37 protein-coding genes, 1 tRNA gene, 2 pseudogenes and 1 riboswitch are annotated in these 57,671 nt (G+C 70.6%); of the genes and pseudogenes, 13 read left to right on the top strand and 27 right to left on the bottom strand.

What is annotated here, in order from left to right; translation table 11 throughout:
• Positions 1-83 precede the first annotated feature (83 nt).
• The 7 genes from trxA to PV341_RS04450 are packed head-to-tail and all read right to left on the bottom strand — an operon-like array spanning position 84 to position 7,530.
• Positions 84-542 (bottom strand): thioredoxin, encoded by a 459-nt coding sequence (trxA, locus tag PV341_RS04480; RefSeq protein ID WP_500356772.1) that lies wholly within the window; start codon positions 540-542, stop codon positions 84-86.
• Positions 539-3,178, bottom strand: a complete 2,640-nt coding sequence (gene clpB, locus PV341_RS04475) for an ATP-dependent chaperone ClpB (protein ID WP_500356770.1) — start codon at positions 3,176-3,178, stop codon at positions 539-541. Before clpB ends, trxA begins: the two co-directional genes overlap by 4 nt.
• A complete protein-coding gene (locus PV341_RS04470) occupies positions 3,169-3,576 on the bottom strand; it encodes a chaperone modulator CbpM (protein WP_500356768.1) in 408 nt (135 codons plus the stop codon). Before PV341_RS04470 ends, clpB begins: the two co-directional genes overlap by 10 nt.
• Positions 3,573-4,511, bottom strand: a complete 939-nt coding sequence (locus PV341_RS04465) for a DnaJ C-terminal domain-containing protein (protein ID WP_500356766.1) — start codon at positions 4,509-4,511, stop codon at positions 3,573-3,575. Before PV341_RS04465 ends, PV341_RS04470 begins: the two co-directional genes overlap by 4 nt.
• 6 nt (positions 4,512-4,517) lie before the next feature.
• The gene (locus PV341_RS04460) at positions 4,518-5,129 is read right to left on the bottom strand and encodes a nucleotide exchange factor GrpE (protein WP_500356764.1); all 612 of its coding nucleotides are present in this window, start codon (positions 5,127-5,129) and stop codon (positions 4,518-4,520) included.
• 8 nt (positions 5,130-5,137) lie between these two features.
• Complete coding sequence (dnaK, locus tag PV341_RS04455) at positions 5,138-7,036, bottom strand: molecular chaperone DnaK (protein WP_500356762.1); 1,899 nt, start codon at positions 7,034-7,036, stop codon at positions 5,138-5,140.
• Positions 6,991-7,530 carry a YflT domain-containing protein gene (locus tag PV341_RS04450; RefSeq protein ID WP_500356760.1) on the bottom strand — a complete coding sequence of 180 codons (540 nt, stop codon included), beginning with the start codon at positions 7,528-7,530 and terminating at the stop codon, positions 6,991-6,993. Before PV341_RS04450 ends, dnaK begins: the two co-directional genes overlap by 46 nt.
• A gap of 275 nt (positions 7,531-7,805) precedes the next feature.
• Between PV341_RS04450 and PV341_RS04445 the strand changes: the two genes are divergently transcribed.
• A complete protein-coding gene (locus PV341_RS04445; protein ID WP_500356759.1) occupies positions 7,806-9,596 on the top strand; it encodes a PucR family transcriptional regulator in 1,791 nt (596 codons plus the stop codon).
• Between the two features lie 166 nt (positions 9,597-9,762).
• Here the strand turns inward: PV341_RS04445 and PV341_RS04440 are convergent, their stop codons facing one another.
• On the bottom strand, positions 9,763-10,035 hold the full coding sequence (locus PV341_RS04440; RefSeq protein WP_500356757.1) for a hypothetical protein: 273 nt from the start codon (positions 10,033-10,035) through the stop codon (positions 9,763-9,765).
• 323 nt (positions 10,036-10,358) lie between these two features.
• On the opposite strand from PV341_RS04440, the gene PV341_RS04435 reads away from it, so the two are divergent.
• Together PV341_RS04435 and PV341_RS04430 are read left to right on the top strand one after the other, a co-directional pair.
• Positions 10,359-11,240, top strand: a complete 882-nt coding sequence (locus PV341_RS04435; protein WP_500356756.1) for an SDR family oxidoreductase — start codon at positions 10,359-10,361, stop codon at positions 11,238-11,240.
• Between the two features lie 108 nt (positions 11,241-11,348).
• Positions 11,349-12,097 (top strand): annotated as a pseudogene (locus tag PV341_RS04430) (glutamate-cysteine ligase family protein); the annotation flags it as partial.
• Between the two features lie 459 nt (positions 12,098-12,556).
• Here PV341_RS04430 and PV341_RS04425 read toward each other — a convergent pair.
• From PV341_RS04425 to PV341_RS04410, 4 genes and pseudogenes are all read right to left on the bottom strand, one after another.
• Entirely contained in the window at positions 12,557-13,798 is a 1,242-nt protein-coding gene (locus tag PV341_RS04425) for a CaiB/BaiF CoA transferase family protein (RefSeq protein WP_500356754.1), read from the bottom strand.
• A complete protein-coding gene (locus PV341_RS04420) occupies positions 13,795-15,021 on the bottom strand; it encodes an acyl-CoA dehydrogenase family protein (protein ID WP_500329288.1) in 1,227 nt (408 codons plus the stop codon). Before PV341_RS04420 ends, PV341_RS04425 begins: the two co-directional genes overlap by 4 nt.
• 386 nt (positions 15,022-15,407) lie before the next feature.
• A pseudogene (locus tag PV341_RS04415) lies at positions 15,408-16,067 on the bottom strand (nucleotidyl transferase AbiEii/AbiGii toxin family protein).
• Positions 16,064-16,411 (bottom strand): transcriptional regulator, encoded by a 348-nt coding sequence (locus PV341_RS04410; protein ID WP_500356752.1) that lies wholly within the window; start codon positions 16,409-16,411, stop codon positions 16,064-16,066. Before PV341_RS04410 ends, PV341_RS04415 begins: the two are co-directional and overlap by 4 nt.
• Positions 16,412-16,588: 177 nt before the next feature.
• A riboswitch (TPP riboswitch) is annotated at positions 16,589-16,682 on the top strand.
• Between PV341_RS04410 and PV341_RS04405 the strand changes: the two genes are divergently transcribed.
• The 3 genes from PV341_RS04405 to thiE all read left to right on the top strand — a co-directional run bounded on the left by PV341_RS04405 (position 16,673) and on the right by thiE (position 19,646).
• On the top strand, positions 16,673-18,079 hold the full coding sequence (locus PV341_RS04405) for a purine-cytosine permease family protein (RefSeq protein ID WP_500329290.1): 1,407 nt from the start codon (positions 16,673-16,675) through the stop codon (positions 18,077-18,079). It overlaps the preceding riboswitch by 10 nt.
• Positions 18,080-18,150: 71 nt before the next feature.
• Positions 18,151-18,960, top strand: coding sequence for a hydroxyethylthiazole kinase (gene thiM / locus PV341_RS04400; protein WP_500329291.1), 810 nt, complete (start codon positions 18,151-18,153; stop codon positions 18,958-18,960).
• Positions 18,957-19,646 carry a thiamine phosphate synthase gene (gene thiE / locus PV341_RS04395; protein WP_500329292.1) on the top strand — a complete coding sequence of 230 codons (690 nt, stop codon included), beginning with the start codon at positions 18,957-18,959 and terminating at the stop codon, positions 19,644-19,646. Before thiM ends, thiE begins: the two co-directional genes overlap by 4 nt.
• 35 nt (positions 19,647-19,681) lie before the next feature.
• On the opposite strand, the gene PV341_RS04390 is transcribed toward thiE, so the two are convergent.
• The 3 genes from PV341_RS04390 to PV341_RS04380 all read right to left on the bottom strand — a co-directional run bounded on the left by PV341_RS04390 (position 19,682) and on the right by PV341_RS04380 (position 22,769).
• A complete protein-coding gene (locus tag PV341_RS04390) occupies positions 19,682-20,080 on the bottom strand; it encodes a VOC family protein (RefSeq protein WP_500329293.1) in 399 nt (132 codons plus the stop codon).
• 665 nt (positions 20,081-20,745) lie between these two features.
• Positions 20,746-21,309, bottom strand: coding sequence for a TetR/AcrR family transcriptional regulator (locus PV341_RS04385; protein WP_500329294.1), 564 nt, complete (start codon positions 21,307-21,309; stop codon positions 20,746-20,748).
• Positions 21,306-22,769, bottom strand: a complete 1,464-nt coding sequence (locus tag PV341_RS04380; protein WP_500356751.1) for an MFS transporter — start codon at positions 22,767-22,769, stop codon at positions 21,306-21,308. Before PV341_RS04380 ends, PV341_RS04385 begins: the two co-directional genes overlap by 4 nt.
• A gap of 843 nt (positions 22,770-23,612) precedes the next feature.
• Between PV341_RS04380 and PV341_RS04375 the strand changes: the two genes are divergently transcribed.
• Complete coding sequence (locus PV341_RS04375; protein WP_500329315.1) at positions 23,613-27,680, top strand: Kelch repeat-containing protein; 4,068 nt, start codon at positions 23,613-23,615, stop codon at positions 27,678-27,680.
• A gap of 238 nt (positions 27,681-27,918) precedes the next feature.
• Here PV341_RS04375 and PV341_RS04370 read toward each other — a convergent pair whose 3' ends face one another.
• The 3 genes from PV341_RS04370 to PV341_RS04360 all read right to left on the bottom strand — a co-directional run bounded on the left by PV341_RS04370 (position 27,919) and on the right by PV341_RS04360 (position 33,565).
• Complete coding sequence (locus PV341_RS04370) at positions 27,919-28,563, bottom strand: aggregation-promoting factor C-terminal-like domain-containing protein (protein WP_500329296.1); 645 nt, start codon at positions 28,561-28,563, stop codon at positions 27,919-27,921.
• 318 nt (positions 28,564-28,881) lie between these two features.
• Positions 28,882-28,956: transfer RNA gene (locus PV341_RS04365), tRNA-Met, on the bottom strand.
• A gap of 403 nt (positions 28,957-29,359) precedes the next feature.
• Complete coding sequence (locus PV341_RS04360; RefSeq protein WP_500356749.1) at positions 29,360-33,565, bottom strand: carboxypeptidase regulatory-like domain-containing protein; 4,206 nt, start codon at positions 33,563-33,565, stop codon at positions 29,360-29,362.
• A 429-nt stretch (positions 33,566-33,994) separates the two neighbouring features.
• On the opposite strand from PV341_RS04360, the gene PV341_RS04355 reads away from it, so the two are divergent.
• Both PV341_RS04355 and PV341_RS04350 read left to right on the top strand, forming a co-directional pair.
• Positions 33,995-34,885, top strand: a complete 891-nt coding sequence (locus tag PV341_RS04355; RefSeq protein WP_500329298.1) for a D-alanyl-D-alanine carboxypeptidase family protein — start codon at positions 33,995-33,997, stop codon at positions 34,883-34,885.
• 634 nt (positions 34,886-35,519) lie between these two features.
• Entirely contained in the window at positions 35,520-39,635 is a 4,116-nt protein-coding gene (locus PV341_RS04350; RefSeq protein WP_500356748.1) for a carboxypeptidase regulatory-like domain-containing protein, read from the top strand.
• A gap of 103 nt (positions 39,636-39,738) precedes the next feature.
• Here PV341_RS04350 and PV341_RS04345 read toward each other — a convergent pair whose 3' ends face one another.
• From PV341_RS04345 to PV341_RS04320, 6 genes are all read right to left on the bottom strand, one after another.
• Entirely contained in the window at positions 39,739-40,110 is a 372-nt protein-coding gene (locus tag PV341_RS04345; RefSeq protein ID WP_499516373.1) for a toxin Doc, read from the bottom strand.
• Position 40,111: 1 nt separating this feature from the next.
• Positions 40,112-40,345 (bottom strand): type II toxin-antitoxin system HicB family antitoxin, encoded by a 234-nt coding sequence (locus tag PV341_RS04340; protein WP_499516374.1) that lies wholly within the window; start codon positions 40,343-40,345, stop codon positions 40,112-40,114.
• Positions 40,346-40,471: 126 nt separating this feature from the next.
• Positions 40,472-41,224: a hypothetical protein gene (locus PV341_RS04335; protein ID WP_500329302.1), complete on the bottom strand. Its 753-nt coding sequence runs from the start codon at positions 41,222-41,224 to the stop codon at positions 40,472-40,474.
• A 310-nt stretch (positions 41,225-41,534) separates the two neighbouring features.
• Positions 41,535-45,299 carry a S8 family serine peptidase gene (locus PV341_RS04330; RefSeq protein ID WP_500356746.1) on the bottom strand — a complete coding sequence of 1,255 codons (3,765 nt, stop codon included), beginning with the start codon at positions 45,297-45,299 and terminating at the stop codon, positions 41,535-41,537.
• A 450-nt stretch (positions 45,300-45,749) separates the two neighbouring features.
• Positions 45,750-46,541: a class I SAM-dependent methyltransferase gene (locus tag PV341_RS04325; RefSeq protein WP_500329304.1), complete on the bottom strand. Its 792-nt coding sequence runs from the start codon at positions 46,539-46,541 to the stop codon at positions 45,750-45,752.
• A gap of 275 nt (positions 46,542-46,816) precedes the next feature.
• Complete coding sequence (locus PV341_RS04320) at positions 46,817-47,839, bottom strand: DUF4331 family protein (protein ID WP_500356744.1); 1,023 nt, start codon at positions 47,837-47,839, stop codon at positions 46,817-46,819.
• A gap of 131 nt (positions 47,840-47,970) precedes the next feature.
• On the opposite strand from PV341_RS04320, the gene PV341_RS04315 reads away from it, so the two are divergent.
• Positions 47,971-48,885 (top strand): LysR family transcriptional regulator, encoded by a 915-nt coding sequence (locus PV341_RS04315; RefSeq protein ID WP_500356743.1) that lies wholly within the window; start codon positions 47,971-47,973, stop codon positions 48,883-48,885.
• A 313-nt stretch (positions 48,886-49,198) separates the two neighbouring features.
• Here the strand turns inward: PV341_RS04315 and PV341_RS04310 are convergent, their stop codons facing one another.
• Positions 49,199-50,980 carry a SpoIIE family protein phosphatase gene (locus PV341_RS04310; RefSeq protein WP_500356741.1) on the bottom strand — a complete coding sequence of 594 codons (1,782 nt, stop codon included), beginning with the start codon at positions 50,978-50,980 and terminating at the stop codon, positions 49,199-49,201.
• A gap of 123 nt (positions 50,981-51,103) precedes the next feature.
• Between PV341_RS04310 and PV341_RS04305 the strand changes: the two genes are divergently transcribed.
• On the top strand, positions 51,104-51,319 hold the full coding sequence (locus PV341_RS04305; protein ID WP_500329308.1) for a superinfection immunity protein: 216 nt from the start codon (positions 51,104-51,106) through the stop codon (positions 51,317-51,319).
• 76 nt (positions 51,320-51,395) lie between these two features.
• On the opposite strand, the gene PV341_RS04300 is transcribed toward PV341_RS04305, so the two are convergent.
• Complete coding sequence (locus PV341_RS04300) at positions 51,396-51,830, bottom strand: Rrf2 family transcriptional regulator (RefSeq protein WP_500329309.1); 435 nt, start codon at positions 51,828-51,830, stop codon at positions 51,396-51,398.
• Between the two features lie 131 nt (positions 51,831-51,961).
• Here PV341_RS04300 and PV341_RS04295 point away from each other — a divergent pair, with 131 nt between their 5' ends.
• The gene (locus PV341_RS04295) at positions 51,962-52,717 is read left to right on the top strand and encodes an SDR family NAD(P)-dependent oxidoreductase (protein ID WP_500329310.1); all 756 of its coding nucleotides are present in this window, start codon (positions 51,962-51,964) and stop codon (positions 52,715-52,717) included.
• A gap of 312 nt (positions 52,718-53,029) precedes the next feature.
• On the opposite strand, the gene PV341_RS04290 is transcribed toward PV341_RS04295, so the two are convergent.
• Positions 53,030-53,257, bottom strand: coding sequence for a hypothetical protein (locus PV341_RS04290; RefSeq protein WP_500329311.1), 228 nt, complete (start codon positions 53,255-53,257; stop codon positions 53,030-53,032).
• Positions 53,258-53,771: 514 nt separating this feature from the next.
• On the opposite strand from PV341_RS04290, the gene PV341_RS04285 reads away from it, so the two are divergent.
• Positions 53,772-57,488: a S8 family serine peptidase gene (locus PV341_RS04285; RefSeq protein ID WP_500356739.1), complete on the top strand. Its 3,717-nt coding sequence runs from the start codon at positions 53,772-53,774 to the stop codon at positions 57,486-57,488.
• Positions 57,489-57,671: the final 183 nt, after the last annotated feature.

Raw genomic sequence — 57,671 nt, 5'->3', positions numbered from 1 at the left:
TCAACGGGGGATACCTTCCGTGCAAGTCCGGAGTCTCGGGGACTGCGGTCTCGTCGGCTTCCACGGTGGCCGGCCCATCGTGTTCACTGTCCTGCAGTGGTTCGCCGGTCCGTCATCGCATGCTCGACCCACGAGCGCAGGACGTGCGCGGGTGCCGCGCCTGCCTGCCGGGCGACCGTCCCTCCATGGTCCAGGACGAGCAGGGTCGGCACCGCCTGCACCTCGAACCGCTGGCTGAGCTGCGGGTTCTTGTCGACGTCGACCTTGACAAGCTTGATCCGTCCGGCGAGGTCGCGGGCGACCTGTTCGAGGGCGGGGCTGACCATGCGGCAGGGGCCGCACCAGGTGGCCCAGAGGTCGACGACGACGGGCTGGGTGGCGTTGTCGGCGACTTCGGCGAAGTCGTCGTCGCCCGCGTCGACGATCCAGGGCAGGGGCTGCTTGCAGTGGCCGCATTTGGGGCGTCCCTCGGCGGCTACAGGAATCCGGTTGTCGCGCCCGCAGTTCGGGCAGGTCACGGTCGTCGTCCGGGTGGTGTTCACGCCGCTCTCGCTTCCCGGGCCCCCTCCGGCCGCTCGTAGGTGACAACCAGCTCTCCGTGCTCGGCGTCGACGCGCACCGTCGCGCCGTCCTGGACGTCGCCGCGCAGCAGGGCGCGCCCGACCAGCGTCTCAACCTCGTGGGAGATGTAACGCCGCAGTGGCCGGGCACCGTACACCGGGTCGTAGCCCTGGTGGGCAATCACCTCACGTGCGGCGTCGGTGAGTTCAACCGCGATGCGGCGCTCTGCGAGCCGCTGCCGCAGCTCGTCGAACTGCAGCTCGACGATGCGCTCGATCTGCCGCTCACCGAGCGGCTTGAACAGCACGATGTCGTCGACGCGGTTGAGGAACTCCGGGCGGAAGTGCCCGCGCAGTTCGCCCATCACCAGGGCGCGGGCGTCCGGCTTGATCTCACCCTCGGCGGTGGCGCCGTCGAGGAGGTGCTCGGAGCCGATGTTGGACGTCATGATGATCACGGTGTTGCGGAAGTCGACGGTGCGGCCCTGAGCATCGGTGATGCGGCCGTCATCGAGGATTTGCAGCAGGGTGTTGAAGACATCGGTGTGCGCCTTCTCGATCTCGTCGAACAGCACAACCGAGTACGGCTTGCGGCGTACGGCCTCGGTGAGCTGGCCGCCTTCCTCGTAGCCGACGTATCCGGGCGGTGCGCCCATGAGCCGGCTGACAGTGTGCCGCTCCTGGTATTCACTCATGTCGAGGCGGACCATGTTCTCCTCGGAGTCGAACAGGGTCCGGGCGAGGGTCTTGGCCAGCTCGGTCTTCCCGACGCCGGTGGGGCCGAGGAAGATGAACGATCCGATGGGGCGGCGAGGGTCGCGGATGCCGGAGCGGGCTCGGATGATGGCGTCGGCGACGAGCTTGACGGCCTCGTCCTGGCCGATAACGCGCTCGCGCAGGATCTCGTCGAGGCGCAGCAGCTTCTCGCGTTCGCCCTCCTGGAGGCGGGCGACGGGGATGCCGGTCCAGGCGGCGACGATCTCGGCGATCTCCTCCTCGGTGACGACCTCGCGCAGCAGCCGGTTCTGCCCTTGTTTGGCGGCCAGTTGCTCCTCCTCTGCGGCGAGTCGCCGCTCCAGGTCCTGGAGGCGGCCGTAGCGGAGTTCGGCGGCGCGGTTGAGGTCGTAGGCGCGTTCGGCCTCCTCTGCGTCGTGGCGGACCTGCTCCAGTTCCTGGCGCAGTTCCTGCACGCGGCGGATCGCCTGCCGTTCGGCCTCCCACTGGGCGTGTTTGGCGTCGGCCTCGCCGCGCAGGTCGGCCAGTTCCCTGCGCAGCTCCTCCAGGCGGGCTTTGCTGGCGGGGTCGGTCTCCTTGGACAGGGCCGCATCCTCGATCTCCAGGCGTGTGACGCGGCGGGTGATCTCGTCGAGTTCGGCGGGCATCGAGTCGATCTCGGTACGCAGCCGGGCGCACGCCTCGTCGACGAGGTCGATGGCCTTGTCGGGCAGGAATCGATCGGTGATGTAGCGATGGCTGAGGGTGGCCGCGGAGACCAGCGCGGTGTCCTGGATCTTCACGCCGTGGAAAACCTCGAGGCGTTCGCGCAGCCCGCGCAGGATGGAGATGGTGTCCTCCACGCTCGGCTCGTCGACCAGGACCTGCTGGAAGCGGCGCTCGAGGGCGGCGTCCTTCTCGATGTGCTTGCGGTACTCGTCGAGGGTGGTGGCGCCGATCATGTGGAGTTCGCCGCGGGCGAGCATCGGCTTGAGCATGTTGCCCGCGTCCATGGCCCCTTCGGCGGCGCCCGCGCCGACGACGGTGTGCAGTTCGTCGACGAAGAGCAAGATGCGCCCCTGCGCGGCCTTGACCTCGCTGAGCACGGCCTTGAGGCGTTCCTCGAACTCACCGCGGTACTTGGCGCCGGCGACCAGCGAACCCATGTCGAGAGCGAACACGATCTTGTCGCGGAGTCCTTCGGGCACGTCGCCGCGGACGATGCGCTGGGCGAGGCCCTCGACGATGGCGGTCTTTCCCACGCCGGGGTCGCCGATGAGGACGGGGTTGTTCTTGGACTTGCGGCTGAGGATCTGGGTGACGCGGCGGATCTCGGCGTCCCGGCCGATGACCGGGTCGAGCCTGCCGTCCCTGGCCTCGGCGACGAGATCACGGCCGTACTTCTCCAGAGCCTCGTAGGCCACTTCGGGGTTGGCGGAGGTGACGCGCTGGTTGCCGCGGACCTGGGTGAGCGCGCTCAGGAACGAGTCCCTGGTGATGCCGGCCTGTTTGAGCAGTCGCCCGGCGGCGGTCGAAGAGCCCTCCTCAGCAAGGGCGAGCAGGAGGTGCTCCACGGACACGTACTCGTCCTTGAGGCGTTTGGCCTCCCGTTCGGCGGCATCGAGCAGGCGGGCGAGGCGCTGAGTGACGAACACCTGGCCGGGTGCCGCGCCGGGGCCGGTGACCCTCGGGCGGCGGGAGAGTTCCTCGCGCACAGCCGCGCGCAGTTCCTCCGGCTCGGTGCCGGCCCGTTGCAGCAACCGCGGGATCAGACCGTCCTCCTGATCGAGAAGTGCGAGCAGCAGGTGTTCCCCGTCGACCTCGGTCTGCCCCATGCGGACGGCCGCGGTCTGGGCCTCCTGGAGGGCTTCCTGGGACTTCTGGGTGAGACGGTTCATGTCCATGGGGGTGTTTCACTCCTCGTGCCGCGGCCGCGCAGGGCGGCTTCGAGCAGGCTGATGCGGTCGAGCAGGTCGAGCACCAGGCCGATGGATGCGTAGTTGAGGCAGAGTCCGGAGCGCAGCCGCTGGATACGGGCGAGGACCGCCGGGGCCGTGGGGTCGAATACCAGGTGTCCCGCGCTGTCGCGTTCGGCGTCGACCAGGCCGAGGGCGACGAACCGGCGGATCAGATCGGGGTGGAGGCCCGAGCGACGGGCCACCACGTCCAGGGAGAGCCTGGGGGCGGCCACGAGCGCGTATCGGACGGCCGTCGAGGCGGTGATGTCGGCGCCCGTTCGTACCGGACGGTCGCCCAGGCTGGCCCGGCCGATGCCTGCCGCTCCCGCGGGTCGGTCGTTCATCGCGTCCTCCTGGGGTCGAATGAGGAGGTGGCGGCGAGCTCCTCGAACAGTTCGCGCTCCCGGTCGCCGAGGGTGGGCGGCACCATGATGCGGAGTTCGGCGTACAGGTCGCCGTTCGCGCCGCGCGGGTTGGGCATGCCTTCGCCGCGCAGCCGCAGCCGTCGGCCGCTGGACGAGCCCGCGGGCACCGTGACCTTGGCCGTGCCACCGCCGGGGGTGGGCACCGGCACGGTTGCACCCAGGGCCGCCTCCCAGGGGGCGACCGGGACCTGGATGTGCACGTCGCGGCCGTCCAGCCGGAACCGGGGGTGGGGCTGGATACGCACCCGCAGGTACAGGTCGCCCGCGGGGGCGTCACCACTGCCCTGGCCGCCCTCGCCCACCAGCCTGATGCGCTGCCCGTCGGTGACGCCCGGCGGTACGTCGACCTCGTACCGCCGCGGCTGCCCGGTGGGACCGGCGAGCGTGACGGTGCGACGGCCTCCCTTGTACGCCTCCTCGACGGTGAGGGGCAGTTCGGCCTCCTGGTCCGCTCCGGGGACGCCTCGGGCGGCGCCGGCTCCGAACATGGAGCCGAGCAGGTCCTCGATGTCGATGCCCTCCGCTCCGAAGCCGGTGGCGTACCGGACGCGGGGACCGCCCGCGCCCGTGGTCCTCCCATCGCGGAAGCCGGCGCCCGCTCCCGCCGCGACCCGTTCGTCGAAGTCCTCCGGGATCTTGCGGAAGTCCTCGCCGAAGCGGTCGTAACGGGTCCGGGTCTTCGGGTCCGACAGGACGCTGTAGGCCTCGTTGAGTTCCTTGAAGCGTTCCTCCGCCGCGGGGTCCTTGTTGACGTCGGGGTGGTATTTGCGGGCGAGCTTGCGATATGCCTGCTGGATCTCGTCCTGGCTCGCGGTCCGTGACACGCCCAGCACCTCGTAGTAGTCCCGAGCCATCGCCGGTCACTCCCGCTTTGCGACGGTAACCGCTGCCGGCCGAAGCTGTCGCTCGCCGTCCCCGTAGCCGGGGCGCAGCACCTCGACGACCGTGCCCGGCTCCACGTCGGGGTCCTGGACGACGCCGATCACCTCGTGCCGGGCCGGGTCGAAGGCGACGCCTGTCTCCGCCCGCCGCGGGTAGCCGAGCAGTTCGAGGACGTTCACCGCTTGGTCTCGTACGGCTCGGATGCCCTCCACGATCGCGCCCGGGTCGGCGCCGGCGTGGGTCAGGGCGAGTTCGAGGTTGTCGATGACGGGCAGGAAGGCGGCGGCCGTGCGGGACCGCTCGACCGCCCGCTCCCGCTCCAGTTCCCTGGCGTGACGCTTGCGAAGGTTGTCGAGGTCGGCGAGCGCGCGCCGCCAGCGGTCCTCCAGTTCCTGGATCGCGGTCGTGTACTCGTCCTCGGCACGCCCGGGGCCGGCGGCGTCGGGCCCCGGTTCGCCGTTCGCCGCTTCCGGCCGGGGCGGCGGGCCAGGTTGCGGCAAATCCCCGTGCGGAGGGCGTACGGCGTTTTCCGGGACCGGTTCGACCGGATCCGACGGGGCCCGGTCGGGTTCCTGGGGGCGGCTGGGCATGGCGCGCCTCAGTCCTTGTCGAACTCGGCGTCGATGACATCGTCGCCACCGCCACCGCCACTCGTGGGACCACCCGTGGCGGCGTCCTGGCCGGGACTGCCCGTGGGAGCGGCTCCTTGATGGGCCGCCAGCCCGGCGAGCACCTGCTGGAGTTCGGAGGTCAGGGGCCGCACGCGCTCCACGCCCGCCTCTTCCTTGACCGCCGCCCGGGCGTCGGACACGAGCATCTCGGCGCGTGCCTTCTCGTGCGCCGGGGCTGCGTCGCCCAGTTCGGCGAGGCGCTTCTCGACCTGGTACGCGACGGCGTCGAGCTCATTGCGGGCGTCGACGGCCTCGCGCAGTGCCTGGTCCTGGCTCCGGTTGCTCTCGGCCTCCTGCACCATGCGTTCGACCTCACTGCGGTCCAGGTTGGAGCTCTCGCTGATGGTGATGCCCTGTTCCTTGCCGGTGTCCCGATCGCGGGCCTTGACGTTGAGGATGCCGTTGGCGTCGATGTCGAAGGTGACCTCGATCTGCGGTTCGCCCCGCGGCGCCGGCCGGATGTCGGTGAGCTGGAACCGGCCGAGCACGCGGTTGTCGGCCGCGGACTCGCGCTCGCCCTGGAGGACCACCACATCGACGGCCGGCTGGTTGTCCTCCGCAGTGGAGAAGGTCTCGCTGCGGCGTACCGGGATGGTGGTGTTCCGCTCGATGATCTTCGTCATCACTCCACCGCGCGTCTCTACGCCCAGTGACAAGGGCGTGACGTCGAGCAGCAGGACGTCCTTGACCTCGCCCTTGAGCACCCCGGCCTGGATCGCGGCCCCCAGGGCCACGACCTCATCGGGGTTGACGCTCATGTTGGGTTCCTTGCCGCCGGTCAGGCGGCGGACCAGGGCCTGGACCGCCGGGATACGCGTGGAGCCGCCTACGAGGATGACCTCGTCGAGGTCGCTCTCGCCGACCTTGGCGTCGGCCATTGCCTGCTGGACTGGCCCCAGGCAACGCTCCACCAGGTCCCCGGTGATCTGCTCGAACGTGGACCGCATGATCGAGTCGGTGAGGTGCTTGGGGCCCGAGGCGTCCGCTGTGATGAACGGCAGGCTGACCTGCGTCTGCGTCACCGAACTGAGCTCGGTCTTGGCCTTCTCCGCCGCCTCGAACAGTCGTTGCAGGGCCTGCGGGTCCTTGCGCAGGTCGATGCCGTTCTCCTTCTGGAAGTCGTCCGCGAGGTAGTCCACCAGACGCCGGTCGAAGTCGTCGCCGCCCAGGTGACTGTCGCCGGCGGTGGAGCGCACCTCCACCACGCCGTCGCCGACGTCGAGGATGCTCACGTCGAAGGTGCCGCCGCCCAGGTCGAAGACGAGGACGGTCTCGTGCTGCTTCTTGTCCATGCCGTACGCGAGGGCAGCCGCCGTCGGCTCGTTGATGATCCGCAGCACCTCCAGTCCCGCGATCCGTCCGGCGTCCTTGGTGGCGGTGCGCTGAGCGTCGTTGAAGTAGGCGGGCACCGTGATGACCGCCTCCGTGACCCGCTCCCCGAGCTGCTTGGAGGCATCGTCGGCGAGTTTGCGCAGCACTTGTGCGCTGATCTCCTCAGGCGCGTAAAGCTTGTCGCGCACCTTGAATCGGGCCGCCCCGCCGTCGCCCTCGACGACGTCGTACGCCACCGCCCTGGCCTCGTCGGAGATCTCGTCGAAATGCCGGCCGATGAACCGCTTGGCCGAGTAGATGGTGCCCTTGGGGTTGAGGATCGCCTGGCGCCGGGCCAGCTGGCCCACCAGGCGTTCGCCGGTGTCGGTGAAGGCCACCACCGACGGTGTCGTGCGGTTGCCCTCGCTGTTGGGCACGACGGACGGCTCACCGCCCTCCCACACGGCGATCACCGAGTTCGTGGTGCCCAGGTCGATGCCCACTGCCTTGGCCATGAGGAACTCCTCCCGGTGCGGCGGCATGCGCCGGCACTGCGGATCCGATCGTTCAGGTGCGGGACTGAGCGTGCAGGGCGACCGCTTCGTCCACGACGACGCCGTACCGGCTGGGCTGCATCGAGCGGAGCCGGAGTCCTGATGGCCGCCCTGCGGGGCATACAGCAGCAGGCCGAACAGCGCGCGCCCACGACGGCTCCGAAAATCAGGCCGTAGAGGGCGGCGAGCAGGGTGGAGACGAGGAGGTCCACCCAGACGACGAGGCCGAAGAGCCAGCCGATCAGCGCACCGGGAAGGGCCCCGCTCGCCGCTCGGTGCAGGGCGGCCCTGCCAAAGTCCCTACGGCCGATGACACGCTCGACGAGGCGGACGTCCTGACCGACGAGGACCACCCTTTGCACGAAAAACCCCTGGTCCGAGACGTGGTCGGCAGCGCGTTCGGCTTCCTGGTGCGTCTCGTACGTGGCAACGGGCCTACGAGGGTGCTCGGTCATCGCCCAGTCCTTCCTGCCAGTGCGTACGACAGCCCCCGGCAGCCCAAGACTCGCGAACCGAGCAGCTCTACGCCTGCACCCGGCAAGTCAAAGAACAGCGGAGCCCGTCGCCCCGCGAGCACAGACGAAGACTTCGGACATCTCGGGTAAGTTGGTAGGAGGGCCGTACGGGAAGGGTCGCTGTCAGCTCCAGGTGGGCTCCGGGAAGGGAATCACCACGGCTGGCCGCCGGGCCCGGAACCTGTACCGCCCGCTTGGGAGAACGGAGTGATCCCATGGCCGGCAGCCGGGCGCACAAACTGTACCGCCGCGGCTCCGATCGGGAGAGCAGCCTTACGCGGTGTAGCGCCGGGCGGCACTCCACGGCCGCGCGGAGGGGGCCCCGCCCGCCCGTTCCAACCCCAGCCGACCATGCCCCCCACGAACTGATGGCGCTCTCCCGCGCACTATTCGACACTCTGGACGAAGGCGAGATCCTGCGCCTGGCCATGGACCATATAGCCGCCGCAGGGCCATATAGCGCCGAGGCCGGATACCTCAGGCTGGACGGCGACCTGGTCCCCAGCCCGAGGGATGGGCAGATCCATGCCTTGGCCCTGGACTGCAGGGTTCGGGAGCTGGCCGGGCAAGACGGCCCTGTGGCCGTACCCGGCTGGCCCTGGGGCCGGGCCCTGGGGCTGCGCGGACTTGAGGGACTCCTCGGCTACCTCGTGGTGACGTCCCGCTCCCGGCCCACCAAGGCCGAGCGGGGCCTGCTCGCCACGCTCGTCCGGCACACCGCTGCTGCTTTGTCAGTCGCCTTCGCACACCGCTGCCACCGCGAGGACGCGCTGGAGCTTCACCGGCTGAGGGATGAACGGACAGCCCTCCAGCGGCAGCTGATTTCCGTCGTGGCTGAGCTGGGGTGGCAGCGGGCCGTTCACGCGATCATGGCCGAGGTCGCTGCCTCGGGTGGCGGTGAGGAAGCCATCACCCGCACACTGCACGGGCTCACTGGACTTCCCGCGCTGGCCGAGGACCGCTTCGGTCGGCTGAGGTCGTGGACCGGCCCCAGCCGCCCCGATCCCTATCCGGAACCGGACCCCGTGCGCCAAGACGAAATGCTGCACGCCGTCGCCCGTGAGGCCGGGCCGGTGCGGATCAAGGACCGGCTGATCACCCTGGTCCGCCCGCACGGAGAGACCCTGGGCGTGCTGGCGCTGGTCGATGCCCGGGACGAGGCAGATGAGCACACCGTGCTCGCGCTGGAACACGCTGCCACGTCGCTCGCACTGGAGCTGGCGCACCTGCGTCATCTGGCCGAAGTGGAGCTGAGGCTGCACCGCGAGCTGGCCGATGACCTCTTGGCGGGAACGGACGAGGCGAGCGCCTACGCCCGGTCCGAGGCAGTCGGACACGACCTGCACCGCAGCCAGTACATCGTCGTGGTGCAGTGGTCGAACCGGACTGCGGACGATTCCTTCGCGCAGACCGTGGCCCGGGCGGCCTGTGCCGCGGGCATGCGCTCACTGCTGACCCGACGTTCCGACCACGTGGTCCTAGTCGCCGACGACAGACCGCACGCCCACGCTTTGTACGAGGCGCTCGCCCGGGAGACCGGGACACGGTCGGGGACGATCGGGGTGAGCTCCCCTTGCAACGCCCCGGACGACATCCCCCACCGCTACCAGGAGGCGCAGCGCGCCCTGGAAGTGCGCTGTCACTCCCGCGAGCGTTACGGCACGACGTTCTTCGACGAGCTTGGCCTCTACCGCATCCTGGGACCTGGCAACGATTACCAGGAACTAGAGACGTTCGTCCACGAGTGGCTCGGGCAGCTCATCGACTACGACTCCCAGCACCACGCAGCCATGGTGGAGACCCTGACCCAGTACTTCGACTGCGGGGGCAACTACGACGAGACCGCCGAATCCCTCGCGATCCACCGCAGCACGTTGCGCTATCGGCTCCAGCGCATCCGCGACATTAGTGGCAACAACCTCGCGAACGTCGAGGACCGCCTCAACCTCCAGGTGGCGACCCGAGTGTGGAAGATCGTGCTAGGCGGAGCCCAGTGGTCCCACTAGCACTGATGTGCCAGCGATGTCAGCGGCAGTTTGTCGGGCTGCCGTGCACAGCCCGTCCGGTTATGTGGTGAGTGCAGAGCGGGGCGTCCTGCGCCGCTCCGCCGGCCATACGTCCTCGCGTATGGTGGGGCCGCTCGGCTCCGGTGGCGACGGGGCGAGCGACTGGTTACTCTCCGGCGTAGTCGTCGCCGTATGCCGCCCCACGGATGGCCCTGCCCAGCTCGTACGAGCCGTGTTCCGCATCAAGGCCAGACTCCTCGATCGCGGCCCGGAACTCCGCCGCGACCTCCACCCACTTCGCCTGCAGCGCGGTGCTCTCAGCTCGCTGCTCCTCCGACCTCTCCAGTACCGGAGTCTTTGTCGCTCGGTGAGCTCGGATCGCCTTTCGGGCTGTCTCGTACTGCCGTCGCAGGTCAGCGAGTGATTCAGGTACGTCCATGGCGCGGATGCCAACCCCGGCCACTGACAGTGCCCGGATTACGGCGCGGGCAGTGGTCAGGGCAGGGTCCCGCCTGCTTCGTCGCCGCTACCCCGCCACCTCCTGCGGCATGGCGTGCGCGCACTCGGGCAGGAGCCCCGTGATCCGATCGTGGAGGGAGACGAGAAAGCAATGACCGTAGCCCCCGGCCTGAGGTACGAACCGGCGGCCCTTGCCGCGCGCGGGCCGGACGACGTCCCGGCGGTCACTCTGGCCACCGTGAAGCTGATGTGCGCATAGAGGACCATCTCGAGCCGCGATCGAGAAGTGATGGAGGAACCCGCATGACCTCCCGCAATGAAGACCCGGTCACCCGTCAGCCTCAGCCGGACCTCCCCGCCCAGGACCAGCCGCATCCGGGCTGGACGGGGCCGATGGACCCGCCCCCCGACCACGGCGAGACCTCGTACAAGGGCAACGGCCAATTGGAAGGCAGGGCCGCGGTGATCACCGGTGGCGACTCCGGGATCGGCCGGGCCGTCGCGCTCGCTTTCGCGCGCGAAGGCGCGGACGTGCTCATCACGCACCTGCCCGAGGAGAGGGCCGACGCGGACACTACCGTCGGACTCATCGTAAAGGCGGGTCGCAAGGGCGCCGCCCTTTCCTGTGACCTTCGCGAGGAGGGACAGTGCCGCGAGGTGATCGACCTGGCGCTCGCGCAGTTCGGACGGCTCGACATCCTGGTCAACAACGCCGCTTACCAGATGTCCCAGCCGGACGGCATCGGCGCCATCGACACGGAGCAGTTCGACCGGGTGCTCAAGACCAACCTGTACGCGATGTTCTGGCTGTCGAAGATGGCCCTCGAGCACCTTCCCGCCGGCGGCTCGATCATCAACACCAGCTCCGTCCAGGCGTACAAGCCCAGCCCTCATCTGCTGGACTACGCCATGACGAAGGCGGCGATCGTCAACTTCACCCAGGGACTGGCCCAGATGGTCGCCTCCCAGGGGATCCGCGTCAATGCGGTGGCCCCAGGGCCGGTGTGGACCCCCCTGATCCCGGCGACCCTCCCGGACACCACCGAGTTCGGGAAGCAGTCCCCGCTGGGCCGCCCCGCCCAGCCCGCCGAGATGGCCCCGGCGTACGTCTTCCTCGCCTCCCAGCGCGCGAGTTACATCACCGCGGAGGTCGTCAACGCCACGGGCGGCACGCCGCTGCCCTGAGGAGCGGCATGTGCCGCCACCGACCGGGAAGACGCGGGATCAACAACGCCTCTTTCGCTTGAGGAGACGACATGCTGATGGCTTTGCCTGAGGCAGGGACGGCATGGGGGGTTGACCGCTGACGAGCAGATGACCTGCGGTTGCCATGTCCACGTATCGGTGGGCTCCGACGAGGAGGGCGTGGCCGTTCTGGACCGGATTTGCCCCTGGCTGCCGCCGGCACAGAGCGCCAATTCGCCCTTTTGGCAGGGGCAGGACAGTGGCTTCGCCAGCTGCCGAAGCCGTGTATGGGGCAGACGGCCGTCGGCCGCTCCCGTGGAGCCCTTCGGGTCCGCCGCTCGCTACCACGCCCTGGTGCGCACCATGGTGGCCACTGCGGCGCTCCGGGACGAAGGCATGATCTACTCCGACGCCAGGCTGTCCCGTACCTACCCGACGGTGGAGATCAGCATCGCCGACGTCTGCCTGGACGCCTCCACTACGGGGCTTCTCGCCACACTGATCCGTTCGCTCGTCGACACCGCCGCCCGCGACTGGCGGAACGGCACCCCCGTCGCCGGCCACCCCGTCGGCTTCCTGCTGCTGGCTGGCACGCCTCACGCTCCGGCCTGACCGGAAAGCTCGTGCACCCTCTCACCATGGAGCCGGTGCCGGCCGAAGAGGCGTTGCGGGCGCTGCTCGACCACGTCCACGACTCACTGGACGACAACGGAGACCTGCCCACAGCCCGCGACGCGCTCACCGCGTTACTCAGGACAGGAAACGGCGCGATGGCCCAGCGCGAACTGCTGGAGCGCAACGGCAGCCTCAAAGACGTCGTCGCCGCGTGCGTCCAGCGCACCCACGCGTGGCGGTAGGACCAGATGCGCGGTCCGCAAGTGGAAGGCTGTCGGCTGGAATCTACTGATCCCTGCCCATGCGGAGCGCAGCTAGGCCCCCAGCAGCTCGCCCAGTTACGTGGTGAGTACCGGGCGGGCGCCGTACGCGGCCCCGCCGACGTACCTCCCCTGTCCGCGGCGGGGCCGCTCTACTACGCGGGAGCTTGGGTCGGGGCAGGCGCCAGGCGCCTGCGCCCCGCCAGCTTCACGCCCTCACGCCAGAGCTCCGTCTGCTTCCGGAGCAGGAGTCAGACAAAGGATTGCCGCCTGGAGCGTACCCACCACGGCTTGTAGCAGCGACGGCTGCGCTCTTGGCGAGCGTCGCCCTCTCCGTCCATGCCTGCACCAGGTACCGGGCGCCGTTGCGGTAGATCACGTGGACCAGTTGGTGCTCGGTGCCGAGCCCGAGGGATCGGGGCCCGTACGCTGATGCCCCGCTCACCGCGGCGCCTTCGTTTCCGTCCCGCCGGGGATCGCTCCCTGGGCGCGCAGTTCGGCGATCTCGGCGGGGCCGAATCCCAGCTCGGTGAGGATCTCGTCGGTGTGCTCGCCCAGGTCCGGCGCACGTTTCGCCGGCACCTTCGGCACTCCTCGCAGGTTGACCGGGCTGCTGATGGTTTCCGTGAGCCCGGTGACTCCTTCCAGCGGCACCACGATGTCGTTCGCGCGCAGTTGCGGGTCCTGCGCGGCCTCCTCAGGGGTCTGGATGAGGCTGTGGGTGACGCGTTCTCGTCCCAGGGCGTCCTTCCAGTGGGCGAAGGGCCGCGCGCGGAACTCGGCGTCGAGCAGTTCGCTGAGCGCGGCGGCGTTCTCGAGGACACCCTCGACGTCGGCGAAACGCGGGTCCTCGAGCAGCTCGGGGCGCCCGATGGCCCGCGTCAGTCCCGGCCAGTGCGGGGGAGACGCCACCAGCATGAACCACTCGCCGTCCGCGGTCCGGTAGGGGTTGACCAGCGGATTCGCCGGCGCCTTCCGGTCGTGCAGCTCGAAGGACGTGCCGCCGGCGAGTGCGCCGGCCACCAGGGTTCCCGTGGCCCAGACGCCCGTGGCGAGCAGCGACGTCCCGACACTGGCCCCTTGTCCCGTTCGCTCACGGCGGTACAGGGCGGTCACGATCGCCGCGTAGACGGCGATCGCCGACATGTAGTCGCCGCTGCCCCAGACCGGCACCGTCGGCGGTGCTCCCGCGTCCCGGGTGGAGGCCAGCAGCCCGCTGCGCGACCAGGCGGCGGTCAGGTCGAAGCCCGGCTGCCCGGCGTCGGGGCCGGTGTCACCGAAGCCGGTGATGTCGGCGTAGACGACCCGCGGGTTCCAGCCCGCGACCTCGTCGTAGCCGAGGTGCAGTCTCTCGCGGGTGCCGTGCGGGAAGTTGGTGATCACCACATCGGCCCACTCGACGAGGCGCTTGAGGATCCCGGTGGCCGCCGGGGACTTCAGGTCGATCACCATGCCACGCTTGTTGCGGTTGGCGAGGTGCCAGCTGTAGTTGGCCCGTGCCTGGGGACTGGGCGGTACGGAGCCCAGCCGCCGCTGGGGATCGCCGTTCCCCGGCGGCTCGATCTTGATGACGTCGGCTCCGAAGTCGGAGAGCATGGTGGCCGCGGCCGGTGCCGCGATGAAGCTCGATGCGTCGAGGACCTTCAGCCCGGTGAACACGGATTCGGTGGTCAACTTGGTCACCTCACGAAAGCGCTCAGGCCGTCGGTCACGGCACGCCCGACGATGAGGGTCTGGATCTCGCGCGTGCCCTCGTACGAGTAGATGGCCTCGGCGTCGGCGACGAACCGGCCGATCTTGTAGTCGAGGATGATGCCGTTGCCGGCCAGCAGTTCGCGCGCCCATCCCACGGTCTCCCGCATCCGCACGGTGCAGTAGGCCTTCGCCAGCGAGGACTGCTCGTCCCGGTACACCCCGGCGTCCTGCAGCTGGGCCAGCCGCGTCACCATCCCGCACGACGCCGTGGCATTGCCGAGCATCTTCACCAGCAGGTCCTGCATCAGCTGGAAGCCTCCGATGGGCCGGCCGAACTGCTCCCGCTGCTTGGCGTACTCCAGGGCGATCTCGTAAGCGCCGAACATGATGCCCACCGCCTGCCACGCCACCCCACTGCGGGTCCGGCGCAGGATCTCCGCTGTGTCCTTGAACGAGTTCGCGTTCTGCAGCCGGTTGGTCTCCGGAACCCGGCAGCCGTCGAGCACGATGTCGGCGTTCTGCACGATCCGCAGCGCCATCTTGTTCTCGATCTTCGTCGCGGTGAACCCGGGCGTGTCCTTCTCCACGACGAAGCCCAGCACGTGACGGGTCTCGACGTCGCGGGCCCAGATGACGACCAGGTCGGCGAACGTCGCGTTGCCGATCCACCGCTTCGCGCCGTCGAGGATCCATCCGTCGCCGTCGCGGCGGGCGGTCGTCTGCAGCCCGCCGGCGACGTCGGAGCCGCCGTGCGGCTCGGTCAACCCGAAGGCGCCGATCTTCTCGAAGCGGCTCATCGCCGGCAGCCACCTCCGCTGCTGTTCCTCGGAGCCGCAGGCGAGGATGGTGCCCATGGCCAGACCCGTGTGCACGCCGAAGAACGTCGCCACCGACGCGTCGGCATGGGCGAGCTCCAAGGCCATGAGACCCGCGAAGAGGTTGCTCGGCCTGGATCCCGTCGATTCCGGGTCGGCCCAGTCCACCAGCCCGAGCCTCCCGAAGCCTTCGACCAACTGGAAGGGGAATTCGGCCCGGGCCCAGTAGTCGTCGACGATCGGGGCGACCTGCGTGCGGAGGAACTCGCGGACGGACTCGACCTTCTCCCGTTCCCGGTCCGACAGCAGTTCCTCGTAGGCGTAGAAGTCTGCGGGCAGCAACCCTTTGCCCAGGTAGGGACCGGACGGTGCCGGCAAGGTCGTGGTGCCGCTCATGGCAATCTCCCTCAAGCGCTGTGAGGCCTGGCCCGGAGATCCGCGCCCGCCGGCGCTCCCAGCCCCCGGCTTTTCGGATCCGAGCGCGATTAAACGCGGATCCGGAGCGGCGCCCCCGGACCCGCGCCGCCCAGCGTGGTGGTGTCGCCGCGGACCACCCGAGTGGCCCGTCGCCGACGGTGCGCGAGAGGCGGGCGGGGCAGGATGCGGGAACTGCCGGAACGTCATGCCGGCGGCGGTGCGCCGGCGCCGCTGCGTGACGCTTCGGCGCAGCGCCAGCAGGGCCAGGCCCTGCGGACCGCACGTGCGGCTGGTCCACGGCTGCCGGTGCCTCCACGGGCGAAGCGTCCGGTTTCCGCGACCGAGCCTGCCGTCGCTGAGGGCGGTCAGGCGTTGAGCGGCTGGTCGTGGAGACGGGCGGTGAGATCGTCTGCCCATCCCTGGGTTGCGCAATTCGCCGATCGCGGGCTCGGTGAGACCGTAGGCGGCGAATTCGGTGTCGTCGATCCAGTCCGCGCCGTCCAGGCGGGCCAGCAGGTCCTCCAGGTCGAAGGCGTCGCGGGCGTGGCGGCGGCCGAGCGCTTCGAGCTCGATCGAGGACCACAGGTGGGCCGCGGCTCGGACGTCGATGAGGTCCCGGACGATCCCGCGGTCGGCCAGTGCGCGGACCTTGGTACCCACCACGTCTTCGAGGGACAGGACCGGTCCGTGGTCGGTGATCACGGCGGGGCGGGTGAGGACTTCCTTGAGGATGTCGAGCTCGCATTCCTCACCGCTGTCCGGGTCGGTCACGGTGGGACGTGCGGCCAGCGGTCCGCTTCCACGACGTGCACCTGCCAGCCGCGGTCGCGAAGCCCGGCGGTGACGGTCGCGGCGATCTGGTCCATCGGGTCGTTGTTGTCCGTGGCGACGTCGAGGTCCTGGCTGAGCCGTTGGACCAGGCCGTGCGCCTGCACCGCGTAGCCACCCGTGAGGACCAGGGGATACGGACTGCCGATGCTGAGGACGTCCGCCAGCAGCCGGCGGTGCAGTGGATCGAGGTTCACGCTGCTCGAGGCGCCCGAGTGGGGAGTTCGCTGAAGGCGGCTTCCCAGACGTCGCGGATGTCGCGGCTGATCAGCGTGCGAAGCACGGGCCAGAGCTTGATGAGAAGGTCCCGGTCGAGGTAGCGGACCAAGTCGTCGTGGAGGCCCTCGGCCAGGACGGTCCGGTAACAACTCATACGCAGCCGCGGCTGGTCCAGATCGAACTCCGTCAGGCCCGACCAGGCCAGGTGCAGCGGCAGGGCGACCGTCCCGTGCGCGGGTCCCCGCAGAGCGGACAGTTCCGCGGGCAGCCGCCTGCGGAACCGCTCGCGGCGCAGCTCTGTGGTGCTGGACGTCGATGCCATGCCCCGATTATTTCCCAGCCCGCGGTACCGGGGCCACAAACCCGCCGATCCGTGGCGGGCGCCGTCGCCGTGACCGTCACGCCCCTCCAGGCGCCGGGTGAACGCTCGCGAACGGGTCCCTGCGGGAGGGCGCCCCGCAGGCGCATCGGGCGTCGCCGTCGGGTTAGTCTGTCCCCCGTACCGGACACGGGGTGCCCCGCCGAGGGCTGAGATCACACCCGTCGAACCTGAACCAGTTCGTACTGGCGGAGGGATGTCTCCATGCCATTGGCGCATGTTTCCGGCGGTCTGCCCGCCGACAGCCGACAGACCGTCTTCGACGGCCGCATGCCGGCGGCCGCCGGCGACCTGCGGATCGAAGCACACGGCATACGACCGGTCCCCGAGGGCAACCGCTACGGCGGACCGGGGCGGCTGTTCACCGTGTGGTTCGCCCCCAACCTCACCATGACCGGCGTGTTCACCGGCACCATCGGCATCGTCCTCGGCCTGGACTTCGCCACCGCGCTCACCGCCGTGGTGCTCGGCACCGTGATCGGCGCGATACCCACCGCCTACCTGGGCACCTGGGGGAGCCGGACCGGTGCGGGGCAGCTGCCGCTGGCCCGGCTGGCCTTCGGCCGGGCCGTCGCGCTACCCGGCATCCTGCAGTGGCTGTCCTCGGTCGCCTGGGACGCGCTGATCGGGCTCTTCGGCGGGGACGCGCTGGCGCGGCTGTGCGGCCTGCCCTTCTGGCTCGGGGTCCTCATCATGATGCTCGGGCAGGGCGCTCTCGGCGTCCTGGGCTACGAGGCCATCCACCGGCTCCAGATCGTCATGACCTTCGTGCTCGCCGTCGCCTTCGCCCTGATCGCCTGGAAGCTGCTCGACGGCGTCCACCCCGCGGTCACCGGCTCCGCCCACGGCGCCGACCGGGGCGGGGCGTTCGTCCTGACCAGCACCATCGCGCTGAGCCTGTCCCTGTCCTGGGCCCCGTACGCCAGCGACTTCAGCCGCTACCTGCCACGGAGCACCTCGCGCTCGCGCATGTTCTGGTTCACCCTGGCGGGCCTGGTGGTGTCCTTCGTGGCCGTCCAGGTCCTGGGGTTGTGGGGCGCGTCCGTCCTGACCGACCAGACCGCCGCAGGTGTGGCCGATCTGCTGGGCGGTGGGCCGCTGGGGGCGTTCGGGCTGCTCGCCGTGGCCCTGGCCGCCCTGTGCAGCAACGCCATGAACGACTACAGCGGATCCCTGGCCCTGCAGACCGTCGGCGTCCGCGTTCCCCGCCCGGCGGCGGCCGCTTTCGCCGCCGTGCTCGGCTTCCCCCTGGTGCTGTGGATGCACGCTGCCGACACCACCGCCCGCTTCCAGAACGTGCTGCTGTTCGTCGGCTACTGGATCCCCGGATTCGTGGCGATCGTCATCGTCGACTGGCTGGTGCGGGCACGGGAACGGGCGGGCGCGGAGATCGACCTCGCCGCCGAGACCGACCGGCCGCAGCCCGGCCTGCCCGCCGTGGTCGCGTTCGTGGCCGCCTTCGCCGCGGCCGTGCCGTTCATGGACACCACGCTGTACGTCGGCCCGGTGGCGGACGCCCTGCACGGCGCGGACCTGTCGTACTACGTGGCCTTCCTCGTGGCCCTCGCGGTGTACACCCCGCTGCGTCTGCGTCAGCGCTCGCGGCCCTGAACCGCCACGTCCCGAACCGCCGACCATCGCAGGCGCCCGCACACGTCCGTCCCCCCAAGGAGCGACACCGCATGCCCCCGACGTCCGCCGACCACACCGCCTTCGCCGCGGAGGCGCTCACGCGCCTACGGGCCCACTCCCCGCTGGTCCAGTGCCTGACCAACTCGGTGGTGACGGGGTTCACCGCCAACGTCCTGCTGGCGCTGGGCGCCTCGCCCGCCATGGTCGACATCCCGGGGGAGGCCGGACCGTTCGCCCAGGTCGCCTCCGGGGTCCTGGTCAACCTCGGCACCCCGCACGCCGAGCAGCGCTCCGCCATGGTCGAGGCCGCGCATGCGGCCGCCCCGGCCGGCACCCCGTGGGTGCTCGACCCGGTGGCGGTCGGCGCGCTGCCCGTGCGCACCGCGCTGGCGCACCAGCTCCTCGAGCTGCGGCCGACGGTGATACGGGGCAACGCCTCGGAGATCATCGCGCTGGCGGGAGCGGGCGATGGCGGCCGCGGAGTGGATTCCTCCGACGGCGTCGAGGCGGCGGAGGAGACGGCACAGCGCCTGGCCGGCGCGACCGGCGGCGTGGTCGCCGTGTCCGGCCCCGTTGACTTCATCACCGACGGGGTGCGTACGGCCCGCATCGCCAACGGTGACGCGCTGCTCACCCGGGTGACGGGCGGGGGATGCGCGCTGGGTGCCGTGATGGCCGCCTACGCGGCGGTGGACGAGGACCCGTTCGCCTCGACGGTGGCGGCCGTCACCGCCTACACGATCGCCGCCGAACTGGCCGCGAAGAAGGCTTCCGGTCCCGGCAGTTTCGCCGTCGAGTTCCTGGACGCGCTCGCCGCGCTGCGGGAGTCCGACATCGCCGAGCGGGCGGCCGTGTCGTGACGGGGACGCCGGTCGACCTGTCGGTCTACCTGGTCACGGACGCGGCCCAGTGCACGGCCCGGGGCCGCAGCGTGGCCGAGACCGTCGCCCAGGCGGTGGCGGGCGGCGTCACCGCGGTGCAGATCCGCGAGAAGCACGCCGACGGCGGTGCCTTCCTGCGCACGGTCACGGAGGTGGCCGCGGTCCTCCCGGGGCGCGTGGCGTTGATCGTCAACGACCGGGTGGATGTGTTCCTGGCCGCCCGAGCCGGGGGCATACGCGTGTCGGGCGTCCACATCGGGCAGTCGGACCTGCCTCCGGGTGCCGTCCGCGAACTGATCGGACCGCACGCAATCCTGGGCCTCAGCGCCGCCACCCCCGAGGAACTGCGCGCCGCTGCCCAGGATCCGGCAGGCGTCCACCACGTCGGCATCGGCGCGCTGCACGCGACCCGGACCAAGGCGGACGCCCCGCCTTCGCTCGGCCTTGACGGCTTCGCCCGCCTTGCCCGGCTCAGCGCACTGCCCGCCGTGGCCATCGGCGGTGTGAACCCTGCCGACCTCCCGCGACTGCGGGAGGCCGGGGCAGCGGGCGCGGCCGTCGTGTCCGGCATCTGCGCCGCCGAGGACCCCGGTGCCGCGGCTCGCGCGTACGCCCTCGCCTGGGGTCGTGTGCCGACCCGGAGCCGGGAGATGAACCCCGCCTGACGGTGCGTGTTGCGCGGGGCCGTCGATCGCTCGGCTCAGTAGTCCTGCGGTGCCAAGGTGCGCAGGACGTCGAACTCGTTGCCCTCGGGGTCTGCCATGACCACCCAGTTCCGGTCCGGGCCCTGGCCCACGTCCACCGTGACGGCGCCGAGACCGAGCAATCTGGTCACCTCGTCCTTGGTGCTGCCGTCGATCGGGCTGACGTCGAGGTGAAGCCGGTTCTTGACGGTCTTGCCCTCGGGCACGCGGATGAACACCAGGGTGGGCGGCATCTGGCGGGCCCGGACATCCTCGACGGTCGGCACCCATGAGCCGATCTCGACCTTGCCCTCGCTCCGGTCGATCACCTTGAAGTCCAGGACCTCGCACCAGAAGGCCGCGAGCCTGTCCGGATCGTGGCAGTCAACGGTCAACTCGGTGAACCTGCTTGTCATGCTTCTCCCAGATAGTGCGGACGGGGCTCAGCGTAGGTCGCCCGCCCGACGGATCCGAGACCTTTTTGCCCAGGGGCAACAGACGGGCTTGATCCGGAGGGAACTCCTTAGCGTCGGCCGGCGGTCCGCCTTCGGCGTTCCCGCAGACTCACCGCCCAGGCGGCCAGGATCAGGACGAGGCCTGAACCCGCGACGATCCGGACGGCTGGGGTGCCGAACCTCTGCCACGACGCGGAGACGGCACCCGCCGCTCCGGCGACCAGAATCAGCATCGGCAGCCGGCGCCGCCAGGTTGGCAACGTGTCCGTACGCCAGACGGAACAGAGCTCATCCAGGCAGCGGCGAGCACGACGCACCAAGCGAAGCCGCTCATCAGAACTCCATGAACCGCAGGCACCCGATCTCAGTCAGTTCGATCGGCGAGACGATCTTGCTCCCCGCAGGAGGGCCAAGGCAAGGACTCACCGCCGGGAGATCCCGGAGCGGTTCGTACCGGCGGCGGGGTCGGCGAAGTGGAGCGGCCGAAGTTGCGCCGGCCGGGCTCGAGGCTCTCGTACGGCATCTGGTGGTGTACGACGTGGCGCCGGCGGATGAGGGCGAGGTCACGGGACGGGACGGCCTGCCGGACTCCTGGCAGGGCTCGCCCGGCGTCCCACGGACCGCCGTCAGACGTCCAGGCCCCCCAGGGCCGCACGGACCAGGGGTACCAGATCGTCCAGGTCGGCGGCCGCGAGCTCGTCGAGCGTTCCCGCGCCGCGGGCCAGCAGCACCCCGATGAAGGCGGCGGCCGCCACCTCGGCCCGCAGTTGGGGCCGGTCCAGCCCGTCGCGGATGAACCGCTCGCGCAGCGGGTCGACCACACGTAGGTACAACTGGGCGCGGGCGGCGTCCTGCACGGCGTCGTCGTCGTGGGCGTGCACGGCCGCGCGGAACACGGGGCCGGTGCCGCGCTGGTCCCCGCGGTCGAACAGTGCGCGCAGACGCTCGGGTGCGAGCAGGTCCGGTGGGGTCGCGTCGCCCAGTTCGGCGCGCAGCACCGCGGTGTACAGGCCGCTCTTGTTGTTGAAGTACCGGGCGATCAGCGCCGGGTCGACGCCCGCCCGCTCCCCGATGTCGCGGATGGTGGTGCGGTCGAAGCCCCGCTCGCTGAAGAGCTCGCTCGCCGCCTGGAACAGCCTTTCGCGGCTGCGAGTGGAGTCGCGCTTGCGCGAGGGTGTGTCCTCGTTCACCGTGTCGCCTCCTGCCGCGCCGATTCCCCACCGTGCGTCACGGCGTCCGTGCCCGGTGCGGGAGCCGTGATCGCGGCGCGCCGGTGCCGCGGCGGCAGGACGGCGGTGAACAGGATCATGGCGACCCACACCCCGCAGGCCAGGAGCGCGGCCGTCCGGTAGCCGTCACCCGTGGGCAGCGCGTTGCCGGCGGCGGTGTGGGCCTGCAGGATCGTGGCGCTCAGCACGCTTCCGGTGGAGTAGCCGACGTAGCGCAGCACCTGGTTGAAGCTCATCGCACTGCCCGTCTCGTGTGCGGGTACGGAACCCACGATCATGCCGGGCATGACGGCGAACATCCAGCCGACCCCGAAGCCGGCCACCGTCATGATGACGAACAGCTCCCACAGCTGTCCGCGGGCCAGGGCGAAGGCCAGCACGGCGGCCAGGGAGACCGCGCCCCCGAGCGACAGCACCAGTGCGGTGGGAGCCCGCCGGGCCAGCAGCGGCACCACCCGGCCGGCGGCCATGCTGGCGAGGGAGAAGGGCAGCAGCACCAGCCCGGTGACGGCCACCGAGGCGCCGAACCCGTAACCGGCCTCGCGCGGCGTCTGCACGAACCGGGTGACCAGCGACAGCAGCAGGTACATCCCGAGGCCGGCCACCAGCGCGGTCACGTTCGCGGTGAGTACCGTGCGGTCCTTGGTCAGCCGCAGGTCGACCAGCGGCCGGGCCGTCCGCAGCTCGTGCACGACCCACAGTGCGAGCAGCAGGAAGCTGCCCACGATCAGGGCGAGCAGCCGCGCGGAGTCCCACCCCCAGAGCTCGGCCTCGCTCAGGGCGAGCAGCAGTCCCGCGAGTCCGGTGCCGAGCAGCACCGCGCCCGGCACGTCCAGCCGCGGGGCGGCGCGGCGCGGGGACGGCGGCAGGACCACGGCGGCCGCCACCAGGGCGGCGGCGCTGACCGCCGCCCCGAACCAGAATCCGGCGTACAGCCCGTAGGACTGCGCGATCAACCCGGTGACCGGGTACCCCAGACCGACGCCGGCGACGGTGGTGATCGACAGCAGGGCCACCGCGGGGCGGGACCGCTCCGGCGGCAGGGCGTCGCGGGCGGTGGCGATCGCCAGCGGGGTGAGGCCCAGCCCGAGGCCCTGCAGCGCGCGCCCGGTCACCAGACAGCCGATGCCCAGCGGCAGCGCCGCCAGGACACAGCCGGTGAGCACCGCGACCAGGGCCCCGAGGATCACCGGGCGTCGGCGTGGACCGTCCCCCAGCCGTCCCATCACCGGAGTGACGACAGCGCCCACGAGCAGCGTGACGGTCAGCGACCACTGGGCGTCGTTCAGGGAGACGTGCTCCTCGGCGGCGATGGTCGGCACCAGTGGGGCGCCGAGGCTGCTGACCACGGCGACCAGCATGCCGAGCGAGACCAGTACGGGAACCAGCGCTCGCTGCCGCGCGGACCGGGGCTCCGCCATAGCGGGATTCTCCACGGCTCTCCTTGATGTCATCAGGCGATGTCTTCAGCTGAAGTAATCGCCTGATGACATTATTCCCGACACCTCCCCGGCGGGGTTGGGGCGGGCCGCGTCTCTTGCGGTGCAAGACGCCGATGCGTGCTGCAGCCGATCTGCGACAAAGTCGTCCATCAGGAATGCGGTGCGGCCTGAGATTCCCCCGGATCGTCCCATGCAACCTGATGACGGGTCAGTAAAGGGGATTGGTGGAAGCCGCCGTCCGAGATGTGGTGCGCAATTGCGTCGGACGCCGGGAAGGTGGCATTGGGGCGTGCCGCAAGCGGGCTCCGCGGATACGGCGGGTCACGTCAGGACATATCCGGCGGACGAACCTATCGCGCGCCGAGTTGTCAGCGAATGGGCTGCCGACCAGCGCAAATGCCGTCCGGGAACCTTGATCCATTCTCCGGGGTGCTGGCGTCTTTCCGTCGCGTGTCGTATTCACGCCCTCGATACGTGCAGTGACCACTCACGAGTAACAGAAGCCCAGCGTTCACTCAGCGAACACACTACAACACCAATTCCCCTCCAAAACGCCCAACAATCACCGTCGTCGTGCACGTGCAGCATTCGTGCGATGACGTTCGGTCACCACCGCTGCCGATTCTTCCTTGTTGACATGAACAGAGCGGAACTCGCTAATGGGCTCCGGTGAACGCTCGGACGTTCGCCGTCGCCCGGGAGCCGTACACGGCTCTATCCCTGCACGCACGCATGGGAGTCACGTTGCGCAGACCAGCGAGAACCACCAACCCCCTCCGCCGGACGGTGACCAGAGGACTGGCCGTCCTCGGCGCCGCCGCCATGGCGGTGCTGGGAGTACAAGCACCGGCATTAGCCACCGGGGCCGCAGGCGCGAAGTCCGCCGCCTCGGCCACCGACGGCCGCCCCTCCTTCGAACCCACCTGTGACGACGCCAAGCCCGGCCACTTCAGCTGCTTCGCCCTGCGCCGCACCGACGTGAAGCCGGTCAAGGGCCTGCTGCGGGCGGCCGACACCCCGGCCGGCTACGGTGCCGCCGATCTGCAGAGCGCCTACGACCTGCCCGCCGACGGGGGCGCCGGACAGACCGTCGCCATCGTGGACGCCTTCGACGACCCGACCGCCGAAGCGGACCTGGCCGTCTACCGGGCGCAGTTCGGGCTGCCGGCCTGCACCACGGACAACGGATGCTTCCGCAAGGTCGACCAGCGCGGCGGCACCGACTACCCCGTACCGGACCCCGGCTGGGCCGGTGAGATCTCGCTCGACGTCGACATGGTCTCCGCGATCGCGCCCAACGCGCACATCCTGCTGGTCGAGGCCGACGACAACAGCTTCGAGAGCCTGTCCGCCGCCGTCGACCAGGCGGTCGCGCTCGGTGCGAAGTACGTCTCGAACTCCTACGGCACCGACTACCGCGGCGGGAACGGCGAGGACCCGTCCGAGACCACGGACCTGGACGCCCACTACAACCACCCCGGCGTCGCGATCACCGCGTCCACCGGCGACTACGGCTACGGCGTGAGCTACCCGGCCGCCTCGCAGTATGTGACCGCGGTCGGCGGCACCACGCTGACCCGCGCGCCGTCCACCCCCCGCGGATGGACCGAGGACGCCTGGAGCCTGGCCGGTTCCGGCTGCTCGCTGTACGAGCCCAAGCCCGCCTTCCAGCACGACACCGGCTGCGACAACCGCGCACTCGCCGACGTCTCGGCCGTCGCGGAGGACGTGGCGGTCTACCAGACCTACGGCCACAACGGCTGGGCGGTCTACGGCGGCACCAGCGTCTCGTCGCCCATCATCGCCTCGGTGTACGCCGCCGCCGGCACCCCCGTCGCCGGCTCGTACCCGAACGCGTATCCGTACGAGGCCGGTACCGGACTCAACGACATCACCACCGGCAGCAACGGCAGTTGCTCCCCGTCGTACCTGTGCAACGGAGCCACCGGCTTCGACGGCCCGACGGGCCTTGGCACGCCCGCCGGTCTGAACGCGTTCCGCACCGGCGCGCACGGCGTGATCGCCGGAACCGTGACCGACAGCGCCACGGGCAAGGCGGTCAGCGGTGCCACCGTCACGGCGGGCACCGGCATCGCCCACACCGACGCCTCCGGCGCCTACTCCCTGACCGTGCCCACCGGCACCTACGACGTCTCCGTCGAGGCGTTCGGCTACGCCGACGGCTCGGCCGACGGGATCGTGGTCGACGAGGACGCCACGGTCACCAAGAACTTCAGCCTCTCCCCGGTGCCCAGCCAGACGGTCGCCGGCAAGGTCACCGACGGCTCAGGCCACGGCTGGCCGCTCTACGCCAAGATCACCGCGGACGGCGTCCCCGGCATGGTGTGGACCGATCCCGCGACCGGTGCGTACAGCCTGGACCTGCCCCAGGGGCACTCCTACACCCTGCACGTCGCGTCGGCGACGCCCGGCTACGAGACCGTCAGCAAGACGATCACCGTCGGCGACTCGGCGCAGACGGTGGGCATCGCGGTCCCGGTCGACTCCTGGACGGCGAACCCGCCCGGATACCGGGTCGACGTGACCGGCACCACCGAACCGTTCGACGCCACCGACGCCCCGCCCGCCGACTGGACGGTGGACAACGCCAAGGACACCACGGGCGGCTGGCAGTTCGACGACCCGGGCGACCGCGGCAACCACACCGGCGGTGACGGCGCGTTCGCCGTCATCGACAGCGACCACTTCGGCGGCGGCGTCACCCAGGACACCTCGCTGGTCAGCCCGGTCTACGACTTCACCGGCAAGAACGAACCCGAGGTCGCCTTCGACACCGAGTACAAGCAGTACGGCGGCCAGTCCGCGGCCGTCGAGGCGACCGCGGACGGCGGCAAGACCTGGACCAAGATCTGGTCGCCCGGCTCGGACGTCACCGGGGACCACATCGAGGCCTCGCTGTCCGACTTCGCCGGCAAGTCCGAGGTGCAGCTGCGCTTCCACTTCACCGGGAGCTTCGGCTGGTGGTGGGCCGTCGACAACGTTTTCATCGGCAACAGGCAGCTCACCCCCGTCCCCGCCGGCCTGGTCGTGGGCACCGTGACCGACGCCAACACCGGTAGCGGCATCGTCGGTGCCACCGTCACCAGCCAGGACAAGCCCACCGAGAAGACCACCACCGGGGCCACCCCCGACGACCCGAACCTGCCCGACGGCTACTACTCGTTCGTCTCGACCGCCTTCGGCAGCCACCCCTACACCGCGGCCAAGGCGAAGTACACCTCGCTTTCCAAGACCGCCAAGGCGGGGGCCGACAGCGCCGTCCAGGCGAACTTCAAGCTCAAGGCCGGTCAGGTCGCGATCACCCCGGCCTCCGTCTCCGCCTCCGTCGCCTGGGGCGGGGCCAAGACGCAGAAGCTGACCGTCAGGAACACCGGCGGCGCCGCCGCCACGGTCAAGCTCGGCGAACAGGCCGGCGGCTTCACCCAGCAGGCCAAGGGCGCCGCGCTGCAGACCGTCAAGGGCAACTTCAACCCGCTGTCCAGCAACGCCCGGGCGCCGGCCGGCACGGCCAAGCCCGCCGCGGCGGTCCCTGCCGACGACACCTGGCAGACGGCCCCGGACCTTCCGGCCGCCCTCATGGACAACGCCGTCGACACCCTGGACGGCAAGATCTACTCGGCCTTCGGGTACAACGGATCGACCGACGTGAAGGACCTGTACGTCCTCGACCCGGTGGCCGGCGCCTGGACCAAGCTGGCGAGCGCGTCCGACACCCGTGAGGACCCCGCGCACGGGTTCATCGACGGCAAGCTCTACGCCGTCGGCGGCTGGGGCCCGTCGGGCACCCCGGACGCCAAGCTGGAGATCTACGACCCGGCGTCCGACAGCTGGACCACCGGGGCTTCCGCGCCCAAGCCGTACGCCGGATCCGGCACCGCCGTTCTGGACGGCAAGCTCTACATGATCGGCGGCTGCGGCGCCGACTTCTGCGGCACGACCGACGCCAGCGTCTACGACGCGGGCACCGACAGCTGGTCCCAGATCGCGGCCTACCCCGAGCCCATCTCGTGGGAGGCGTGCGGCGCCATCGACGGCCAGATCTACTGCGCCGGTGGTCTGGGCGCCAGTGAGAACGACGTCATCCACACCTACGCCTACGACCCGGGCGCCGACAGCTGGTCGCAGCTCGCGGACGTCCCGGCCCCGCAGTGGGGCACCCACTACTCCGCGGCCAACGGGCGCCTGCTGCTGGTCGGCGGAATCGGCAACAACGCCCTCACCAACCGGAGCCAGGCCTTCGACCCGAGGTCCGGCACCTGGGCCGCCCTGCCCAACGCCAACGTCGCCACCTACCGCGGCGGCGGCGCACCCGGCTTCTTCAAGGTGGGCGGCGGCAACGCCCCCGGCAGGCCGATCAGCAAGGTCGAGCTGCTGCCCGGCTACGACCAGGGCGGGGCGAGCGACGTCGACTGGCTGAGCACCAGCGTCCAGGAGCTCACCCTGCAGCCCGGGGCCAGCACGACCGTCACCGTCTCGCTGGACGCCACGGCTCCGTCCGTGACCCAGCCCGGTGACCTCACGGCGGGCCTGAGCGTGGGCACCGACACGCCGTACGCGGTGCCGCGCATCCCGGTCAGCCTGCACGTCGACCCGCCCAAGACCTGGGGGAAGATCACCGGTCTCGTCCTGGGCAACAAGGCCACCGGCGGCACCGCACCCCTGGCGGGCGCGACCGTGCAGATCGACAGCTGGGCCTCGTCCTACACGCTCACCACGTCGGCCGACGGCACGTACGGACTGTGGCTCGACGTCCGCAACAACCCGCTCACGGTCATCGTCGCCAAGGACGGCTACCAGCCGACCGTCACGACGGTGAAGCTGAAGAAGGGAGCGACGGTCACCGCCAACTTCACCCTCAAGCGCAAGTAACCGGGCAAGCGCCGGGAACGGCGCCGACGGCCCGCGCGACGGGCCGTCGGCGCACCCCGGACGTGAACTCCGGGCCCGCTGCGGGAGATGAAGGTTCCGCGGCCACGGCGCACCCCCGTCCGGGGGTGCGCCGTGGCCGTGCGGTGGGTCTGCCGATGGTGTCGGTCAGGGCGGCAGAGGGGACCGTGGCGTTCCTGAGCAGCGTGCCGGCTCGCCGCGATGGGGGAGCAACGGCTGGTCAGTACCAGTGGTTGGTCTGCCAGAACGACCATGCGCCGCAGGGGCTGCCGTAGGCGGCGTTCATGTAGTTCAGGCCCCACCTGATCTGGGTGCGCGGGTTGGTACGCCAGTCGGCGCCCGCGGTGGACATCTTGGTGCCCGGCAGGGCCTGGACGAGCCCGTACGCGCCGGAAGAGGCGTTGGTCGCGGTGTAGTTCCAGCCGCTCTCACGGGTGACGATCTGCGAGAAGCACTGGAACTGGGAGGAGTCGCCGATGATCTCGCGCGCCATCGCCTGGATCTCGGCGGTGGAGTAGGAAGCCGTGACCACCTGGGCGGCGGCCTTCTTCTTCTCCTCGGCCTTCCTCTTGGCCTCCTTGCGGGCGGTGGCGTCCTGGGCGGCCTGCCGGCGGGCCGATTCCTCAGCGGTCCTGCGCGTGGTGACGTCAGCGGCGTCCGTCTGCGCCTGCACCTGATGCGTGAGCGAGGCCTGCTGAACGTGCTGGCCGGCGGTTATGTCCGCGAGGACGGTCGTCGTGTCGGCGGCGGCGACGGGCTGCAGGCCCGTCTGCTCGCCTTCGGAGGCGACACCGACGACGGCGCCCACGGTGGTGACCGCAGTGGCCGAAGCCACCGCGAGTCCCCGGACCGAGATCCGGCTCACACGGTTTCCTTCCGCATCGCCCGCTTCGTCACCTCACGGACGTGAACATGCCCCCTCGCACCGGCTCCATCGTCGTGCACCAGTGAGCGCGGGCGGCCCACGGCACACCTTTCAATTCCGAGGTTCCGTACACCTGGTGGTGGCGGGTGAGCCATGGGCAGGGCCTGACAAGATCGACAGCCTGCCCCATCCGGACACGGAAGCGCAACGGTCGGAAGTTTTCCGAGTCACATGGGTTGGTCGCTCCACCGACCGCCGGGCACCGCGGTGCACACGGGTCCGGCCCCTGCCACATGATGTGGCAGGGGCCGGATGTCGTAGCGGGGGCGGGATTTGAACCACGCGACCTCTGGGTTATGAGCCCAGCGAGCTACCGAGCTGCTCCACCCCGCGTCGGTGAGTCCACCATACGTCATCCGGGCGGGTCGGGCTGACATTTGGCGTCGCGAGCCCAGGAGGCGTCCGTACGGCTCGCATGGGCGGCGGCCGCGCCGACGACCGGGGGTGGGATGGTCGCGGCGCGGCCGTACTCCGTCGGCTGCCCTGTACGGCCGCAGCCATGCACCCGCCGCCCGACGCACCGGTGGCCGGGCGCCGTGCTCGGGGATACGGCGCCCGGCCTGTCGACGGGAGGAACCCGTCGCGGCTACGGCGAGCGTCCCGCCACGGCCCTCGGGTCGATGGCGCGGCGCGCCCAAGGGACCGGACGGATCGTCCGGGTGGACCATGGCGGCGGCCGTGCGCAGCCCACTTCGGACCGCGCACGGCCGCCGCCGTCCCGGGGAGGCCGTGGCCGCTATACCCGTTTCAACGTGACGTCGTGGGTGACGGTGGCTCCCCTCTTGAGCCGCACGGTGGCCACGGCCGGCCGGTAGCCGTCCTTGGCGACGATGACGGTCAGCGGGTTGTCACGGCTGTCGAGCCACAGCCCGAAGGTGCCGTCCGCGCGCGTCGTCAGCGTGTAGGAGCCGGCCCAGCCGTCGATCTGCACGGTCGCGCCCGCCAGGGGAGCCGTGCCTCCTGCCGGGGTCGCCCCGAGGATCGTTCCGCTGATGGCGCCCCATGTCCTGGGCGGGTCAACGTGCAGGGACACGGGGATGTCGGGCAGTGCGTAGGGGGTGTCGGTGAACAGGGCCAGCCGGGCGCCGTAGGCGCCGGGCTGAGCGACCTCCAGTTTCGCGGTGTCGAAGGTGAGCGTGAGCACCGTCTTCTGGCCGGGGGACAGGGTGATCTTCTTGGCGGACTCGCCGAGCCAGGTGACCTCCGACAGTCCCGCCTGGTCGTAGCCGGGCAGGAGCTCGACGGTGGTGGTGGGGGAGAGCTCGTACGCGTCGACGGTGCCGCCGACCTTGTAGAAGCCCGTCGCGCCGCCGCTTCTGAACGTGCTGGTGTTGGCGTTGGGCAGGGTGCTCCACGTGCGGGTCGCGGGGTCGAGGGCGAAGCCCTGGTTCGTCAGCTGACTGTCGTCGGTCACTCCGCTGGAGATCAGCAGCAGTCCGTTGGCCGCGGTGTACGCAGCCCCCCACAGCGGGATCGGCATGTCGGGCAGGGCCGACCACTTGTCGGTGGCGGGGTTGTAGACGTACGCGGAGGAGACGGCGACGGCGCCTCCGCTCTCGCCGCCGGCGCAGTAGATCCTGGTTCCGATGGCGGCGCAGGACTGCCAGGCGATGGGCTCCGGATACGGGGCGATCTCGGACCAGCGGTTGTCCCGGGGATCGTAGACGGAGGCGTCGGTCGTGCCGCAGCTCGTGGCCGCGCAACCGCCGATCGTGTACAGCTTTCCGTCCAGGACGGCGCTGCCCGATCCGGCGTAGGCCTTGGGCGCCTTCGCGCCGCTGGTCCAGGTGTTGCGGACCGGGTCGTAGACGTCCAGGCCCGGGTCGATGCCGCCGGTGCTGCTGCCCCAGCCCCCGGCGGCGTAGAACTTGCCGTCGATGAAGCCGTGCGCGGGAGCGCGGCGCGGGTGCGGGGACGAGGTGAGCTGGGTCCAGGTTCCCGTGTCCGGGGTGAGGCGGTACAGGTCGCCGGTGTCGTCCTCCCCGTCGTACCCGTAGGCCGAGTAGACCTTGCCGTCGTAGGTGTCGACGACGTTGTCCATGATGGCCGTGGGCAGGTCGGCGACGGGCTTCCAGGCGTCACCCGAGGGTCCGGCCGTGGTGGAGGCAGCCGCGCGCCCGGCGGTCCGCGTGGTGCGGCCGTCGATCTGCGCGGAGCGCCCGTCGGCGCGGGAGGACGGGAGTAGACGCTGGGTGACGCGGTGGAGAGGTGCGCCCTCGTCGGTGCTGCCGGAGCCCGCCCGTTCCGCCAGCGTCAAGGTGGCCTGCGCGCCTCCGGTGTTGGTGACGGTCAGTTTGTGCGTCGCGCTCTTGCCCAGGATCGCGCTGGCCTCGATCGGGTCGGTCGCCAGGGACAGTTGACCCGCCGCGAGTTTCCATGACGAGGTGACGACGGTGTCGGCGCGTGCCGCGACCGTCTTGGTCCGCTCGGTGTAGCGCGGCGTCGATGCCGTGAGGGCGTGCTTGCCCGGCGGCGCGGTCAGCGTGAAGAAGCCGTCGCCGAGGTTCGGGTCGTCGGGTGTCGCCGCCGTGGTCGCGCTCAGGCCGGTCTCGTCGCGGTCGGTGACGGTGGCGGATGCCAGCCCCGTTCCCGTGTTGGCGTCGGTGACGGTTCCGGTGATCAGGCCGGCCGGGGTGGGGGTGAGTTCCCGGCCGCCGATGAAGACGTTGTCAACGGCCCACCACAGGGCGTAGGAGGCGGAGTAGTGGAACCGCAGCCGGACCGAGGGCTCGCCCGCGTACGCGGCCAGGGGCACCTCGAGGTGTGCCGGGCCGGCCGCGTCGTTGGTGAGGGACCGGATGTTCCTCCAGGTGTGACCGTCGTCGGTGCTCGCGTCGAGGTCGGCGGTCTGACCGAAGAAGGGCATCAGGTCGGTGTCGAAGGCCAGCTCGGGGACCGCGACGTCGGTGAAGTCGAACCGCGGACTGACCAGGCTGGAGTCCTGGCTGGCCGGGTAGCCGTAGTGGTCGCTGTCGACCACCGCGAAACCACCGTCGCCACCGGTGGTGTTGGAACGCGAACCCGGGTCGTCGAACGCCCAGCCGCCCTGCGTTCCCTCGGCGTTGACCACCGACCAGCCCCCGGGCGCGGAGTCCGTCGAGGCGAACTCCTGCGTCGGGCCGGTCAGCTTCGGCGCGTAGGCGGGGGCGCCGGCCGACCAGACGCCGGCGGGTACCGGGATGTCGAGCCGCTGCGCCGCCGTGCCTGCCGCGAGGTGCCGGGTGACTTCCTCGTAGCCGGGGAGGGAGGCCGTGATCCGCAGGGTGTGCGCGCGGTTCTGGGGGAGCCTGACGCTGTACGCGCCGGTCGCGGGGTCGGTCCACACCGGGCCGGCGGGCGAGCCGTCCACGGCGATCTTGGCGTAGAGCGGCCAGCCGTGGCCGGAACCGTCGGTGACCTTCCCGGTGACCGTGCGGCTGGGCACCGTGTGGAGTGCGTAGTCCCTCGTCAGAGCGGCGCCGTCGGGGATCGCGACGTCCGGCGTGGACACGGTCGCATAGCCGAAGGCCTCGACGCCGATGTCGTAGGTTCCGGCAGGCAGGGACAGCGTGTAGGCCCCCGAGGCGTCGGAGTGCACCACGACGTCACCGCCCGATATCGCGGCCCCGGCCACAGGCTTGCCGGTCCCGGAGTCGGTGACCGTCCCGGAGACCTCCCCGCGCGGCCCGCCGCGGAACGCGCCGAGACCCCGGGGCGTACCCAGCCCGGTCGGTCCGTCGTATCCCGGCCCCGCGGTGCACAGGTAGGCGGGGTCGCACTCGCCGTTGGCCCCGCTGGTCACGTCGTTGAGGCCGCCGGTGGCGGCGTAGGGGTAGGAGTTGGGGTAGCTGTCGGCCGCCGGCGTTCCGGCCGCCGCGTAGACCCCGGCGATGATCGGCGTGGCCGCGCTGGTCCCTCCGTAGACCTGCCAGCCGGTCTGCCCGTAGGTCTGGTAGACCGCCACCCCGGTGGCGGGGTCGGCGACGGCCGAGACGTCCGCGACGGTACGCCGCGGGCAGCCGGTGTCCTTCTGGAAGGCCGGTTTCGCCTGGTAGGCGGAGCAGCCCGAGCCGGTGCCGTCGTTCCCGTTGCTCCAGACCGACTCCGACCATCCGCGCGGAGCGCTCGGGTCCCGTGCGAGGGAGGTGCCGCCGACCGAGGTGACGTACGGGGAGGCGGCGGGGTAGGGGACACCGTAGTTCAGGTCCCCCGACGCGACGACCATGGCGACACCGGGGTGGTCGTAGTGCGTGTCGGTGGTCTCGGCGGGGTCCTCACCGCCCCCGGGGTAACTGTCGTAGTAGGAACCGTAGGAGTTGGAGACGAACTTGGCGCCGAGAGCGACGGCCTGGTCGACGGCCGCCCCGAGGTTCCCGCGGTCGGCGCTGTCGGCCTCGACCAGCAGGATGTGCGCGTTCGGCGCCACGGCCGAGACCATGTCCAGGTCCAGCGAGATCTCCCCGGCCCACTCGGGGTCGGGCTGCGGGTAGTCGGTGCCGCCGCGCTGGTCGACCTTGCGGAAGCAGCCGTTGCCGGTGGTGCAGGCCGGCAGTCCGTACTGCTGCCGGTACACCGCCAAGTCCTGCTCGGCGGTGGGGTCGTCGTACGCGGCGACCACGGCGACGGTCTGGCCGGCGCCGCCGTTGGCCGGGAGGTCGTAGGCGCTTCGCAGATCGCCGGGGCCGTACCCGGCCGGTTCCGACGACCGCCTGTCGGTCGCGAGGTCCGTGCGGCGCAGGGCGAAGCACGCGAACTCGTTCTTCTCGGGTGTGGAGCAGGAGGGCTCCATGGACAGCCCGTTGCCCCTGCCGGTGTCCGCGCCCTCGTGTGTCGTACCGGCCGGCGTCTGTGCGGTGGCCGATGCCTGCGTCCCCAGCAGGGTGAGCAGTGACAGGCTCAGTACCGTCAGGCCCGCGGTGAGTCTGTGCCGTCCGATGCGCGTGAGCTTTCTCGATATGTGCAAGTAAGTGATCCCATCTGGACGGTGATGCGCGATCAGCTGCCGGCGATGGCGAATGAATCCATTCACTGCGGGGCCATTAGACATCGTTTCTGCTGGCTGGGTGGCTGGTTGAGCCGATCTTGGCGGAGCGGCCCCAGGGCGGTGCGCGGCGTCGGGCGGGCGACCGGGAGACGCCGGCGGCCGTCGTGCATGCGCACGCCGGTCCCGCCGTGGTCCTGGATGGCGGAGGGTGCGCGCCGGGGCCGGCATCGTGCCGCACCGGCCCGAAATCCACCGCACAGGGGTGATTGGACGCTTATGCCCGAATGAATCGCGTGAGAAGTCGGAAAATTCTCGACGGGATGTGCATCCCTTTGCGCCCCTCGGGAGTCCTATCGGCTGGCGGCTTCGTCATGCCGTCAACCCATAGGAACATTTGGGGTATACACTTTGAAAAACGGCATAAAGATCACATCCCGCGTGTCTGCGGTGACGATCACTGCGGGAGCAGTGTTGTCCGCCGCAGCACTCACCGTCCCGGCGCAGGCCGCGACGCTCACGGTGCCCACGATCACCGCCAAGGGCGGCTTCGTGATGAACAACGCGACGGGTAAGGCCCTCTACTCGAAGGCCGCCGACACCCGCCGTTCCACCGGCTCCACCACCAAGATCATGACCGCTCGCGTCGTGCTCGCCCAGCCGAATCTGAACCTTGACGCCAAGGTCACGATTCAGAAGGCGTACAGCGACTACATCGTCTCCAAGGGCGCCTCCTCGGCGCACCTGATCGTCGGTGACAAGGTGACGGTGCGTCAGCTGCTGTACGGGCTGATGCTCCCATCCGGCTGCGATGCGGCCTACGCTCTCGCCGACAAGTTCGGCAGCGGCTCCACGCGGGCCGCACGGGTCAAGTCGTTCATCGGCAAGATGAACTCGACGGCCAAGAGCCTGGGTCTGAAGAACACCCACTTCGACTCGTTCGACGGCATCGGGAACGGGGGGAACTACTCGACTCCTCGCGACCTGACCAAGCTCGCCAGCAGCGCGATGAAGTACTCCACCTTCCGCACCGTCGTGAAGACGAAGGCGACCAAGCAGAAGGTGACCACGAAGAGCGGTGGCTACCGCTACATGTCGTGGACCAACACCAACACGCTGTTGAAGAGCTACTCCGGGACCATCGGTGTCAAGACCGGTTCCGGCGCGGTTGCGAAGTACTGCCTGGTCTTCGCCGCGACCCGGAACGGCAAGACGGTCATCGGTACCGTTCTCGCCTCCTCCTCGGCGACCAGCCGTGCCTCGGACGCGACGAAGCTGATGAACTACGGGTTCAAGAAGTAGGCAAGCCCACCATGGCGAAGGGTGTGCCCACGACCGCACGGTCGTGGGCACACCCTTCGTCGTTCGCCGGCGGACCCGCCCGGCCGGCATCCGGCGCGGCGACCGGATGTCGGTCCCGTCCCCGCCGTACGGCCGAGTCGCCCGCGGGCGGGTGAAACGTCAATGGCTAAATAATTGACGCGATTTTGCCCGGTAAACGCCCGGGCCGGGGCCGCGGACGGAAACCGGGAAAGACGGGGATGTCGGCGAATACCCCGGTACGTCGAGCCATGGGGACCAGTCAGGCGCAAGCAGGGCACACGGGCTCCGCGGTGGCATAAGGGTGGCGGACCGGGAATCGGGCGATGCGTGCGTCAACCACCCTCATGATGCGACCTGTCACGCATGGCGGCATTGATCCCCACCTGCTCTCCGGAATCCGGACACATTCGCGTCGAGTGCTCCGGAGAACGCGAAATGGCGGCCCGTTTCTGCCTTTTCGGCGTTGACATGGATACGTGATCTCTCCGCTAATGGACTCCCGGCGACCGCAGGAGTTCGCTGTCGAACCTTCATATGTCGGCGTTTCATGGGATCACTGGGGAGTCGGACGTTGCACGTAGCACACATATCCGGTCCACCGCTCCGGCGGCGGATGTCCACCTGGTCGGCGGTGATCGTCACCGCCGCGCTGGCCGTCCTGGGCATCCAGACACCGTCCCAGGCTGCGGCGCCCTCAGCCGCGGCCGCCACAGCGTCCGCTGCCGCGGGCGGTGACGCGCCCTACGAAGCGGCGTGCGGCGCCGCAAAGAAGGGCGAGGCCACCTGCTACGCCCTGCGCCGCACCGATGTGAAGCCGTCCAAGGGCCTGCGGACCACCGCGGCGCCGGGCGGGTTCGGACCGGCCGACCTGCGTTCGGCCTACAACCTCCCGGCGGGCGGCGGTGCGGGGCAGACGATCGCCATCGTCGACGCCTTCGACGACCCGACCGCCGAGGACGACCTGGCGGTCTACCGCGAGCAGTACGGCCTGCCCGCCTGCACCGCCGACAACGGCTGCTTCACGAAGGTCGACCAGCGCGGCGGCACCGACTACCCGCAGCCCGACCCGGACTGGGCCGGGGAGATCTCCCTCGACCTCGACATGGTCTCGGCGATCGCCCCCGAGGCTCACATCCTGCTCGTCGAGGCCGACACCCCGAGCTTCGAGGACCTCGGCGCCGCCGTCGACACGGCGGTCGGGCTCGGCGCCAAGTTCGTGTCCAACTCCTACGGCACCGACTACCGCTTCGGCAGCGGTGAGGACCCCTACCAGACGACGGTGCTGGACGCCCACTACAACCACCCCGGCGTCGCGATGGTCGCCTCCTCCGGCGACTTCGGCTACGGCGTCTCCTACCCGGCCGCGTCGTCCTACGTGACCGCGGTGGGCGGTACCTCCCTGACCGCCGACAGCGGGAGCAGCCGCGGCTGGTCCGAGAGCGTCTGGGACGGCGCGGGGTCCGGGTGTTCGCTCTACGTGCCCAAGCCCGCATTCCAGAAGGACACCGGCTGCGCCAACCGCGCCGTCGCGGACGTCGCCGCGGTGGCCGACCCCGCCACCCCGGTCGCGGTCTACCAGACCTACGGTGGCGGCGGCTGGGCGCAGTTCGGCGGCACCAGCGCCGGTTCGCCGATCATCGCCGCCGTCTACGCCAACGCGGGCACCCCCGTCGCGGGCACGTACCCCAACTCCTACCCCTACGCGGCGGACGCGGGGTTCCACGACGTCACCGCCGGCAGCAACGGCACCTGCTCCCCGGCCTACCTGTGCTCCGGCGCCGCCGGATACGACGGCCCGACGGGCCTCGGCACCCCCGACGGCCTGCGGGCCTTCCGCACCGGCCCGCACGGGACGCTGGCCGGCACCGTGACCGACCAGGTCACCGGCAAGCCCCTCGCCGGTGCCACCGTCAGCGCGGGAACCGACAACGTCACGCGCACCGGGGCCGACGGCGGTTACAGCCTCGGCCTCCCGGTCGGCGGCTACGACGTCACCGTCGAGGCCTACGGCTACGCCGGCAGCACCGCCGAGGACGTCGACGTCACCGAAGGCGGCACCGTCACCCGGGACTTCGCGCTGAAGCCGGTCCCCAGCCAGACGGTCTCCGGCAAGGTCACCGACGGCTCCGGTCACGGCTGGCCGCTGTACGCCAGGATCACCGTGGACGGCGTCCCCGGCGGCCCGGTGTGGACCGACCCGGCCACCGGCGCCTTCACCCTCAGCCTTCCCGAGGGCCACGACTACACCCTCCACGCCGACGCGTCCCTCCCCGGCTACACGACGGCGACCAGGTCCCTCACCGTCACCGACGCGCCGCAGTCCCTCGACCTGTCCCTGCGGGCCGACCCCTGGCAGGCCACCGCACCCGGCTACGCGGTGCACCTGAGCGGCGCCACCGAGCACTTCGCGTCCACCGACTCCGCCCCGCAGGGCTGGCGCGTCGTCAACGCCGACGGCAGCGCGGGCGGCTGGACCTTCGATGACCCCGGCGGCCGTGGCAACCAGACCGGCGGCGACGGAGCCTTCGCCATCGCCGACAACCCCACGATCGGTTCGCCCTACGACACTCAGCTGATCAGCCCCGCCTACGACCTGACCGACGCGTCCGATCCCGAGCTGGCCTTCGACGCCATGTACTGGGTGTCCGACGGGAGCGCGGTCTCGGTCGACGCCAGCTCCGACGACGGCGCCACATGGAAGTCCCTGTGGTCGGCGACGGCGGGCTTCGCGGACCACGCCAAGGTCGAGATCCCGCTCGACGACTTCGCCGGCGAGCGGGACGTCCGTGTGCGCTTCCACTTCGTCACCGAGTTCGCCTGGTGGTGGGGCGTCGACGACGTCTTCGTCGGCGATCGCGGTTACACGGCCACCCCCGGCGGCCTGGTCACCGGGACCGTGACCGACGCCAACACCGGCAAGGGCCTGGTCGGCGCCGGCGTCACCGTCGAGGGCGAGCCGGGGGCGACCGCGACGAGCGCGGCCACCCCCGAGGACCCCGCGCTCGGTGACGGGCTCTACCTCATGTTCTCGCCAGGCCTCGGAAAGCACGAGGTCACCGCGGCAAGGCCGCGCTACACGGAGCTGACCAAGACCGTCGACATCGCGGCCGACAGCGCCGTCACGGCCTCCTACAAGCTCAGGGCCGGGCAACTGACCGTGACCCCGGACTCCGTCGGCGCCACCCTCGCCTGGGGCAAGTCCGCCACGCGGAACATGACGGTCAAGAACACCGGGGGCGCGCCCGTCAGCGTGACGGTGGGCGAACGGGCCGGCGGCTTCCAGTCCCAGGCCCTCGGCAACGGCGCACCCCTCCAGACCGTCAAGGGGCACTTCTCCCCGCACGCGAGCAAGAAGGGTTCGGCCCCGACCGGGGCGAAGCACGCCGCGGCGCCGTCCGGGGGCGCCTGGCAGACCGGCCCCGACCTCCCGGAGACCGTCCTCGGCAACGCGGTCGGCACCTACGAGGGCAAGGTCTACTCCGCCTTCGGCTACACCGGCTTCGACGTCACCAACGCGATGTACGTCCTGGACCCCGTCGTCGGCGGCTGGAGCAAGGTGGCCAGCGCGGCGGACCGCCGGGAGGCGCCCTCGGGGCAGTTCGTCGACGGCAAGTTCTACACCGTCGGGGGCTGGCTCCCGGACAACACCACCGACCCCAAGCTGGAGATCTACGATCCCGTCGCCGACCGCTGGAGCACCGGGGCACCGACGCCCGCGGCCTACGCCGGGCAGGGCAACGCGGCTCTCGACGGCAAGCTCTACACGGTCGGCGGCTGCGACGACCACTGCGGCACCGCCGAGGCGTACGCATACGACCCCGACACCGACACCTGGTCCCGGATCGCCGACTACCCGGAGCGGGTCGCCTGGGAGTCGTGCGGCGGCGTCAACGGCAAGCTCTACTGCGCCGGCGGTGACGCGGACGGCCTCGGCGAGAGCAAGCACGCCTACGTCTACGACCCGGCCGCCGACACCTGGACGTCGCTTCCCGACCTGCCGATCCCGCTGTGGAGTTCCTCGTCCACCGCGGCGAACGACCAGCTCGTGATCTCCAGCGGCATCAGCCACGAGGCCCTCACCAACCAGGGCTTCGCCTACGACCCGCAGGCCGGCGCCTGGACCGCCCTGCCCAACGCCAACGTGGCCACCTACCGCGGCGGCGCCGCCCTCGGCGTGTACAAGATCGGCGGCGGCAGCGAGCCGTACACCCCGAGCAGCACCGTGGAGCTCCTGCCCGGATACGACCAGGGCGGCACGAGCGACGTCCCGTGGCTGAGGACGAGCACCCAGCACTTCACCCTGCAGCCCGGTGCGAGCACGACCGTCACCGTCACGCTGGACGCCTCGGTGCCCGAGGTCGCGCAGCCGGGTGACTTCAGCGCGCAGCTGGCGCTGGGCAACGACAGCCCGTACGGGATGCGGAAGGTCCCGGTGTCCCTGCACGTCGACCCGCCGAAGACCTGGGGCAAGATCACCGGAACCGTCCGTGGCGTCCAGAGCGACGGCACCACCAAGCCGCTGGCGGGTGCCACCGTGGAGATCGGCAGCTGGGCGGCGGACTACTCGCTCAGGACGGCCGCCGACGGCACCTACTCCCTGTGGCTGGACTCCCGCAACAACCCGCTGGAGGTCATCGTGGCCAAGGACGGTTACCGGCCGGTGGCCACCACGGTGAAGATCCAGAAGGGGGCGACGGTCACCAGCGACTTCACGCTGAAGAAGCAGTAACCGCCGATCCGGCGGAAGCAGACGCGGGCCGGCCCCTCGGGACCGGCCCGCGCCTGTCCGGGGGGTGCCGGGTCGCCTCGTCGCGGGTGACGCGGCGGGTCGGTCAGAGCCGCCAGCGACGGATCTGGTCGGCGCAGGCGTAGACGTCCGCGCGCCCCGCACGGACCTGCTTCGCCAGGTCGCTGAGCGCCCCGTACGGTGCATCGACCGCCTGGCCGCACGCCGCCATGTAGGCCACCGCGACGAGCGCCCCGTACATGGCGTTGCGGGCGGGCAGCGGGCACACCGAAACGATCTCGTGGAAGAGGGCCGCCGCACGCCAGGCCGCGTCCACGGTGTAGTCCAGCTTCGGGGCGTTGACCCGGTGCCGGGCGACCGCCGCGACCAGGCCGGAGAAGTCGTGGACCGACGGCTCCTTCGGCAGCACCTCGGCCTGGCGTTCCAGCAGCCAGCGAATGTCGACCTGCAGCTCCACCTCAAGCGGCCCGTCCGGTGGCGCTGTCCGGCTCCTCTTCCGGGAACGCCTCGGCGAACTCCGCGGCATGCCTGGCCAGGAACGCAGCGGCCGTGGCGGCCCCGTCGTCGAGTCGGGGGTCGCGCTCGGCAGCCTGCGTGATCAGAGCGGTCACCGTGGTGCCTTCGGCCTCGGCGCGTGCGACGAGACGGGCATGAACGGCGTCATCGAGCCGGATGTTGATCTGCTTCGCCATGCCCCCAGTGTATAGCAGACTGCTATACACTGGGATGCCGCGCCAAGCGCAGGGCCGAAGCGACGGCGAACGCCGGTGCGGGCGCCCGCTCGCCCGGGTGCGCCCCACGGCGCGCAGGGCTCGCCCTCAGGGGCCCAGGGCGAGGCCGACGATGTCGAAGGCGCGACGTACGGAGCGGTTCCAGACCACGGCCGCCACCGCGATGGCGGTGCACGCCATGACGATCGGCTCAGCGCCGTCGGACAACCCCAGCCGGGAGACGCCGATCACGCCTCCGATCGTGAGGACGGACCACGTGACGGTACGGATCCACTCGCGGTCAGGCCCCGCCACAGCGCCCTGTAGCTGGCTCTCGTCCAGAAGCGCGCCCACCCGGGCTTGGCAGTAGCGATCCGCGATGGTCAGAAGGAGTCCTCCCAGCTCCTCCAGCGCCGGGCGCGGATCGCTGTCGAGACGGGCTTCACAGGCGCGCAGCGCGGCAATCACCCGGCGCTCGTGCGCCTTGAGCGTCCTGCGGCGGTGCGAGAACAAGGAGACGGAGCGCCGCTGCCTGTGAGCGGCGGATATGCCACGACTGACCGCTCCGATCCGGCGGGAGACCTTGCGCAGATTCGGTGCCAGCCTTTCGCCGCCCGCCCTGTGCGCCTCCGCGCAGGCCGTGATGGCCTCGGCGATCTCCATGACCAGTGCGTACCGCCGTGCACCGAAGACCACGCCTACCTGCCGGAAGGACAAGCGGGTCTGCGGAGCCTCGCGTCCGCCGAGGGAACTGCGAAGGGTCATCACCGGAATCGCGACGGCACCGAAGACCAGCGCGACCACTGCCCAGGGGGTCTGTGCCATGGAAACGCCGTCAGCGGTCACGTAGTCGACGGTCACGAAGACCGCACCCGTCGCTGCGCAAAAGAGGATGCAGGTCAACAAGATGCGAAGGTGACGCCTGCGACGGATGGCAACGCGGACCCGGGCCGGAACGCGGCCAGGCATCGCCAGGCGCGCCAGGGAATCCTCGAGTTCGGCCAGACTTTCGTCACCCCACACAAGCCTGGATCATGGCACGGGACGGATCGCCCCGGAGCCCTTTTCCCGTGCCAGGTGCGGCTCGCGATGTCACCTCGCCGAGGGCCCCGAGGGCCCCGAGGCCGACCGGGCCGAGTGGTTCCCACCCGGCCCGGTCGCCGACGGTAGGTCAGCGCAGGCCGGTGGCCCGGATGACCGTCTGCGCCACGGTGTTGCCCCGCGTGTCCGAGGCGTGGACCCGCAGCGATACGAACGCGGCCTTCCGCGGGGCGTCCAATCTCACGCGCACGGTGCCGTCGCGCAGGACCCGCGGCGTGACGCGGTGCCAGGTCCTGCCGTCGTCGTAGGACACCTCCACCTTGTCGGTGCGCACCCGGGCCGTGGAGGCGCCGCGGATGTGCGACGGCGCCACGACGAGCTCGGCGTCACGCCGGGCCGATCCGCCGGTCGAGGTCGGGATGGTGTAGTCCAGCTGCACCAGGGGGAGCAGCGGCGCCTTGCCGTTCCGCGGTGCCCCGGACATGAAGCCCCACTCGGTGCGGGTGGAGGTGGAGTACGCGTACCCTCCGGTGCGCTTCGTGGTGGTCACCAGCCGGTAGCGGCTCGGGGTGCTCGGAACCGGGAAGTCGAAGTACGAGCCTTCGGTGCTGCCGAGCAGCTTGGTGCTCCGGCGGAGTTCGACGGACTGCGTCGTGGTACCGGGCCCATTGGTGCCGGCGTGATCGCGGCCGCCGTCGCCGAAGCCGGGAATCTGCCCGAGGACGGAGTCGCCCGTGCGCCGCGGGGTGTCCAGGTACTCGACGACCCGGGGTCGTTCGACCGGACCGAACCACTGGACGCTCGTGGCACGTCCTGCCGGATAGGCGACCTGGCCGGAGTACTGGTCGGAGTACTGGTTGCCGCTCTGATGGGCCTCCTCCCTCCAGATGGCGCCGGGGGCGGCGGTCACCCAGTCGGTGCGTCGCGCCCCGGAGGTCGACAGCCGGGTCGAGTCCAGCAGGAAGAGCTGGTACGGCTGGATGTCGAACCGGTTCTCGTACACCTTGTTCGTCGTGCGGAAATCGACGTCGACCCGGGCGAGTTCCCTCGTGCCCGGTGCATAGCGCCGGGTCTTCGGGATGCCGCCGCGCCAGGTGCGCACCAGGTCGTAGAGGTACGCGGTCGTGGAGCGGCCGACGATGTGCATGGGCACCGAGCCGGAACCGCTGTGGATGCGGTCGATCAGGACCTCGCCCTCGGTTCGCGAGATGCCCGCGACGACGATCTTGCTACGGCTGCCGCTCGGCCAGTAGCGTCCGCTGTCGCCGTTGACGATGACGAGGACCGCCACGCCGGCCTTCTCGGCGGCGGCGATCTGGTCGTGGGAGGCGGTCCGGGAATCGCCGTCATCGTCGTCGTCCGGCGGGGGTACGTAGCGGACCACCGCCACCTTGCCCCGGGCCCCGGCCGCGGCGTAGTCCTGCTCTCGGCCGTCACCGGCGAAAACGGCCGGGAGGGTGTGCGTCCGGTCGGCCGGCCGGGCCGAACCGGGCTCCAGAGCCAGGTCGTCGAAGTTCTGGGAGCCCGAGGAGAGGCTGAGCAAAGGCTGCTCCATCCTTGCCCGGACGGTGTACAGCAGATCGCCGTCGGCGGGCTTGTTCGTCGGCAGCGCCCACATGCTGTCGTGCTGGGGAGCGAGGGTCGAGGTCTCGCCGATGGCGGGAGCGCCGTCGGTGAACGACCTGAGGAAATCGGCGCGGACGACGCCGGCCGTGGTCACCTGCGGTGTGACGACCTCGGTCAGTCGCAGTGCCCTGCCGTCGACGGTCGCCGACGTGTCGGCGTCGCGGACCTGGATGCCGGTCTTGAGCAGGAGCGCCTGCCCGAGCGAGGAGGCCCCGTGGGTGCCTCGGACGTCACCCCACAACCAGGCCGTGTAGACGCCGTTCGGCACGACCAGGTCGATGTCACCGCGTGTGTTGGTCACCCCTTCGAAGCGGGACCCGTCACCATGGCGCTGGACCCGCACCACGTCGGCCAGCGGTTCGCCGTCCCGGCCCTGGAAGTGCAGCCGCAGATGGTGGTGCTCCTCGCGGGTGCTGACGGCGACCAGGGTGCGTGTGGCGGTCTTGCCGTCCACCAGGCCCGTGAGGTGTCCGGTGAAGCGGGAACCCGCCGGCGCCCGGTCGAGGACGGTGGTGAGCGTCGTGGCGGCGGTGCCCCCGGCCGGCACGGTCACCTGACGGGCCGTCACGGTGAACAGTCCCTGCGGTGCGTCGGGCGCGTCGACCCGTAGCGTGACGGTGACCGCCTCGTCGCCGGAGTTGAGCCACTCGATCCGGCGGTCCACGGTCTGCCCCGGCTTTCCGCCCAGGGAGTGGATGCCCGCGTCGGCGGTTCCGGTGGCCACGAGGCGGGCCGCGGAGGCCGCCGCGGCGTCGACGCGCCCGTTGCCACCGTCGTCGGAGGTGTTGGCGGGCGTCTCGTGGGCCGTGCTCACCAGGGCGTCCTTGATGCGGGCCCCGGTCCACCCCGGGTGGCCGGCCGCCACGAGGGCGGCGGCGCCGGCCACGTGCGGGGTCGCCATGGACGTGCCGTTCAGGGAGGCGTAGGAGCCGCTGCCGAACGTGGCGTACTGCGAGCGTGCCGCGAGGATGCCGACGCCGGGCGCGGTGATCTCGGGCTTGATCGCGTCGTCACGGAATCGGGGGCCGCGGCTGGAGAACCAGGCCACGGCGTCCGTGGAGTCGACGGCGCCGACGGTCAGGGCGGCGTCCGCGGAGCCCGGGCTCGCGACGGTGGACGGGCCGTTCTCCCCGCTGTTGCCCGCCGCGATGGTGAACAGGGCGCCCGTCTCGGCACTGAGTGCGTTCACGGCCTGGCTGAGCGGGTCCGTGCCGTCGTCGGGGGCGAAACCGCCGAGGCTCATGCTGATCACGCGTGCCTTGGTCTCACGCGCCGCCCACTCCATGCCGGCGATGACCCAGGAGTCGGATCCGGAGCCGGAGTTGTCGAGCACCTTGCCGATGTGAAGCTCGGCTCCGGGCGCGACGCCCTTCTCCTTGCCTCCGGACGCCGCGCCGTTGCCGGCGATGGTGGAGGCGACGTGTGTGCCGTGACCGTTGCGGTCCACGACGTCCTCGTACGGGATGAAGCTCCGGGACGAGGCGACGACGCCTGCGAGATCCGGGTGCTCGGTGTCGTACCCGGTGTCGAGGACGGCCACGTCGACACCCTTGCCGATGTTGCCGCGCGCCCAGGCGTCCGGGGCACCGATCTGTGCGACGCTCGACTCGAGCGTCGCCTTGACCTTGCCGTCCAGCCAGACCTTGCGGACGCCGCCGTTCAGCGCCGGCTCGCCCGCGGTGGTACCGCGTGCCGCGGACGTCGCCCGTGTGAGCCCGGCCCAGAAGTCCGCCGCCCGGCTGTGGGTCTGGGTGACAGCGGTGCTGTCGATGCTGGTCAAGGCCCTTGCGCCGGTGGCACCTTCGGGCAGGGACGCCAAGTCCTTCTTGGCCAGTGAGTCCGAGGAATAGCTCAGGATGAGGGGCAGCCCACGGGAGCGCGAGTCGTCGTACCCGTCGGCGACGAGTCGGGTGACGTTGAACAGGGTCTCGTGGAGGAGACCGGCGGCCACGTACCGCTCCGCCACGGCGGGCACGACGTAGACGTCCCCGTGCTTGCTGCTGACGCGTACGTCCGCCCGGTCTCCGTTCGGTGCGGCCACGGTGACGGTGACGGGGCCGGAGCCGTCGGGGGTGACGGTGACGCGGTCACCGGAGATGAGGGTGACGGTCCGCGCAGTGGATCCGAGTGAACCGCCGTCGGCTATGGTGACGCCCTTGGTCGCGGCGGGGGTGTGGTCGGCGGCTGTCGCCGGGGGGACCACCGTCAGCAGCGCGCTGACCGCCGCCAGGATGGGCAGGCCCTGCCGGGCCCGGATATGTGGTCGCACACGAGTCCTTGGTCGAGTCTTCGTTGGATGTGCAACGCATGGTGTCACAACATGTGATGTGTTTGTTGTCTACCTCCCGTTCAACCGCCCTGACCCGCCCGCTGCCTGTGCCGCCGATGCCCCTCAGGCGCTTAATGGCTCCCAATGAACGGTGCGGGCGCACCGACGACACAACGGGCGAGCGCGCCGGCGTCCCGGACACTGAGGCCGCAACGGCAACCGCATGGTTCACCACCCGTCGGATCAGGGTGAGCACCAGGATGACCGGGGCCGATTGGGCACGGCAGACTGCAGCATCATCAGCAGCGCGACGGCCACAGCCAGGGCCGCGACCAGGATGCCGCTCTCCCACTCGTTACGGGCTCAGCGAGGTGAGGGGGGGCCGGGCCGGCACAGCGCTCCGCCCGGCCCTTCGGAGACACGGCCGTCTCGGCCGGCCCCACGGCTGGGTCAGCCCGGCTTGACCGCCAGCGTCGCAAAATAGTTCGACATGTATGGAGCGGATGCGTTGGATTGGTGCGGCGCTTCCTTGAAGCCGGTGAGGACGAACCCCGCGGCGAGTTGCCCGCCGATCTGGTCGGTGAGGGTGTGGCTGTATTCAAGAGCGGCATCGGCGCCGAACTTCGTGGCGCGTTCCTCGGCGGAGTACTGCGTGACATCGCTGTAGGGCAACTTGTGTACGACGATCAGCTCGCCGCGCTCGTCGAGCGCCTCGTGGTCGAACAAGTACACATCAGGGTTGAGGAAGCCCACGAGGAGAGTTCCGCCCGGTCGCAGGACGCGGAAGCACTCACGCCACACCGGTGCCAAGTCTGGTACGAAGAGGTTGGAGACCGGATGGAACACGACGTCGAATGTTGCGTCGCCGAAGGCGCTGAGGTCGCGCATGTCGCCTAGGACGGTGCGCAGCTCGAGTCCGTCGCGCGCCGCCACCATCTGGTCCTGGCCGAGCTGGCGGGGTGAGTTGTCGAATACGGTGACGCGCGCCCCTGCGGCGGCGAGGATCGGACCCTGCTGGCCACCGCCGGAGGCCAGGCACAACACGTCCTTGCCGGTCAGGTCCGTCGGCAGCCAGGAGCGGTCGACCGGTTCACGCCCGATGAGGACAATCGACCAGTCGCCCATGCGGGCGCGCTCGACGTCCTCGGTACTCACCGGCCTCGACCACTCGTTGCCCTCTTGGACATACCTGTCCCAGGCTGCCCGATTGTGGGCAACGGGGTCGACAACCATGTCCTGCACGTTCAACTCCCTGCTACAGGCAAGCGGACACCTGCGGTACTGACAGTTCGGTGCCGCTAGCCAACACGATTGCAGGGTGCGGGCTCAACGAAATTTGCGGGCTCGACGGGTGGTCGCGCAGGCGAAGCGAGGCCGACACACGCATCATCGGCTGCGGTAGGGCGCGTCAGCCGGGGACGCATCCGTGCAAGGCCGACCTCTGGCCGCGCCGGAAATCCGGCCGCCGCAGCCCTCCGCGACGATCTCGACGCGGAGGGGACGGGTGACCGGGGTGGTCATACGGGCACGACGTACGGGAAGCGGTCGTTCCGCAGGTGCTGGGCGACGGACGGCTTGAGTCCGGCCGGCACGGCCGTGTTGGTCACGAGTGAGAGCATCGCCTCAGGCGCGTTGTCGGCCAGGGTGCGGCCGTTGCGGGCGGCGAAGCCGTACGTGGCGGGCGTTCCCACGACGTAGGGCAGCACGTCGGGGAACAGCTGCCCGGCCACGGTCCGGCCGTAGCCCTCTGGGTCGCCGCAAGTCCCGGTGGCCGCGACGACAGCCGCGACCTGGCCGGCGATGAATTCGCCGACGGCGGCACGGTCCTGCGAGGGGTGCCGGGTGTTGGCGGGGTTGCTGAAGTCGGTGTCGCCGGGCCAGAAGATCGGCCACATCATCGGGTGCCCGCCGCGGTTGATCTGCCGCCATCCGCCGGCGTCGGTGGCCAGCTTGGTCGCGCACCAGACGCCCGTGCGGGCCCCGGGGCGCAGCTGCGCGTGCTCGTGCGGAACCTCCAGCACGATCGATTCCACGGTGGTGCCGGCGAAGCTGTTCTGCGCCTCCTGCGGGCGCCATTCCGAGAGGTCCACCGCCGTCCCCTTGGCCACCGCCCCGTTGACGACGGCCAGCAGGGACAGGTCGATGTAGAAGGAGTCGGAGATGCGCCCGGCCCAGACGCGGGTGCCGTCCGCGTCGGCCGTCTCACCGGTGCGGCCTTCCAGTACCAGGTCGCCGTCAGCGGAGTCCTCCCGCGCCTCGTTCCCGGTCAGGACGTGCAGGCGCAGGGTTTGCCTGCCGTCGGGGCCGGGTTCGTCGAAGGAGACTCGATAGGTCAAGGTCTCGAATTCGGCGCCGTCGAAGTGAACCTTGAATTCGTAGCGTGCTTCCGGGTGGAACCCGGGCTCGGCGTAGACGCCGGTGATGTCGGAGTTGACGTCCATGACAAACACCGTGCTGCGCTCACCGGGAAAGACGTACAGGTCGTCGATGAACAGCTGGCCGTTCTGGGCCGCCAGGGGAGTGTCGAGATGGTGCGACATGGTCGGTCCTTCATTCTCTCGGTTTTTCTTCGAGGAAAGGGTGCCGGGCGTTTTTCCGGACTGTTTCATCCTCTCCGAGCAGGCGGCGACCTGGTACCGCCACATCGGGAATGCCGCCATACACTGTGGTTATGAGCAGGTCGCCCCCCGATCTCAGTAGTCTCCTGTTGCTGACATGGGTGGCCGAGCTCGGCAGCCTGGGGCAGGCCGCCGAGCGGATGGGGATCAGCCAGCCCGCCGCGAGCAAGCGCCTGACGCAGCTCGAACGGCGCCTGGGGCTGGCGCTGGTGCAGCGCGACACCCGCGGCTCCGCACTGACCGTCGAGGGCAAGGCGGTGTGCCAATGGGCGGGGCGGGTGCTGGCCGAAGTGGACTCTCTGATGGTGGGCGTCGCGGCGCTGCGCGGTGACCACGCCCGCGACCTGCACCTGGCGGCCAGCATGACGCTGGCCGAGCACTTCGTGCCGCGGTGGATCGGCACGCTGCAGCGGGGATCGCCCGATGTGTACGTCAGCCTCAAAGTGACCAATTCCGAACAGGTCGCCACGCTCGCGGCGAACGGCCGGATCAGTCTGGGGTTCGTCGAGTCGCCCACCGTCCCGTCCGGCCTCAGCTCACGACAGGTGGGTACCGACCGGCTGGTCGTCGTGGTCGCGCCGCAGCATGCCTGGGCACGACGGCGAGAGCCGGTGGACCTGACCGAGCTGGCCCGAACCCGCCTGATCGTCCGCGAACCGGGTTCCGGCACGCGGGAGACCATCGAGCGTGTGCTCGCCGGCGCGGGAGCGGAGCCGGCCAGACCTCTGATGGTGCTGGACGCCAACGTCGCGGTACGGAAGGCCGTCGCCGAAGGCGCCGGCCCGGCGGTGCTCAGCGCGGTCAGTGTCCGGGACGACCTGGCCGAGGGGCGCCTCGTGGAGGTCACGGTGACGGGGGCCGACCTGCGCCGCCGGCTGCGCGCCGTGTGGCCGAAGGGCCGCCCGTTGACCGGCGCGGTCGAGGAACTGCTCCGGATCGCGGCACGTACCCACCGCGAGGATCGCTGACGGTTCTCACGCGGCCATGGGTCCTGCTGCTCGATGTCGACCGTGAAAGCAGAGACCTGTCCGTCAGCCGAGGTCAGCGTGACCGGTCCGAAGGTGATGATCGGAAAGGCGGTGCCATTGCCGCCGTGATGGAACCCGGTCGCACCCGCGATCCGGAAGGCCGCTGCGGCGAGTGTGCCCGCGGTCTCCTCGCCGACTTCGACACGCGGGCGTGCAAGAGCAGTGCGACCGCCGGCTGATGCCCGGTCACGGACCCTCTCGGAGTCGCGGCCCATCGCCCGCACGATGCGGGTGCGTGAGGACGCGGGCGCCGTCATGTGCGTTGGATGACCAGTACGGCCACGTCGTCGGCGTGGTCCACTGCGACTGCGGCGTCGAGGATGCGGTCGGCGGTCTCCTCGGTGTTCAGTCCGTCGTGGAGGGCTGCGCCGGCCAGTGTTCCGGCCCGCTCCAGTCCGGCTTCCAACGTGAGGCCCGGTCCTTCGACCACGCCGTCGGTGACCATGATCAGCGCGCTGTCCTTGTCCAGGGTGAAGGTCTCCTCGCGGTACTCGGCGTTGGGCACGACTCCGAGGACCGGTCCGCCCGGCAGCTCGTGGGTGCTGTGGCTGCCGTCCTTGTGCGCGCACAGCAGCGGCACGTGGCCGGCGCTGGCGCCGGTGACCCGTCCGTCGCGCGGGTCGAGGTGCAGCATGGTGCAGCTGGCGAATCGTGCCGCTCGCATGGTGACGAGCAGCTCGTTGGTGCGCGTCAGCACGGTTGCCGGATGCGGTTCGTGGGCGGCGATGGCGCGCATGGACGAACGGACCTGTCCCATGAGGGCGGCGGCGTCCACGTCGTGCCCTTGGGCGTCGCCGATCTCCATTGCGACGGCGCCGTCGGGCATGACGAAGGCGTCGTACCAGTCGCCGCCGACGTCCAGCCCGTGTCGGCTGGGCCGGTAGCGGGCGGCGACCTCCAGGCCCGCGAGGTGCTCGGGCAGCGTCGGGAGCATGGTCTGCTGCAGCGCGGTGGCCAGCTCGACTCGTGCCTGCTGCAACCTGACGCGCCCCAGCGCCTGGCCTGCCAGGTCGGCCAGCGTACCCATGAGGGTCCGCTCATCCACGGAGGGCCGGTATCCGCTGTCGTAGAACACCATCCACGCCCCGAGTGGCTGATTGCCGGTCTCGCTGAGGGGGGTGATGGAGGCGGCGTAGTCGAAGCCGAGCCGGACGAGCCACGGAAATCCGGACCCGTGCGGCCAGCGGCGGATGTAATCCTCCCGGTCGGGAATGAATTGCGGCCGGCCGCTGCGGATCGCCTCGGGCAGCGGGCTCGGTTGGTCCAGCGACAGGCCGTGCAGGGCCTCGACCTCCCACATGGCCACCCGGGCATCGGTGGAGACGAGCAGGCGGCCTTCGTCGGCGAGTGCGAGCAGGGCACCGGTACCACGGAAGGTCGCGGCGAGCCGGGTCAGGACGACCTGCTGCAGTTCCTGCTCCGTGGCGGCGCCGATCAAGGCCGAGGAGAAGTCGGCGACGTCCTTGGCGCGCTGTCGCTCGGCAGCCAGCGCGGCCTGCGCCTTCTTCCTGCGCTTCTCCTGCTTGGTGTCGTCGCGAACCACCCCGAAGATGCGCTCGGGGCCGCCGTACCCCAGCTGGATCCGACGGCTCTGAGCGGCCAGTTGGTGCCAGCCCCCGTGCTCGGTGAGGTACCGCACACTCAACCAGGAGGACTGGGCGGAGGCGGAGCGCAGGAGCTGCCGCAAGGCCTCACGGTCCTCAGCGTGCACTGCCGAGATCACATGGGAAAGCGACACAGTGGGGTCCGGGAGGACCACGACATTCTCGGCCGACATCCGCTGGCTAGCGGGCCACAGATCACCGAAGCGACGTCCCAGGCACTGCTCCGCCGATTTTCCCAGCGCTGTGGCCATCGCAAGGTTGAGGCTGCGGATGGCACCGTCCAGCGTCACAAGAGCCGCCGGGTCAGCCCGCTGCAGGAGTTCGTCCGAGGCGTTCATGGGTCGCTCCCTGGCACATACCGAAACAACCGCTTCTTCATTTTCGCGCATTTTGCCAAGGGGCCAGGGATGAAAGGCTGTGTTCGACTGCATACCTGCAGTGACGATGATGGGAGCCGGCCGGAAAGGGTGGACGGTCGTCCGTGAAGCCTTCAGCGGACCCCGGACACGGGTGTATCTTGTGGCAGTCGTTGAAGATCAACTCGGGGGGGCGCTGTGGAAAACCTGCTGACGTTCATGCTCATACTTGCTTTTGCCGTGCTCTACATGGCGCCGTCGTACATGGCGTTTGCGCGTGGAGCAAAGGACCGGTGGCTGATTCTTGTCATCAACGTGTTCCTCGGCTCATCGCTCATCGGGTGGGGTGTGGCCCTGTACATGGCGACCCGCACACCCAAGAAGCCCAAGGCGTCGGTGCAAGCCTCGGCGTGAATCGCCGGTGAGGTCCCCGAGAATGTGAGGGACGGTGGCTGCCGGGGGCCCGTACGCGCCTGGGCCGCGCCTGCCGTCAGCGAGGTGCCGCGAGGACGTCCCGGAGCACGTCCTCGAGCGAGACGCGGGACAGTTCGCGTCGGACGGTCTCCTCGATGCCCTCGTAGACACCTCGCATCGCCGGCTGGATGCCGTGACCGACCACACATCCCTGGTCCGGGGTGGTCCGGTGCAGCGCGAAGAGCGGGCCGGGTTCCACGGCCTCGTACACGTCGAGCAAGGTGATCGACCCCAGCTCGCGTGTCAGCGTCCAGCCCGCGCCCACGCCTCGCCGGGACTCCACCAGACCGGCTCGGCGCAGTTCGCCCAGCAGGCGTCTGATCACCACCGGATTGGTGTTCGCGCTGGTCGCGATCTGCTCGGAGGTGGCGACCTCATGACCCTGGCGCTGGTAGAGGCCGATCCAGGCCAGCGCGTGAGCGGCGATCGTCAACCTGCTGTTGGCGCTCATGTGACCCTCCTCCCAGTGGAAACATTTTCTGTTACGACTGTGTAGTCGTAACGAGTATAGTTGCGATCATTGTCGTAACCATCATTGTTTCGACAGGCGGCGAAAGAGACCGATTCAACGAGGTGGGAACTATGAGCCAGCCGCTCACGGGCAAGGTCGCCCTGGTCACCGGTGGGTCCCGCGGACTGGGAGCCGCCACCGTACGGCTCCTGGCCGAGCAGGGTGCCGATGTCGCGTTCACCTACGTCAGCTCCGCAGAGCGGGCGCAGGCCGTCGTCGACGAGGTGCGAGGCAAGGGCGCGAAGGCCGTCGCCATCCAGACCGACCAGGGGGACACGAGCCGGGCGCCGGCGCTGATCGACGAAGTGGTCACCGCCTTCGGCGGTCTGGACATCCTCGTCAACAACGCGGCGGTATCGGTGGAACAAGGCCGCACGGTGGACGATCCGGACGCCGACACCGCCGCACTCGACCGCATGCACGCCACCAACTACCTCGGTGTGATAGCCGTCATCCGGGCCGCCTCCCGGGTGCTGCGTGCGGACGGCCGCATCATCACCGTGAGCTCCGGACTCGGTTCCCGCGTCGGCCTTCCCGGCCTGGCCGACTACTCGGCCACCAAGTCGGGGATCGAGAGGTACACCATGGGCGCCGCGCGGGACCTCGGGCACCGGGGCATCACGGCCAACGTCGTGGAGGCCGGACTGATGGAGAGCGGCATGGAACCGCCGGACCCCGAGACCCTCAAGGCCCTGGTCAGCTCCCTTTCCCTCCAGCGCATGGGGCGCCCCGAGGAGATCGCCGCGGCGATCGCCTTCCTGGCGAGCCCCGCCGCGTCGTACGTCACGGGGGCCGTGCTGGATGCCCACGGCGGCTACAACGCCTGAGGGCGATCCTGCCGTGCCCCCGAGGAGACATGGAGGTCGGACCGCACGCCGCGGGCCATGCGCGCCTGCGCTGGCCCGCGGCACGGTGGCCGCTCGCCCCGGGCGGCCGCCACCGGCCGATACGTCCTGGTTCGCAAGCAGAGCCGGCCGGGCAACCGTGAGACGGCCCCGCGCCGCGTGACACGGCCTGGCCCCCGGCGAGCGGAGTACCGGGCGCGCCGGCCCGGTGGCCCGCCACCAGCTCCCCGGGGCCGGGAGTGCCCCGCGCACCAGCTCCAGGAGGCGCGCGTTCCCGTCCGGCGGAACAGCCCGTTAAGGCAGCTGATTGCGTTCCAGCGAGAAGAAGCTCACCTGGCAGTAGCCCTGGATCAGCGAAGGCAGCTGCCGGACATGATCGGCTCGGATCGTGTTGTAGACATCGTGCCTGGTCATCCCCGGCGCCGGTGTGTACGTACCGGAGAAGGTCATCAGATCCTGATCGCGATGGCTGAAGGTGATGATGAAGCAATACTCGACGAGGGGATCCGCGGGCTGGGCCATGGTTGCCTCTCGGTGGGGGACCGGTCTCGTCATTGCGGACGAAGGAATGATCCATCCGGTTGCGGCAGCCGTACCCCTACATCCGGACCGCGCGGGAGTGGGCGGGAAGCGCCGGCAACCGGGCCGTGCCGCCGCGGGCGGCGGCGCATCCGGCTCCTTCCCGGCCGCCATCGCGCGGCTGCCGGACCACCTCGCCTCCGGGTCCCGGATGACGTAGTTGCCGTGCGCCAGTTGAAGACTCGGTCGTGCGAGCTTGTCGTTGCCGGACGGCAGTTGGCCACGGACGTACGCCGGGCGCGCTCGGGACCGGTGGCCGAACGCGGCAACTCCAGAGCACCTGGCCCTCGCCGGTCACGCCGCCGATCGCAGGGTGGCCGACTGGCGAACAGGTGACATGGCGTCTATGCGCCAGCCCTTACACCTGGCACGGCGTCAACTCCCGGCCCGACTGTTGCCGGGCACACGCCGGTGACGCTCGTTCATCGGGCGATCTCAGGGGAGTTGGTACAAGGTTATGCGATCCAGATCGAGGACCGCGGCCGTGGTCGCGGCCACCGGGGTGGCGCTGCTCGCCACCGGGATGCCGGCGGCAGCCGGTCCGGAGCCGGCCGCCGGGACCGGCCGCGCGGCCGTACCGCCGGCGCCGCCCGCGCAGCACACCGTCACATTGATCAGCGGCGACCGGGTCGGCTTCACCGGCAGCGGGAGCAGGCTCCAGGTCAGCGGGGTGACCCCGGGCAAGGGCCGGGGCCACATCGCGTTCACCCGGGCGAGGATCAACGACCACGAGTACGTGATTCCCGTCGACGCCACGCAGCCGCTGGCCGAAGGGCGGGTGGACCGGCAGCTCTTCGACGTCACCGCACTTGCCGCGCAAGGGCTCGACGACGCCACCCGGGCGTCCATTCCGCTGATCACGACAGCCCAGGCGGGCCCCGCGCTGCGCGGGTCCACGCAGCGGGACACCTTCCCCGAGCTGGGGCTGGCGGCCCGAACGGTCGCTAAGTCCGAGGCGGCCACGGCCTGGCGGGGCTTCCTCGCCGCCGGCGGGACGTCCCGCGTCGCCGCGTCCGGGAAACTGTGGCTGGACGCCGAGGTCGAGGCGAGCCTCGACCGGTCCGTCGCCATGACCGGCGCGCCCCAGGCATGGCGCAAGGGGCTTGACGGCAAGGGCGTGCGCGTCGCCGTGCTGGACACCGGGTACGACCCCGCCCACCCCGACCTCAAGAACAAGGTCGTCGCGGAGAAGAACTTCACCTGGGACGAGGACGTCACCGACCTCAACGGCCACGGCACGCACGTCGCCTCCACCGTCGCCGGAAGCGGCGCCGCCTCGCAGGGCCGCTACAAGGGCGTCGCGCCGGGGGCCGACCTGTTGATCGGCAAGGTGCTCGACGGCAGCGGGTCCGGCAGTTTCAGCGGAATCCTCGAAGGCATGGAATGGGCGGCCGCCCAGGACGCGGACATCGTCTCGATGAGCCTCGGCTCCAACCTGCCGAGCGACGGCGGCGACCCGATCTCCCAGGCCGTCGAGACCCTGTCCGGGGACGGCGGACCGCTGTTCGTCGTCGCGGCCGGCAACGAGGGCAAGCCGGGCACCATCGGCACACCGGCCGCCGCGCCGAGCGCCCTGACCGTAGGGTCGATCACCAAGGAGGGTGCGATGTCGTCGTTCTCCTCCCAGGGACCGGCGGTGACCGACGGAGGCGTCAAGCCCGAGATCACCGCGCCGGGCAGCGCGATCACCGCCGCCCGTGCCGCGGGCACGCTGGACGGCGCCGCGAACAGCGAGTTCTACGCGACGATCAGCGGCACCTCCATGGCGACCCCGCACGTCTCCGGGGCGGCCGCCATCCTCAAGCAGCGGCACCCGGACTGGGACGCGCAGCGGCTCAAGGCGGCGCTCGTCGGCGCCGCCGACCCGGTCGACGGCGCCGGCGTGTACGAGCAGGGCGCGGGCAGCGTGGACGTGCCCGGCGCGCTCTCGTCGACGGTCACCGCCTCTCCTTCCGCGGTCTCCGCCGAGCTGACCTGGCCGTACACCGGCAACCCGACCCGCACGGTGACGTACCGCAACAGCGGCGGCAAGGACATCCGGCTGGACCTCTCCCTGACCGGCAAGGCACCGGTCTCGCTCGGCACACGCCGGCTGACCGTCCCGGCGGGCGGCACCGCCGAGGCGACCGTGCGGATCGACACCGCCCGTGCGTCCGCCGGCGCCCACAGCGCCTGGATCACCGCACGCGGCAGCGACGGCAGCACGGCGCGCACCCCCGTCGGCGTCGACGCGGAGGGCCCGGCCGCCACGCTCACCCTCGAAGCCGCTGCGCTGCGGCCCGGGGTCGAGACGGCGTACACCAACCTGGTGGTGCAGAACGAGCGGAGCGGCGAGGCCCGGCTGGTCAGCCTCACCGAGGGGGCCGAGGAGCTCCGGCTGCCGGTCGGCGACTACCGGGTGTTCGGCGGCGTGTGGGAGTACGTCCGGTACGGCAGGTCGAGCGTGCCCGAGACGTCCGTCGCCGTCGCCCGGCGTCTGACCCTCACCGGCGACCGGACGCTGAGGACTGACCTGTCCGGCGCGAAGCCGGTCACCATGGGCATCGACGACCCGAAGATGCGGATCAACGAGTGGGGGTCGGCGACCGGGCTGGTCTCGTCGGCCGGAGCGGGCGTCCCGGAGGGTCTGACAGCGCCGCTCTACTCCGGCGCGTACCGGTCCTATGCCGTGGGCAGCGCGAAGATACCCGGACTGACGTACTTCTCCGCCGCCTCGTGGGAGCAGCCGTCCGTCCTCGCGACGACCGCCGGCAGCTCCGGCAGCCCGGTGGACGTGCCGGTGTGGCTGATGACGCAGCGGCTGGAGTGGGACCTGGAGAAGCGGGTCACCGACGCCGGCGACGGCGGGGACCTGAGGGACCTTGAGATCGAGGACCGGATCGTGCTCCTGGAGTCGGACTGGAGCCTGCCCTGGGAGGAGCTGGACCGGCGCTACCAGGCGGTCAAGGCGCTGCGGCCGGCGGCGATCCTGCTGGCCGGGTCGGCGTCGATCGGCGCGGACGACCCCTCGCTGGGTACCGACGACCACGGTGTGGCCCTGCTGCGCGAGCGGCTCGCCAAGGGCGACGTGACCCTGCGGATCAAGGGGGAGCGCAACGGCGAGCGCACCTACTTCACGTTCCACGCCCACGACGACGGGGTGCCGGCGGGCGCGAACTGGCAGGACCGGCGCCGGGACCTGGCCCGCGTGGACCACAGCTTCCGCACCACCGGGTTCCCCAACGACCCCAAGGGGATCTACGGCTGGGTGACCTACCGCGGTCTCAATCTCGCCCAGCAGTCGACGCTGTTCCGCGCACCGCAGCGGATGACGGCGTACTACACACCCGAAGTGCCGTGGACGACGGCCACGTTCGAGTACGCGCTGGACGACGGACCGCTGGGTGTGCAGTACACCAACCCGACGGTCCTCCGCCAGGGACGCACCGTCACGGACAACTGGCTCACCGCGCCGTTCAACCCGTCGCTGTCGGTGAACGGCCCCGACGGCCGGGCACAGGCCACCCGCGTGGGGGACAAGCTGCGTCTGGCGCTGCCGATGTTCTCGGACGCCGCGGGCCACCGGTCGGAGCCCCTGCGGAATCTGGAGTCCGGCGAGACGGTGCTGCGCGACGGCTCGGGCAAGGTGATCGCCCGTAACGACGAGCCGGGGCAGGGCGTCTTCGATGTGCCCGCACGCGGCCAGTGGTACGAGATGACCTCGTCCGCGCACCACGACAGCCCGGAGTGGAAGCTGGGCACGCACGTCACGGACACCTGGCGGTTCCGCTCGGAACACACCGGTGCCGAGCACCCGCTGCCGCTGCTCGACACGCGCTACGACATGGCGGGGCTCGACGGCGACAACTCGGTGGCGGAGAATCGGGAGTTCACCTTCGGCCTGGGCATCGGCCGGCAGGCCGGGGTGAGCGGCGGCGCCGGCATCGAGCGGGTGGCGGTGCGGTACTCCACGGACGACGGCGCCACCTGGCACGCGGCGGAGGTCCGGGGCCGGGACGGCGTCCGGCGGGTGACCGTGCCCGCGACGGGCACCGGCTGGGTCTCACTGCAGGTGACCGCCACGGACCGCTCCGGCACATCGCTGACGGAGACGGTCACCCGGGCCTACCGCGTCGGTTGCCCGGAGCAGTGGTGCGGCTACGCCCCGACCTGGCCGCACTGGCCGGCCGGCTAGTCCGCGAGCCGACACCGCGCCGGTGCGGGCCGTCCCGAGGGCCGGCCCGCACCGGCGCGTGGCTGTCGTGAGGACCGCAGGCGTCGGTGCACCAGTGCGTGCTGTCGGAGCTCCCAGAGCAGGCCAGGTCGCTGCCGTTCGAGAGGAGGCCGAGTGGCGGTCGGGCCCACCCAGGGATGCACG

Origin of the sequence: Streptomyces sp. PA03-1a, from assembly GCF_033792805.1 — a bacterium.
Classification (GTDB): domain Bacteria; phylum Actinomycetota; class Actinomycetes; order Streptomycetales; family Streptomycetaceae; genus Actinacidiphila.
The sequence above is the reverse complement of the archived record's forward strand: the minus strand, read 5'-3'. Positions and strand labels throughout refer to the sequence as shown.

Excerpts from the sequence above, each read along its gene's own strand:
- clpB (WP_500356770.1), bottom strand. The coding sequence starts at position 3,178 with ATGGACATGAACCGTCTCACCCAGAAGTCCCAGGAAGCCCTCCAGGAG.
- PV341_RS04470 (WP_500356768.1), bottom strand. The coding sequence starts at position 3,576 with ATGAACGACCGACCCGCGGGAGCGGCAGGCATCGGCCGGGCCAGCCTG.
- PV341_RS04465 (WP_500356766.1), bottom strand. The coding sequence starts at position 4,511 with ATGGCTCGGGACTACTACGAGGTGCTGGGCGTGTCACGGACCGCGAGC.
- PV341_RS04460 (WP_500356764.1), bottom strand. The coding sequence starts at position 5,129 with ATGCCCAGCCGCCCCCAGGAACCCGACCGGGCCCCGTCGGATCCGGTC.
- dnaK (WP_500356762.1), bottom strand. The coding sequence starts at position 7,036 with ATGGCCAAGGCAGTGGGCATCGACCTGGGCACCACGAACTCGGTGATC.
- PV341_RS04450 (WP_500356760.1), bottom strand. The coding sequence starts at position 7,530 with ATGACCGAGCACCCTCGTAGGCCCGTTGCCACGTACGAGACGCACCAG.
- PV341_RS04445 (WP_500356759.1), top strand. The coding sequence starts at position 7,806 with ATGGCCGGCAGCCGGGCGCACAAACTGTACCGCCGCGGCTCCGATCGG.
- PV341_RS04440 (WP_500356757.1), bottom strand. The coding sequence starts at position 10,035 with ATGGACGTACCTGAATCACTCGCTGACCTGCGACGGCAGTACGAGACA.
- PV341_RS04435 (WP_500356756.1), top strand. The coding sequence starts at position 10,359 with ATGACCTCCCGCAATGAAGACCCGGTCACCCGTCAGCCTCAGCCGGAC.
- PV341_RS04420 (WP_500329288.1), bottom strand. The coding sequence starts at position 15,021 with ATGAGCGGCACCACGACCTTGCCGGCACCGTCCGGTCCCTACCTGGGC.
- PV341_RS04410 (WP_500356752.1), bottom strand. The coding sequence starts at position 16,411 with ATGGCATCGACGTCCAGCACCACAGAGCTGCGCCGCGAGCGGTTCCGC.
- PV341_RS04405 (WP_500329290.1), top strand. The coding sequence starts at position 16,673 with ATGCCATTGGCGCATGTTTCCGGCGGTCTGCCCGCCGACAGCCGACAG.
- thiM (WP_500329291.1), top strand. The coding sequence starts at position 18,151 with ATGCCCCCGACGTCCGCCGACCACACCGCCTTCGCCGCGGAGGCGCTC.
- PV341_RS04390 (WP_500329293.1), bottom strand. The coding sequence starts at position 20,080 with ATGACAAGCAGGTTCACCGAGTTGACCGTTGACTGCCACGATCCGGAC.
- PV341_RS04380 (WP_500356751.1), bottom strand. The coding sequence starts at position 22,769 with ATGGCGGAGCCCCGGTCCGCGCGGCAGCGAGCGCTGGTTCCCGTACTG.
- PV341_RS04375 (WP_500329315.1), top strand. The coding sequence starts at position 23,613 with ATGGCGGTGCTGGGAGTACAAGCACCGGCATTAGCCACCGGGGCCGCA.
- PV341_RS04350 (WP_500356748.1), top strand. The coding sequence starts at position 35,520 with ATGTCCACCTGGTCGGCGGTGATCGTCACCGCCGCGCTGGCCGTCCTG.
- PV341_RS04340 (WP_499516374.1), bottom strand. The coding sequence starts at position 40,345 with ATGGCGAAGCAGATCAACATCCGGCTCGATGACGCCGTTCATGCCCGT.
- PV341_RS04320 (WP_500356744.1), bottom strand. The coding sequence starts at position 47,839 with ATGTCGCACCATCTCGACACTCCCCTGGCGGCCCAGAACGGCCAGCTG.
- PV341_RS04315 (WP_500356743.1), top strand. The coding sequence starts at position 47,971 with ATGAGCAGGTCGCCCCCCGATCTCAGTAGTCTCCTGTTGCTGACATGG.
- PV341_RS04310 (WP_500356741.1), bottom strand. The coding sequence starts at position 50,980 with ATGCAGTCGAACACAGCCTTTCATCCCTGGCCCCTTGGCAAAATGCGC.
- PV341_RS04300 (WP_500329309.1), bottom strand. The coding sequence starts at position 51,830 with ATGAGCGCCAACAGCAGGTTGACGATCGCCGCTCACGCGCTGGCCTGG.
- PV341_RS04295 (WP_500329310.1), top strand. The coding sequence starts at position 51,962 with ATGAGCCAGCCGCTCACGGGCAAGGTCGCCCTGGTCACCGGTGGGTCC.
- PV341_RS04290 (WP_500329311.1), bottom strand. The coding sequence starts at position 53,257 with ATGGCCCAGCCCGCGGATCCCCTCGTCGAGTATTGCTTCATCATCACC.
- PV341_RS04285 (WP_500356739.1), top strand. The coding sequence starts at position 53,772 with ATGCGATCCAGATCGAGGACCGCGGCCGTGGTCGCGGCCACCGGGGTG.